The 54298-nt window shown below is 64.6% G+C and carries 57 protein-coding genes and 3 riboswitches (1 of these 60 cut by a window edge); of the genes, 25 read left to right on the top strand and 32 right to left on the bottom strand.

Translation table 11 applies throughout. The annotated features are described in order from the left end of the window. Together purF and purM are read left to right on the top strand one after the other, a co-directional pair. Positions 1 to 82, top strand: the final stretch of a protein-coding gene (gene purF, locus QRN52_RS11985) for an amidophosphoribosyltransferase (RefSeq protein WP_284752946.1). The gene continues 1538 nt to the left of window position 1, outside the view; the window shows 82 of its 1620 coding nt (coding positions 1539-1620); its start codon lies off the left edge, out of view; the stop codon is at positions 80 to 82. Next, positions 79 to 1236: a phosphoribosylformylglycinamidine cyclo-ligase gene (purM, locus tag QRN52_RS11980; protein ID WP_284752945.1), complete on the top strand. Its 1158-nt coding sequence runs from the start codon at positions 79 to 81 to the stop codon at positions 1234 to 1236. The genes purF and purM overlap by 4 nt, the downstream gene beginning before the upstream one ends. A gap of 68 nt (positions 1237 to 1304) precedes the next feature. Here the strand turns inward: purM and QRN52_RS11975 are convergent, their stop codons facing one another. The 7 genes from QRN52_RS11975 to QRN52_RS11945 all read right to left on the bottom strand — a co-directional run bounded on the left by QRN52_RS11975 (position 1305) and on the right by QRN52_RS11945 (position 7233). Continuing rightward, the gene (locus QRN52_RS11975) at positions 1305 to 2090 is read right to left on the bottom strand and encodes a VOC family protein (protein ID WP_284752944.1); all 786 of its coding nucleotides are present in this window, start codon (positions 2088 to 2090) and stop codon (positions 1305 to 1307) included. 29 nt (positions 2091 to 2119) lie between these two features. Next, a complete protein-coding gene (locus QRN52_RS11970; protein WP_284752943.1) occupies positions 2120 to 3100 on the bottom strand; it encodes a TIGR03086 family metal-binding protein in 981 nt (326 codons plus the stop codon). Continuing rightward, positions 3097 to 3426, bottom strand: a complete 330-nt coding sequence (locus QRN52_RS11965) for an ArsR/SmtB family transcription factor (protein WP_284752942.1) — start codon at positions 3424 to 3426, stop codon at positions 3097 to 3099. The genes QRN52_RS11970 and QRN52_RS11965 overlap by 4 nt, the downstream gene beginning before the upstream one ends. A 64-nt stretch (positions 3427 to 3490) precedes the next feature. Then, positions 3491 to 4291, bottom strand: a complete 801-nt coding sequence (locus QRN52_RS11960; protein ID WP_284752941.1) for an amino acid ABC transporter ATP-binding protein — start codon at positions 4289 to 4291, stop codon at positions 3491 to 3493. Continuing rightward, positions 4288 to 5229 carry an amino acid ABC transporter permease gene (locus QRN52_RS11955; protein WP_284752940.1) on the bottom strand — a complete coding sequence of 314 codons (942 nt, stop codon included), beginning with the start codon at positions 5227 to 5229 and terminating at the stop codon, positions 4288 to 4290. Before QRN52_RS11955 ends, QRN52_RS11960 begins: the two co-directional genes overlap by 4 nt. Next, positions 5226 to 6170, bottom strand: coding sequence for an ABC transporter substrate-binding protein (locus QRN52_RS11950; RefSeq protein WP_284752939.1), 945 nt, complete (start codon positions 6168 to 6170; stop codon positions 5226 to 5228). The genes QRN52_RS11955 and QRN52_RS11950 overlap by 4 nt, the downstream gene beginning before the upstream one ends. After that, positions 6157 to 7233 carry a succinylglutamate desuccinylase/aspartoacylase domain-containing protein gene (locus QRN52_RS11945; protein ID WP_284752938.1) on the bottom strand — a complete coding sequence of 359 codons (1077 nt, stop codon included), beginning with the start codon at positions 7231 to 7233 and terminating at the stop codon, positions 6157 to 6159. Before QRN52_RS11945 ends, QRN52_RS11950 begins: the two co-directional genes overlap by 14 nt. A 112-nt stretch (positions 7234 to 7345) precedes the next feature. On the opposite strand from QRN52_RS11945, the gene QRN52_RS11940 reads away from it, so the two are divergent. Beyond that, positions 7346 to 7972 (top strand): GntR family transcriptional regulator, encoded by a 627-nt coding sequence (locus QRN52_RS11940; RefSeq protein WP_284752937.1) that lies wholly within the window; start codon positions 7346 to 7348, stop codon positions 7970 to 7972. 156 nt (positions 7973 to 8128) lie between these two features. Here QRN52_RS11940 and QRN52_RS11935 read toward each other — a convergent pair whose 3' ends face one another. Next, a complete protein-coding gene (locus QRN52_RS11935; RefSeq protein ID WP_028265518.1) occupies positions 8129 to 8362 on the bottom strand; it encodes a DUF3073 domain-containing protein in 234 nt (77 codons plus the stop codon). A 243-nt stretch (positions 8363 to 8605) separates the two neighbouring features. On the opposite strand from QRN52_RS11935, the gene QRN52_RS11930 reads away from it, so the two are divergent. Continuing rightward, positions 8606 to 9208: a septum formation family protein gene (locus QRN52_RS11930; RefSeq protein WP_284752936.1), complete on the top strand. Its 603-nt coding sequence runs from the start codon at positions 8606 to 8608 to the stop codon at positions 9206 to 9208. A 16-nt stretch (positions 9209 to 9224) separates the two neighbouring features. On the opposite strand, the gene clpB is transcribed toward QRN52_RS11930, so the two are convergent. After that, complete coding sequence (gene clpB / locus QRN52_RS11925) at positions 9225 to 11894, bottom strand: ATP-dependent chaperone ClpB (RefSeq protein WP_284752935.1); 2670 nt, start codon at positions 11892 to 11894, stop codon at positions 9225 to 9227. Positions 11895 to 12119: 225 nt separating this feature from the next. On the opposite strand from clpB, the gene QRN52_RS11920 reads away from it, so the two are divergent. The 9 genes from QRN52_RS11920 (at position 12120) to QRN52_RS11880 (ending at position 18805) form a co-directional block, all read left to right on the top strand. Beyond that, positions 12120 to 12458, top strand: coding sequence for a YciI family protein (locus tag QRN52_RS11920; RefSeq protein ID WP_284752934.1), 339 nt, complete (start codon positions 12120 to 12122; stop codon positions 12456 to 12458). A gap of 104 nt (positions 12459 to 12562) precedes the next feature. Then, complete coding sequence (locus QRN52_RS11915) at positions 12563 to 13030, top strand: SRPBCC family protein (protein WP_284752933.1); 468 nt, start codon at positions 12563 to 12565, stop codon at positions 13028 to 13030. 17 nt (positions 13031 to 13047) lie between these two features. Beyond that, the gene (locus tag QRN52_RS11910; protein ID WP_284752932.1) at positions 13048 to 13917 is read left to right on the top strand and encodes a DUF4031 domain-containing protein; all 870 of its coding nucleotides are present in this window, start codon (positions 13048 to 13050) and stop codon (positions 13915 to 13917) included. Next, on the top strand, positions 13914 to 14693 hold the full coding sequence (locus tag QRN52_RS11905; protein ID WP_284752931.1) for a 2-phosphosulfolactate phosphatase: 780 nt from the start codon (positions 13914 to 13916) through the stop codon (positions 14691 to 14693). The genes QRN52_RS11910 and QRN52_RS11905 overlap by 4 nt, the downstream gene beginning before the upstream one ends. 100 nt (positions 14694 to 14793) lie before the next feature. Next, on the top strand, positions 14794 to 15123 hold the full coding sequence (locus QRN52_RS11900; protein WP_284752930.1) for a PadR family transcriptional regulator: 330 nt from the start codon (positions 14794 to 14796) through the stop codon (positions 15121 to 15123). A gap of 2 nt (positions 15124 to 15125) precedes the next feature. Beyond that, positions 15126 to 15506, top strand: a complete 381-nt coding sequence (locus tag QRN52_RS11895; protein ID WP_284753000.1) for a DUF1048 domain-containing protein — start codon at positions 15126 to 15128, stop codon at positions 15504 to 15506. Next, positions 15503 to 16303, top strand: coding sequence for an ABC transporter ATP-binding protein (locus tag QRN52_RS11890; protein WP_284752929.1), 801 nt, complete (start codon positions 15503 to 15505; stop codon positions 16301 to 16303). Before QRN52_RS11895 ends, QRN52_RS11890 begins: the two co-directional genes overlap by 4 nt. Then, the gene (locus tag QRN52_RS11885) at positions 16300 to 17061 is read left to right on the top strand and encodes an ABC transporter permease (RefSeq protein WP_284752928.1); all 762 of its coding nucleotides are present in this window, start codon (positions 16300 to 16302) and stop codon (positions 17059 to 17061) included. Before QRN52_RS11890 ends, QRN52_RS11885 begins: the two co-directional genes overlap by 4 nt. 40 nt (positions 17062 to 17101) lie before the next feature. Next, positions 17102 to 18805: a sialidase family protein gene (locus tag QRN52_RS11880; protein ID WP_284752927.1), complete on the top strand. Its 1704-nt coding sequence runs from the start codon at positions 17102 to 17104 to the stop codon at positions 18803 to 18805. A gap of 18 nt (positions 18806 to 18823) precedes the next feature. Here the strand turns inward: QRN52_RS11880 and poxB are convergent, their stop codons facing one another. The 7 genes from poxB to QRN52_RS11845 form a co-directional block, all read right to left on the bottom strand. Then, positions 18824 to 20560: a ubiquinone-dependent pyruvate dehydrogenase gene (gene poxB, locus QRN52_RS11875; RefSeq protein ID WP_284752926.1), complete on the bottom strand. Its 1737-nt coding sequence runs from the start codon at positions 20558 to 20560 to the stop codon at positions 18824 to 18826. A gap of 109 nt (positions 20561 to 20669) precedes the next feature. After that, the gene (locus QRN52_RS11870; protein ID WP_284752925.1) at positions 20670 to 21071 is read right to left on the bottom strand and encodes a YccF domain-containing protein; all 402 of its coding nucleotides are present in this window, start codon (positions 21069 to 21071) and stop codon (positions 20670 to 20672) included. 64 nt (positions 21072 to 21135) lie between these two features. Further along, entirely contained in the window at positions 21136 to 22212 is a 1077-nt protein-coding gene (locus QRN52_RS11865) for an ATP-dependent DNA ligase (RefSeq protein WP_284752924.1), read from the bottom strand. A 64-nt stretch (positions 22213 to 22276) separates the two neighbouring features. Further along, positions 22277 to 22492 (bottom strand): hypothetical protein, encoded by a 216-nt coding sequence (locus QRN52_RS11860; RefSeq protein ID WP_284752923.1) that lies wholly within the window; start codon positions 22490 to 22492, stop codon positions 22277 to 22279. A 400-nt stretch (positions 22493 to 22892) separates the two neighbouring features. Next, on the bottom strand, positions 22893 to 23354 hold the full coding sequence (locus QRN52_RS11855; RefSeq protein WP_284752922.1) for an SRPBCC family protein: 462 nt from the start codon (positions 23352 to 23354) through the stop codon (positions 22893 to 22895). Beyond that, positions 23351 to 23701 (bottom strand): ArsR/SmtB family transcription factor, encoded by a 351-nt coding sequence (locus tag QRN52_RS11850; protein WP_284752921.1) that lies wholly within the window; start codon positions 23699 to 23701, stop codon positions 23351 to 23353. The genes QRN52_RS11855 and QRN52_RS11850 overlap by 4 nt, the downstream gene beginning before the upstream one ends. A 163-nt stretch (positions 23702 to 23864) precedes the next feature. Continuing rightward, entirely contained in the window at positions 23865 to 24461 is a 597-nt protein-coding gene (locus tag QRN52_RS11845; protein WP_284752920.1) for a phosphoribosylanthranilate isomerase, read from the bottom strand. Between the two features lie 133 nt (positions 24462 to 24594). On the opposite strand from QRN52_RS11845, the gene QRN52_RS11840 reads away from it, so the two are divergent. From QRN52_RS11840 to QRN52_RS11820, 5 genes are all read left to right on the top strand, one after another. Next, complete coding sequence (locus tag QRN52_RS11840) at positions 24595 to 25251, top strand: HutD/Ves family protein (protein ID WP_284752919.1); 657 nt, start codon at positions 24595 to 24597, stop codon at positions 25249 to 25251. 78 nt (positions 25252 to 25329) lie between these two features. Then, positions 25330 to 25395, top strand: a riboswitch (guanidine-III (ykkC-III) riboswitch). Between the two features lie 9 nt (positions 25396 to 25404). After that, the gene (locus QRN52_RS11835) at positions 25405 to 25719 is read left to right on the top strand and encodes a DMT family transporter (RefSeq protein WP_284752918.1); all 315 of its coding nucleotides are present in this window, start codon (positions 25405 to 25407) and stop codon (positions 25717 to 25719) included. Positions 25720 to 25721: 2 nt separating this feature from the next. Then, complete coding sequence (locus QRN52_RS11830; protein ID WP_284752917.1) at positions 25722 to 26087, top strand: DMT family transporter; 366 nt, start codon at positions 25722 to 25724, stop codon at positions 26085 to 26087. Between the two features lie 69 nt (positions 26088 to 26156). After that, positions 26157 to 27176 (top strand): aldo/keto reductase, encoded by a 1020-nt coding sequence (locus QRN52_RS11825; protein WP_284752916.1) that lies wholly within the window; start codon positions 26157 to 26159, stop codon positions 27174 to 27176. A 36-nt stretch (positions 27177 to 27212) separates the two neighbouring features. Further along, positions 27213 to 27863, top strand: coding sequence for an MBL fold metallo-hydrolase (locus QRN52_RS11820; RefSeq protein WP_284752915.1), 651 nt, complete (start codon positions 27213 to 27215; stop codon positions 27861 to 27863). 2 nt (positions 27864 to 27865) lie between these two features. Here the strand turns inward: QRN52_RS11820 and QRN52_RS11815 are convergent, their stop codons facing one another. After that, positions 27866 to 29599, bottom strand: a complete 1734-nt coding sequence (locus QRN52_RS11815) for a DEAD/DEAH box helicase (protein ID WP_284752914.1) — start codon at positions 29597 to 29599, stop codon at positions 27866 to 27868. Between the two features lie 329 nt (positions 29600 to 29928). Here QRN52_RS11815 and QRN52_RS11810 point away from each other — a divergent pair, with 329 nt between their 5' ends. Continuing rightward, complete coding sequence (locus tag QRN52_RS11810) at positions 29929 to 30684, top strand: SAM-dependent methyltransferase (protein ID WP_284752913.1); 756 nt, start codon at positions 29929 to 29931, stop codon at positions 30682 to 30684. Here the strand turns inward: QRN52_RS11810 and QRN52_RS11805 are convergent. Next, positions 30681 to 32165 (bottom strand): MFS transporter, encoded by a 1485-nt coding sequence (locus QRN52_RS11805; RefSeq protein ID WP_284752912.1) that lies wholly within the window; start codon positions 32163 to 32165, stop codon positions 30681 to 30683. The genes QRN52_RS11810 and QRN52_RS11805 overlap by 4 nt on opposite strands. Before the next feature lie 507 nt (positions 32166 to 32672). Here QRN52_RS11805 and QRN52_RS11800 point away from each other — a divergent pair. Together QRN52_RS11800 and mgrA are read left to right on the top strand one after the other, a co-directional pair. Beyond that, on the top strand, positions 32673 to 33575 hold the full coding sequence (locus QRN52_RS11800) for a helix-turn-helix transcriptional regulator (RefSeq protein WP_284752911.1): 903 nt from the start codon (positions 32673 to 32675) through the stop codon (positions 33573 to 33575). A gap of 85 nt (positions 33576 to 33660) precedes the next feature. Beyond that, complete coding sequence (gene mgrA / locus QRN52_RS11795) at positions 33661 to 34707, top strand: L-glyceraldehyde 3-phosphate reductase (protein ID WP_284752910.1); 1047 nt, start codon at positions 33661 to 33663, stop codon at positions 34705 to 34707. Positions 34708 to 34729: 22 nt separating this feature from the next. Here the strand turns inward: mgrA and QRN52_RS11790 are convergent, their stop codons facing one another. After that, positions 34730 to 35785 (bottom strand): Lrp/AsnC family transcriptional regulator, encoded by a 1056-nt coding sequence (locus QRN52_RS11790; RefSeq protein ID WP_284752909.1) that lies wholly within the window; start codon positions 35783 to 35785, stop codon positions 34730 to 34732. A gap of 143 nt (positions 35786 to 35928) precedes the next feature. Between QRN52_RS11790 and QRN52_RS11785 the strand changes: the two genes are divergently transcribed. Together QRN52_RS11785 and QRN52_RS11780 are read left to right on the top strand one after the other, a co-directional pair. Then, positions 35929 to 37149 carry a M20 metallopeptidase family protein gene (locus QRN52_RS11785; RefSeq protein ID WP_284752908.1) on the top strand — a complete coding sequence of 407 codons (1221 nt, stop codon included), beginning with the start codon at positions 35929 to 35931 and terminating at the stop codon, positions 37147 to 37149. 27 nt (positions 37150 to 37176) lie between these two features. Further along, positions 37177 to 38469: an MFS transporter gene (locus tag QRN52_RS11780; protein WP_284752907.1), complete on the top strand. Its 1293-nt coding sequence runs from the start codon at positions 37177 to 37179 to the stop codon at positions 38467 to 38469. Positions 38470 to 38564: 95 nt separating this feature from the next. Here QRN52_RS11780 and QRN52_RS11775 read toward each other — a convergent pair whose 3' ends face one another. The 7 genes from QRN52_RS11775 to QRN52_RS11745 form a co-directional block, all read right to left on the bottom strand. Next, positions 38565 to 40052: a carboxyl transferase domain-containing protein gene (locus QRN52_RS11775; RefSeq protein WP_284752906.1), complete on the bottom strand. Its 1488-nt coding sequence runs from the start codon at positions 40050 to 40052 to the stop codon at positions 38565 to 38567. Further along, positions 40049 to 41308 carry a CaiB/BaiF CoA transferase family protein gene (locus tag QRN52_RS11770; RefSeq protein ID WP_284752905.1) on the bottom strand — a complete coding sequence of 420 codons (1260 nt, stop codon included), beginning with the start codon at positions 41306 to 41308 and terminating at the stop codon, positions 40049 to 40051. Before QRN52_RS11770 ends, QRN52_RS11775 begins: the two co-directional genes overlap by 4 nt. Next, on the bottom strand, positions 41305 to 42783 hold the full coding sequence (locus QRN52_RS11765; RefSeq protein ID WP_284752904.1) for a sodium:solute symporter family protein: 1479 nt from the start codon (positions 42781 to 42783) through the stop codon (positions 41305 to 41307). The genes QRN52_RS11770 and QRN52_RS11765 overlap by 4 nt, the downstream gene beginning before the upstream one ends. Further along, the gene (locus tag QRN52_RS11760) at positions 42783 to 43097 is read right to left on the bottom strand and encodes a hypothetical protein (protein ID WP_284752903.1); all 315 of its coding nucleotides are present in this window, start codon (positions 43095 to 43097) and stop codon (positions 42783 to 42785) included. Before QRN52_RS11760 ends, QRN52_RS11765 begins: the two co-directional genes overlap by 1 nt. Continuing rightward, positions 43094 to 44533 (bottom strand): amidase family protein, encoded by a 1440-nt coding sequence (locus QRN52_RS11755; RefSeq protein WP_284752902.1) that lies wholly within the window; start codon positions 44531 to 44533, stop codon positions 43094 to 43096. Before QRN52_RS11755 ends, QRN52_RS11760 begins: the two co-directional genes overlap by 4 nt. Positions 44534 to 44716: 183 nt before the next feature. Then, the gene (locus QRN52_RS11750; protein ID WP_284752901.1) at positions 44717 to 45688 is read right to left on the bottom strand and encodes an Lrp/AsnC family transcriptional regulator; all 972 of its coding nucleotides are present in this window, start codon (positions 45686 to 45688) and stop codon (positions 44717 to 44719) included. 99 nt (positions 45689 to 45787) lie between these two features. Further along, the gene (locus QRN52_RS11745; protein WP_284752900.1) at positions 45788 to 47074 is read right to left on the bottom strand and encodes an MFS transporter; all 1287 of its coding nucleotides are present in this window, start codon (positions 47072 to 47074) and stop codon (positions 45788 to 45790) included. Between the two features lie 102 nt (positions 47075 to 47176). On the opposite strand from QRN52_RS11745, the gene trmB reads away from it, so the two are divergent. Continuing rightward, positions 47177 to 48100 (top strand): tRNA (guanosine(46)-N7)-methyltransferase TrmB, encoded by a 924-nt coding sequence (trmB, locus tag QRN52_RS11740; protein WP_284752899.1) that lies wholly within the window; start codon positions 47177 to 47179, stop codon positions 48098 to 48100. On the opposite strand, the gene dhaL (QRN52_RS11735) is transcribed toward trmB, so the two are convergent. The 6 genes from dhaL (QRN52_RS11735) to QRN52_RS11710 all read right to left on the bottom strand — a co-directional run bounded on the left by dhaL (QRN52_RS11735) (position 48097) and on the right by QRN52_RS11710 (position 52979). Further along, positions 48097 to 48771 carry a dihydroxyacetone kinase subunit DhaL gene (gene dhaL / locus QRN52_RS11735; RefSeq protein ID WP_284752898.1) on the bottom strand — a complete coding sequence of 225 codons (675 nt, stop codon included), beginning with the start codon at positions 48769 to 48771 and terminating at the stop codon, positions 48097 to 48099. The two genes, trmB and dhaL (QRN52_RS11735), sit on opposite strands and share 4 nt — an antisense overlap. Positions 48772 to 48796: 25 nt before the next feature. Next, positions 48797 to 49804 carry a dihydroxyacetone kinase subunit DhaK gene (locus QRN52_RS11730; RefSeq protein ID WP_284752897.1) on the bottom strand — a complete coding sequence of 336 codons (1008 nt, stop codon included), beginning with the start codon at positions 49802 to 49804 and terminating at the stop codon, positions 48797 to 48799. 65 nt (positions 49805 to 49869) lie between these two features. Further along, entirely contained in the window at positions 49870 to 50589 is a 720-nt protein-coding gene (locus tag QRN52_RS11725; protein WP_284752896.1) for an HPr family phosphocarrier protein, read from the bottom strand. Beyond that, on the bottom strand, positions 50586 to 51233 hold the full coding sequence (gene dhaL / locus QRN52_RS11720) for a dihydroxyacetone kinase subunit DhaL (RefSeq protein WP_284752895.1): 648 nt from the start codon (positions 51231 to 51233) through the stop codon (positions 50586 to 50588). The genes QRN52_RS11725 and dhaL (QRN52_RS11720) overlap by 4 nt, the downstream gene beginning before the upstream one ends. 1 nt (position 51234) lies before the next feature. Then, positions 51235 to 52227, bottom strand: a complete 993-nt coding sequence (gene dhaK / locus QRN52_RS11715) for a dihydroxyacetone kinase subunit DhaK (protein WP_284752894.1) — start codon at positions 52225 to 52227, stop codon at positions 51235 to 51237. Next, positions 52224 to 52979: an MIP/aquaporin family protein gene (locus tag QRN52_RS11710; protein ID WP_284752893.1), complete on the bottom strand. Its 756-nt coding sequence runs from the start codon at positions 52977 to 52979 to the stop codon at positions 52224 to 52226. The genes dhaK and QRN52_RS11710 overlap by 4 nt, the downstream gene beginning before the upstream one ends. A 170-nt stretch (positions 52980 to 53149) precedes the next feature. Between QRN52_RS11710 and QRN52_RS11705 the strand changes: the two genes are divergently transcribed. After that, positions 53150 to 53908, top strand: a complete 759-nt coding sequence (locus QRN52_RS11705; protein WP_284752892.1) for an IclR family transcriptional regulator — start codon at positions 53150 to 53152, stop codon at positions 53906 to 53908. A gap of 82 nt (positions 53909 to 53990) precedes the next feature. Beyond that, positions 53991 to 54089: riboswitch (glycine riboswitch) on the top strand. Position 54090: 1 nt separating this feature from the next. Continuing rightward, positions 54091 to 54193: riboswitch (glycine riboswitch) on the top strand. The last annotated feature ends 105 nt before the right edge of the window (positions 54194 to 54298 follow it).

Genomic DNA, 54298 nt, shown 5'->3' with positions numbered 1-54298 from the left:
CGGTGCCACGGGCTGTGATCCCGGACCCGACGCCGAGTTTGAGAACCTGCTGACCGACGCCGATAAGAAAGAGTCTGTATGACCTCCGCATCCTCCGCCGCTGAGAACACAACCGGCATCACCTACGCGTCCGCCGGCGTCGACGTCGAAGCGGGCGACCGCGCCGTCGAACTCATGAAGGACGCCGTCAAGGCGACCCACAACAGCTCGGTGCTCGGCGGCGTCGGCGGCTTCGCCGGCCTGTACGACGTCTCGAAGCTGCTCACGTACAAGAGGCCGCTGCTGGCCACGTCCACGGACGGCGTCGGCACTAAGGTTGCCATCGCCCAGGCCATGGACATCCACGACACCATCGGCTTCGACCTGGTCGGCATGGTGGTGGACGACATCGTGGTGGTGGGTGCAGAGCCGCTCTTCATGACCGACTACATCGCGTGCGGCAAGGTTGTCCCCGAGCGCATCGCGGACATCGTCCGCGGCATCGCCGCCGCTTGCTCCGTGGCGGGCACTGCCCTCGTGGGTGGCGAAACCGCTGAACACCCGGGCCTGCTAGGTGAGCACGAGTACGACGTCGCCGGTGCGGCTACCGGTGTCGTCGAAGCCGACGCCCTGCTTGGCCCGGACCGCGTCCGCGCCGGCGACGTCGTGATCGGCATGGCTTCCTCGGGCCTGCACTCCAACGGCTACTCCCTGGTCCGCCGCGTGATCAACCACGCCGGCTGGGCCCTGGACCGCCAAGTCTCCGAACTCGGCCGCACCCTGGGCGAAGAACTGCTGGAGCCCACCCGCGTCTACGCCGCCGACTGCCTGGACCTCGCCCGCGCGTTCCCGGTCAGCGGCCTGGCTACTGCGCCGGCCGTCCACGGCTTCAGCCACGTCACCGGCGGTGGCCTCGCAGCCAACCTGGCCCGCGTCCTGCCGCAGGGCCTCGTGGCCACGGTTGACCGCGCCACGTGGGAACTGCCGGCCATCTTCAAGCTGGTCTCCGAGCTCGGCAATGTGCCGCTGGCCGACCTTGAGCGCACGCTCAACCTCGGTGTCGGAATGGTGGCCATCGTGTCCCCCGAAATCGCCGACGCCGCCGTGGCCCGCCTCAACGAGCGCGGTTTGCCGTCGTGGATCATTGGTACCGTAGCCGCGGACTCGGACTCGATCATCAAGAGCGGCCCGGACTACGTCCAGGGCGCCAAGGGCGTCGACGGCGGCGCGGTGCACCTCGTGAACGCCTACGCCTAAAGGGTCTTAAGCCAAAGAGTGCCCACCCAATTGCCGGATTCGGCAGTTGGGTGGGCACTCGCTTTTGCTTAGGAGCTTTCGCCGGCCATCACGCTGAAGGCCGCTCCGGCAGGATCGCCGAGAACTGCCATGCGGCCGATGCCGGGCACATCGAAGGCAGGCGCGAAGACCTGGGCTCCGAGTTCAACGGCCTTCGCCACGGACTCGTTGACGTCCGCAACATTGAAGTAGGTCATCCAGAACGGCGGCATTCCCTCCACGGGCTGCTTCATGGCGCCGGCCACGGACTTCCCGTCCACCACGAGCTGGGTGTATTCCTGCAGGTCGCCGGCCGCGGCCGTCTCGCTGGAGCACCCCGTCACGGATTCGTAGAAGGCCACAGCCTTGGGGACGTCGTTTGTCTGCAGCTCGCTCCAGACCACCGTTCCCGGTTCATTGACCAACCCGGCGCCGTGGTGGTTTCCGGCCTCCCAAAAACCAATCTGAGCGCCCGCCGGATCGGCGGCGAAGAACATCCGGCCGCTCCCGTTGGGGACGCTGTCCGGCGGGAAGAGGATGTTGCCGCCTGCCGCCGTCGCGCGCTCAGCGGCCTCATCCACCGAATCGACGGCGAGGTAGTTGGCCCAGAAGGACGGCGCCCCGGCCGCAGCCATGTCCGGCATCTGCTGCATCAGGCCCGCCACATAGCGGTCCTGCAGCTTGGCCATGTAGTAGGTCATGCCGTTGCCGGCATCCATCGCGTCCAGTTCCCAGCCGAACAGATCACGGTAGAAGGCCTTGGAAGCCTCGATGTCCGACGACGACAGGTCCACCCAACACGGAGTTCCCTGCTTGTAGCTATCAACCTGCGGCATTGCTATCCCTTCGTTGAGTAGCCTTGAGCTTAGGCGTGAACAGTCCGGCCCGTGAAAGCGACCAGGCGTTCCAGGCTGGATGACGTCTCGGCGACTTCCTGGGCCGGGGCGAAGCTGCCGCTTGCGCGGACCTGCTCGCTGATGGTGTTCTGCGCGAGGACCTCGACGTAGTCGGTGAGCTCATCCGCCACCGACACCTCGAGGCCCAGGGCCTTGGAGAAGTCCCAAGCGTGGACCAGGAACTCGAGGTTGAGGATGGAGGCGACCATCGCGGCCGGTAGCTCGGCGAAGCCCATGTCGATGGTGCCTTCGAGGCCGCGGCGGTAGAAAGCTTCCAGCGTGGGCTGGGCGAGGTCGGCGATGCGCACCTCAGGCGACTTTCCGGCGTCGTCGGCTACGTCGGCACCCAGGGCCTTGGCGATGTTGGCAATTGAGCCGGCAAGGTGGTCGAGCAACTGCGAGACGTTGAAATCGGCGCACGGAGTCTGGGTCTGCGCGTCGGCTTCGGTGACGTGCGCCAGAACGCGCTGCACGATGGCAAGCGTGGCGTCCGCAGAAGTGAGTTCGTTGAGATCGGCAGGGGATGCTGCCCATTCGTCGGCACCGGCGTCGCCCGTGGCCGCCTCGGCGAGGAGACGGTCGAGGTAGTGGTTCCAGCCCTCGGAGTGGGCGGCGACGGCTTCCGGCGTCGGAAGGCCTTCGTGCACCAGGCGCACGCTGGTCCCGCCGTCAGCAGGCTCAAGGGTGATGGCCACGGTGGAGACGTTGTCCGCCGGGGCTTCAGGCTGCTCCCAGCCCCAAGTGAAGACGACGCGCTTGCCCGGCTCGATTTCAGTGAACGTTCCGGCCGCGTGGTGACCGGGCGTGATTGTCCAGCGGTACTCGCCGCCCACCTTCAGGTCGACGCGTGCGGCAACGGTCTGCCAGCGGCGAAGGCGTGCAGGCTGCGTGATGAGTTCGAACGCCTGGTCGACGTTGAGGGGAAGAAGAATGGTCTTGTCGTAAATCATGGTGATTCCTCTGTTGTTTGAAGTCGGTCGGTGGTGAAGTTTTGTGCGTCAGCGAGGAGCATGTCCAGCTCAGCGGTCCAGAACTGCTCAAAAAGCATCCGCAGTTCCCTCATGCCGGCATTGTCCAAGCGGTAGAAGCGGTTGCGTCCTTCTTTGCGGGCAGCAACGAGGCCTACCTGCTCCAGCAACAACAAGTGCTGGGAGACGGCGGATCTGCTCACCGTGAATTCGCCGGCCAGCTCCGTCACGGTGCGCTCACCCGCCGCAAGCAGGTGCAACAGACGCCGCCTGTTCGGCTCCGCGGCAACTTCCAGTCGGTCGAGCATGCTTAATACGTTAGCCGTCACTAACGCATTCTGTCAACAACTTTCGAGAGCGCACTATCAACACCTACAGAACTGCCGACAAAAACGCCTTGGTCCGCTCATGCTGCGGGTTGCCAATGACCTCTGGGGCGGCACCTTCCTCAATGATCCGTCCGCCGTGCATGAACACCACGCGATCCGCCACGTCGCGGGCGAAGCCCATTTCGTGCGTCACAACAATCATGGTCATTCCCGTCCGGGCCAGGTCCTTCATCACCCTGAGGACTTCGCCCACGAGCTCCGGATCCAGCGCCGACGTCGGCTCGTCAAACAGCATCAACTTCGGCTGCATGCACAGGGCCCGGGCGATCGCCACCCGCTGCTGCTGCCCGCCCGAGAGGTGCCGCGGATAAGCATCCGCCTTCTCCGAGAGGCCCACCTTCTCCAACAAATCCAATGCCCGACGGCGGACATCCACCTTGCGTTGTTTGAGCACCCTGAGCGGGGCTTCCATCAGGTTCTCCAGCACGGTCATGTGCGGGAAGAGATTGAAATGCTGGAAGACCATCCCGATATCGGTGCGGTCGGCGCAGATTTCGTTGTGGGACTGTTCGTGCAGCTTGTCCCCCTTGATCCGGTAGCCCACGGCCCTGTCCCCCACCCACAGCAGACCGCCGTCGATCTTCTCCAGGTGGTTCACGCACCGCAAGAAGGTGCTTTTCCCCGAGCCGGAAGCCCCGATCAGGCAGACCACTTCACCGCTTTGGACGTGGAGGTCAATGCCTTTGAGGACCTCGTTGTCGCCGAAACTCTTGCGCACGCCTTCCGCGCGTACCAGCGTAAGCGCCTCCGGCGCGCTCCGGCTTTCCGTAAGTTCGATGGTCATGACTGCCCGCCCTTTCCTGAGCCGTGCGTGGAGTGAACCCTGAAGAATTTCCGCAGCCGCTCGGCAGCGGTCGGCGGGACGGAACGGGACGTTCCCCGCGCGAAGTGCCGTTCCAGGGAACCCTGACCCACCGTGAACACGGTGGTGACGATGATGTACCAGATGCTGGCCACCAGGAGCAGGGGAACAACCTGCAGGTTCTTCGAGTAGATGATCTGGGCGGAGTACAGGAGCTCGGGGACAGCCAGGACACTGACAAGCGACGTCATCTTGAGCATGCCGATGAACTCGTTGCCCGTGGGTGGAATGATGACGCGCATGGCCTGCGGCAGGATCACCCTGGTGAGGGTCTGGATACGGGACATGCCGAGGGCACCCGCAGCTTCGCCCTGGCCTTGATCGATGGACTGGATGCCTGCCCTGACAATCTCCGACATGTAGGCGGCCTCGTTAAGCCCCAGGCCAAGGATCGCCGCGGCGAGGGGTGTGATGGTCTGGTTGGCGTCCAGGCTGACGCCGGGGATACCGAAAGTGATCTCCGGGTACAGCGCCGACAAGTTGAACCAGAACAACAGCTGGACCAGGACCGGCGTGCCACGGAAGATCGTCACGTAGGCGCTTGCCGAGGCCTTGACGACGGGGTTTGCCGAAAGCTGCATGACGGCAAGCAGCACGCCGAGCCCCACCCCGAGGGCCATGCAAACAACCGTCAAGAACAGGGTGATGCCGATCCCGTTGACGATGGCGACATCGCGGAAATACAGGGCCACCTTGTCCCAGCCGAAACGGGGATTGCTCACCGCGGAAACAAGCAGCAAGATCACGACGGCGGCTACCGCAGTACCAGCCACCCACCGCCAGGGGTGCCTGGCTGGGACCACGGTGAACTGCCCGCGGTCCGTTGTTCCGATCTCAGGGACGGTGATCACGCCGCTCATTTCGCACCACTAGCGTCCACGGCATCGGCGCTGATGGTCACCGAGTCCGGGATTCCGTACTTCGCGTTGATCGCCTTGTACGTGTCGCCCGCGAGCAGCGCCCTGACCGCCGCGACGACCGGCTTGGTCAATGCCGAACCCTTGGGCATGGCGATACCGACCGGCGTCGGTTCGAAGTCCTGATTGCCCGCGAGCTCGAAAGCGCCCCCTGAAAGCTTGCTTGCGTAGCCCATGCCGACAAGACCTGAGAGGACGCTGTCGACACGGCCGGAGATGAGGGCGAGGTTGGCTTCGTTCTGCGAGGGAAACAGCTGAATGTCAATCGGCGCCTTGCCGGCGTCGACGCACTGCTTCGAAAACGCCGGAAGGGTCTCGATCCCCTGCGTGGTTCCTTTCTCGCCACCCACCTTGGTGCCGCACAGCGTCATCGCGTTGAGGGACAACTTCCGGGGGTTGCCCGCCTTGACGGCAAGGCCTGAGCCGCTGCTTTGGTAGGAGGCGAAATCGGCATTCATCTTGCGTTCGGCCGTGACATTGAAACCCGAGATGCCGACGTCGTACTTGTTCGAGCTCACCCCAGGCAGGATGGTGTCGAAGGTCGCGGGCACCATCTTGACTTCGAGCCCCAGCGTCTCGCCGACGGCTTTCGCAAAGTCTGCGTCCCAACCGACAACCGTCTTGCTGTCAGCGGCGTAGAACTCATAGGGCGCGAAGGTGGGGTCTGTTCCAACCACCAGCGTCCCTTTGGCCTTGACGTCCGGGGGTAAGAGATTCGCGGCGGACTGGTTGAAGGGTGCCGCCGGGATCGCGGCGTCGTTGCCGGGAATGGAACTGGCCGCGGCTTCCTTGCCGGCGTCGAGTGATGCCGTGGTGCAGCCGCTTAGCCCGACGGCGGCTGCCAGCAGCAGGACGCCTGTGGAGATGTAGCTAGGACGGTTCATGATTGCCTTTCTCATAGCTTGTTCCGTGGTCAACGGCGATGTTGACCACGGTGGTGCCGACATTGACGAGGGCGGGATGCCGAACGATTGCAACCACCCCGTCAATGGGTGCAAAAAAGTCTTTTGGAGGACGGTCAAGCTCTTCCACGGAGTGGACCCGGGCCACGAGGTCTCCGGCCCTGACCTTCTGGCCAAGTTCCACGAGCGGCTCAAGGATGCCGGCCATCGTGGAATGAACCGGGGATTGGGCCGTGAGTTCGATCCACTGGATCGGGGCTGTGGCGACCCGCCCGGCGTCGCGCGCACCGCCGTCGGAGGCCGTCTCGCCGCTGGCAGCGGCGTCCTTGAGCACACCCCAGTGGCCGAGCAGAGAACGAAGTCCGGTCCTGGCCCTGTTGAGGATCGGCAGGGATACGGTTCCCCTGCCACCAAGTTCGGTCGAGATCATCGGTACGCCGGCCCGATCCGCAGCGCCGCTGATGGAGCCCGACTTCAGCATGGGCTTCACCACGACGGAATATGGGGCATTGAACGCGGCTACCGCCGCCGCCTTCTCGGCCCATAGCTCCGGCGTCGGTCCTTGGTAGACGAACGCTGACGGAACATATTCGGACGCAATTCCCCCGGAGTGGATGTCCATGACAAAGTCAGCCATCGGGATGAGTTCTCCGGCCACAATCGAGGCGATCTGGAGGGCCGGCCCGCCATCGGCGCGGCCCGGGAGGGCCCGGTTCAGATTGACCCGGTCCACACTGGAAACGCGTCTTCCCTCGCGGACAGCGGCGATATTGAGGGCGGGGAGGATGATCAGCCTCCCTGTCACCTCATCCGGGTTCAAAGTGCGGATGAGTTCCTGGAGCAGGATCTGGCCTTCATATTCGTCACCATGCGTGCCGGCGGCCAGGAGGACGGTGGGGCCGTCTCCACCACTCAGCACGGCGATCGGAGACGGGATGACAGCGGCGTCATTCTCGTTGTCCGAATGTTCGATCTCCAGGTAACCCAACTGCTTGCCGACGGCGGCAAAATCGATCCCGGGTATGCGTGGAATGTGCAGGCTCATAGGGCAACTTTCATCGGGGTTGGTAGGATTGGATTCACTGTATACAGTGAATCCTGTGATGTAAAGCACGTAGGATTGAGCAAGTTTTGATACCGAAAAGGGGATGAGGCGAATGGCCGCGCAAGCTGCCAAGGGGATGCGGCCACTGAGCGAGCACGTCTACGACAGGATCAGCAATGAGATCGTCAACGGCGTGGTCGAGCCTGGCGCTCCCCTGGTCCAGGAACAACTGGCCGAAGAATACGGCGTTTCCCGGACGCCTGTCCGCGACGCCCTGAACCGCTTGGTCCACGAAGGACTCGCCACTTTGGTCCCGGGCGCAGGATATTTTGCGACGACACTGACCCGCTCAGCTGTCGAGGAAGTCTACGAGGTGCGCAAGGCCCTCGAGATCATGGCCATCAGGCAGTGCGGGGCCAAATACACAAACCTGCAGCTCGCCCGGCTCGAACTGCTTATCGCCGAGGGTGCGGCAAGCGCGGATCCGGAGGAACTCTTTACCGCGACGCGGGCGTTCCATTTGGGCCTGGCGGCGCCTGCCCCCAACGGATTCCTGCTGAAAACGCTCGAATCCGTCTGGGACAACCCCGTTCAACGGCTCATCAGCCGCTCGTATCCCTTGGACGACGCCAAGCTTGAGCGCGTCGCGGACGCCCACCGGAAGATCCTGGCTGCAGCCCGCGCCAACGACCTCGAAACACTGATCCCCTTGCTGGATCTGTGCCACGAGAAGGACTGACCGGCAGAAGGAGACGAAAAAGGCCCGTAGCGCACGCCGATTATGGCGCGCCCTACGGGCTAGATCGTTTTGGGTGGCATCCGGGGATGCCAAATGACTTCGTGTACGACGGCGGTACGCAACTCGATGCCGAAAGGCACCTGATTGTTGCTACAGCTATCCGATACGGCGGGTGTCTACCTCGTCGTCATCGTCTTCCAAGTCCTGTGCGTACTTGTCCTCGTAAGCCGAGTAGTCCGGCTCCGGTGGATCGTCCGCAAATCGGCTCGTCGCACGACTTGATGGCCCGGTCAGCTCCCGCTGAAGGGCCGAATAGTCAGTGTTCGGGGAGTAGTACTTGATGTCCCGAGCCTGCTTGGTAGCTTTTGCCTTTTGACGGCCGCGCCCCATGGCGTGACCCCCTTTTGTACTTGGACCGGAGGTGGTCACCTTGGCGATCGGTGAGGCCCCGGAATGTTTGGTCAATTTGTCGTATGTCTAGATTACATGCTTTCTGGAGCAACTGCGTGCCACGACCTTCGCGAAAGCGGCGTCACAGTTCCACCTGGCGGTATCTCCATTCGTTGGCATGAAAAACTTGGGTAGAGTCGCCCTAATATCGGGCCGCACGCACGAAAGGCAGCAAACTCAGACATGGGCCAGGACAACACGATCCCGGGCAACAACGGTACAGGCGACAACGAGCCGCCGGTAGACCCTCGTTCAGGGACCCTGCGGACAGCCCTGGACGCCATAACGCGGTATCGGCTCATCATCGGCGGCATTGTGCTGGCTGTATTGATCCTCATCGGGGTAGTGATCTGGGTGCTCGTTGGAGCCCTCGCCAACCACCCTGCGGCGGCGCCCACCCCCGCCCCGGCCACGTCCACCAGCCGCGGCCCGCTCCCGGCGGATGTCGAGGCAAAGGACTACCAGCTCGGTGATTGCTTCGCCGATTTCGACTCCAACGCCACCAAGTCCAAGGTGGTGGACTGCACTACCGACCACTCGGCCCAACTGGGCTCCATCTTCCGGTACAAGGCTGACGACACCTTCCCCGGTGCCACGGCCTTGCGTGACAAAGGCCGCGAAATCTGCCGTGACGTGATGCTCAACGAGGCCTCCACCAAGTACGCACTCCTGCAGCAGAACGTGTACCCGAGCGCCACCAGCTGGGACAACGGTGACCGCCGCGTGGACTGCTTCATCGTGGTGAACTCGGGAAACACGCTCAAGGAGTCCGTGCTGCAAAAGTAGTCCCGCGCGGCTTCGGTTAGTCCTTCCGCCTCACGGTCAGGCCGCTACCCGCCGGAGCTCCGCCGTCGGGACCCGTCAAAGCTTCGAGGCCCTCGATGGTGAGTTCGTCGACGTCGGCCGCGGTGTCCACCAGCACGGTGTCGCCGTCCACGATCTCTCCGGCGAGGATTTCCTTGGCCAGGCGGTCGCCGATCTCGCGTTGGACCAGCCGTCGCAACGGACGGGCGCCGTAGGCGGGATCGTAACCGGACATCGCGAGCCAGGCCCGGGCGCCGTCGCTGACCTCAAGGGTGAGCCGGCGGTCGTGCAGCCGCTTGGTCAGCTCGTCCACGTGCAGCTCGACGATCCTGGCGAGCTCGTCCACGCTGAGCGGATCGAAGAGCACAATCTCATCGAGGCGGTTGAGGAACTCCGGCTTGAAGGAGGCGTTGACCACGGCCATGACCGCATTTCGCTTCGCCGTGGCGTCCAGGGTCGGATCCACCAGGAACTGGCTGCCCGAGTTGGAGGTCAGCACCAGGATGGTGTTCCGGAAGTCCACGGTGCGGCCCTGCCCATCGGTGAGGCGACCGTCGTCGAGCACTTGCAGGAGGATGTCGAACACCTCCGGGTGGGCCTTCTCCACCTCGTCGAGCAGGATCACGGAGTACGGGCGCCGGCGGACCGCTTCGGTGAGCTGGCCGCCTTCCTCGTAGCCCACGTATCCCGGAGGGGCACCCACCAGCCGGGCCACGGAGTGCTTCTCCCCGTACTCGGACATGTCGATCCGCACCATGGCGCGTTCGTCGTCGAACAGGAAGTCAGCGAGTGCCTTCGCGAGCTCGGTTTTACCGACGCCGGTAGGACCGAGGAACAGAAACGAACCCGTGGGGCGGTTGGGATCGCTGATCCCCGCACGGGCGCGGCGGACGGCATCGGAAACGGCGGCCACAGCCTTGGACTGGCCGATCAGGCGCTTTCCGATCTCCTCTTCCATGTGCAGCAGCTTCTGGGATTCTCCCTGCAGCATGCGGCCGGCGGGGATCCCGGTCCAGGCCGAAATGACCTCGGCGATATCATCCGCCGTGACTTCATCCGCGACCATCAGTGCGGGCTTCGCTTCACCGCGCGCTTCCCGGGCCGACTCTTCCTCGGCTGCTGCGCTGAGCTCGCGCTCCAATGCGGGCAGTTCGCCGTAGAGAATGCGTGAGGCAGCTTCAAGGTCGCCTTCGCGCTGGTGTTTTTCGGCGGCCGAACGCAGTTCGTCGATTTTCGCCTTGAGGTCGCCGACACGGTTGAGCCCGGCCTTCTCGGCTTCCCAACGGGCGTTTAGCGCCGCCAGGGCTTCCTTTTTGTCCGCCTTGTCCGCGCGGAGTGCAGCGAGGCGTTCGATGGAGGCCGCATCGGTCTCCCGTTCGAGGGCCAGTTCCTCCATGGTGAGGCGGTCCACGGCACGGCGGAGCTGGTCGATTTCCTCGGGAGCGGAATCGATTTCCATGCGCAGACGGGAGGCGGCCTCGTCCACGAGGTCGATCGCCTTGTCCGGCAACTGACGGCCCGAGATGTAGCGGTTGGAGAGCGTGGCTGCGGCCACGAGGGCGGAGTCTGCGATCGCAACCTTGTGGTGGGCCTCGTAGCGTTCCTTGAGGCCGCGGAGGATCCCGATGGTGTCCTCCACGCTCGGCTCGCCCACGAAGACCTGCTGGAAGCGGCGTTCAAGGGCAGGGTCTTTCTCGACATTTTCGCGGTACTCGTCCAGGGTGGTGGCGCCGATGAGCCGCAGCTCGCCGCGCGCCAGCATTGGTTTGAGCATGTTGCCTGCGTCCATGGCGCTTTCGCCGGTGGCACCGGCGCCCACCACCGTATGGATTTCGTCGATGAATGTGACGATCTGCCCGTTGGAGTTCTTGATCTCCTCCAGCACGGCCTTGAGCCGTTCCTCGAATTCACCGCGGTACTTCGCGCCGGCCACCATGGACGCGAGGTCCAGCGCGATCAGGGTCTTGCCCCGCAGGCTTTCCGGGACGTCCCCGGCCACCATGCGCTGGGCAAGACCTTCGACGACGGCGGTCTTGCCGACACCGGGTTCGCCGATCAGCACCGGGTTGTTCTTGGTGCGACGGCTCAGGACCTGGACGACCCTCCGGATTTCGCTGTCCCGACCGATCACGGGATCCAGCTTGCCGGAGCGAGCGACGGCTGTGAGGTCCATGCCGTATTTCTCGAGCGCCTGGAAGGTGTTTTCCGGGTCTTGCGAGGTGACTTTCCGGTCGCCGCGGACACCCGGCAGGGCGGCGAGGAGCGCTTCATGGGAGGCACCGGCGTCGCGCAGTAGCTTCCCCACGGCATCGCTACCGGCAGAGAGCCCCAAGAGGAGGTGCTCTGTGGACACGAAGGAGTCTCCGAGTTTCTCGGACTCGTTCTGGGCGGCCTGGATGGCCTGCATGGAAGGACGCGAAAGCTGCGCTTGCTGCACGGAACTGCCCGACGACGACGGCAGGGCCTTGATGGCCGAACTCGCCTGCACGCTCACGGCATCCGGGTCCGCTCCAGTAGCGCGCAAAAGTGCTACCGCGACGCCCTCGCGCTGGTCCATGAGCGCTTTGAGCAAGTGGGCTGGCTCCAGCTGCGGATTTCCGGCGGTGGAGGCGTTCATGGCCGCCGCGGAAAGAGCCTCCTGGCTCTTGGTGGTGAATTTGACGTCCATGGAAGAGCTCCTCTCGGGAAAGACGACTATTTCTCAAAGTTGAGTCTACTATGCTCAACTTTGGCGAATCATCCCTCCTGCTCCATGTTTGCCGACGGCGAAACTGCTGTCCATAGCCTTCTCCGCTTACCTTGAAAAGCCCCTCGCTGTTTGCGATCCCTAACCCTAGGATCAGGTGTGACCGGGTGGAACACCGCCTGGCGAGCATGAGAAAAAGGACACGTAATGAAGAAGTTCGTAGTTCTCTACAATGCACCGCAATCGGCGGAATCGATGATGGCTGACAGCACCCCTGAGGCAGCAGCAGAAGGCATGAAGCTGTGGATGGACTGGGCCGCGAAGGCTGGCGATGGGCTTGCCGATCTTGGCACACCCCTCGGTGGCGGCAAGGTGGTCGGGAACTCTGGAGTGTCCGATGCAGAGACCGGCGTGGGCGGTTACAGCGTCCTGCAGGCAGAGGACATGGACGGAGCCCTGAAGCTCCTCGAAGGCCACCCGCATTTCCTCATGGCACCCGAAGCCTCGATCACCGTCTACGAAGCGCTCGACATCCCGGGCATGTAAAGCTGCACCCGCCATCGAAATCGTGGGTCCGGGCCGCGCGCTGCGTGCCGGAACACAGCACGCGGCCCGCACCCACTCTCGACAAAGCGCCGTACGATATGCACATGGCACCCTTCACAGTCACTCGCAACGCACTGATCCCTGCCGCACCCTCCGACATCTTCCCCTTCGTCAACAACTTCCACGAGTGGACCAAATGGTCTCCGTGGGAGGCCGTTGACCCCCAGCTGAGCCGCAGCTACTCGGGCAACGAGTCCGGCGTCGGAGCAAAGTATGCCTGGAGCGGCAACAACAAGGCCGGCACCGGAACCATGGAAATCGTCGGCTCGGAGGAGCCCGGCAAGATCGACATCCGCCTCGAATTCACCAAGCCCATGAAGGCAGTCAACCCCACAGGGTTCACGTTCGTGCCCGAAGGGGACGGCACCCGCGTCACCTGGACAATGTCCGGCGAGAACAAGGGCCTCGGCAAAATCTTCGCTTTGTTCATGAACATGGACAAGATGGTGGGCGGCGACTTCGAAAAGGGCCTGACCGCACTCTCAGCGGTTGCCACCCGGAAAAACTCCTAGTTTCCCGGGCGCAGGCCATGGCCGTCTACGTTGATCCGCCGCTGTGGCCCGCGCACGGGACCGTGTTTTCCCACCTCGTCTCGGACACATCGCTCGAGGAGCTGCATGCCTTCGCTGAGGCCGCGGGAATTCCCGAGCGCGCCTTCGATGGCGACCACTACGACGTCCCGGAACGCCGCTACCAGGATCTCCTCTCGGCAGGCGCCATCCCCGTGGAGGCCCGAATTTTGGTGCGGAAACTGATTGCGAGCGGCTTGCGGATCCCCGCCCGCCAACGCAGCAAGGCGCTCACCGTGCCCTTGCTGGAGCGCTGGAATTCGACACTTCCGGAACACGAGGAGCTGGGTTTTGAGCTCCTCGAACGCTGGGGCGAGGACCATCGGAAGTACCACAGCCGCACGCATTTGCTGGCGGTCCTGGAAGCCTTGGACCTCCTCAGCGAACCCGCTCTGCCTGCGCGCTCAGTGACGTTGGCCGCGTGGTTCCATGACGCCGTCTACGAGGGAATCGCCGGGCAGGACGAAGAGCAATCGGCCAGGCTGGCCGAAGACCGCCTGGCCGTTGCGGGGCTCCCCGGGCCCGTGATCGACGACGTTGCCCGGCTGGTCAGGCTGACCTCCACCCACAGCCCCGAACCGGGAGACCAGGCCGGCGCCCTCTTGTGCGACGCCGATCTCTCCATCCTCGGAGCGGAACCAGCGGCTTACGCCCGCTACCTGGCTGCTGTCCGCGAGGACTACGCCCACGTCAGCGATGCCGACTTCGCTGCCGGCCGGGCCGCCGTCGTCCGCCAACTGCTCGCCCTGGATCCGCTCTTCCACAGCGAACGCGCGAAAAGCCTGTGGCTGGATGCCGCCCGCCGCAACCTGGAGGCCGAACTGTCATGACCATGGCGGGGACGGTGCACCGGCAGCTTCCGTTCAGGGTGAGGTTTGAATGGGGGCTCGACGGCGCCCGTTCGGTTGCGTCCGGAGTGGACCTCGCCGTCGTGGTCGACGTCCTCACCTTCACTACCTGCGTCAGCGTCGCCGTCGATCGGGGGGCCATGGTGTTCCCGTACCCGTGGAAGGATGCCGGGGCCGAGGATTTCGCCGCCCACCATGATGCCCAACTGGCCGGTCCGAGAGGTGGAGGCGGACTGAGCCTCTCGCCGTCGAGCCTGCGGGAGGCGCGCCCGTTGGGCCGGGTCGTGCTGCCCTCACCCAACGGCTCTTCCATCGCGCATGAGCTTGCCCCGGAAGTCCCGCTCATCGCGGCCGTGTCACTTCGCAACGCAGCCGCCACCGCGGATTGGGTGGCGGCCGAACTCCCTCCGGACGCAGTGGTGGCGGTGATCGCGGCCGGGGAGCTATGGCCCGGCGGTTCGCTCCGGCCCGCAGTGGAGGATCAGATCGGAGCCGGCGCGTTCATCGCCGGGCTCGCTGCCGCAGGCTGGGGCGGCTTCACGCCGGAGGATGGCAGGGAAGGTTTCGCGCCGGAGGCAAATGCCGCGATGGCCGTGTTCAACGCCGCCGAACCCCGGCTCCATGACGCTCTGCGAGGCTGCTCAAGCGGCCGTGAGTTGATAGGCGCAGGGTACGCGGACGACGTCGAGATCGCCGCCGAACTTGACGCCGGGACTGCTGTGGCCCTCTTGAGGGACGGCGCGTTCCGACGTCCTTGAGTCCGCCTCGGCGCAGTTCCATTGAGGTCTTGCACTTCCACTACTTAGCGCTACTATGTACTAGTAGCTAGTAACACTGAGTAGTGAAAGGAGGTGTCCAATGGGCAAGCAGATGACGGAGATGCTCAAGGGGACCCTGGAGGGCATCGTTCTGGCTCTCCTGACCGGGAATCCCGCGTACGGGTACGAAATCACGACGCTTCTCCGGGGGCAGGGCTTCACCGAGATCGCCGAGGGCACCGTGTATGCGCTGCTCGTCAGGATCGAGCAGAAAGGCCTCGTCGACGTCGAGAAGCGGCCGTCCGAGAAGGGCCCGCCGCGCAAGGTCTATTCGCTCAACGAGCAAGGCAAGAAGGAACTGGACGAATTCTGGAACACGTGGAGTTTCCTGTCCGAACGACTGGAACACCTCCGAAAGGAAGGAAAGTGAACATGGCCGCAGGGTGGATCGAGCAGCTCACGGGATCGCTCGAACAGAAGAAGCAATACCGGCAAAATAAGACACGCGTGGAACAGCTTCCCGCGGACTATCGCGCGGCGGCGACCGCGCTGGAGCGCTACCTGATGTACTTCGGGGCCATCACCAAGGGCGATGTGCTGCTGCGGATGCTCGGGGACCTCACCGATCTCTTCGAACAGAGCGCCGCGGATGGAACGCCGATTCGCGCGATCGTCGGTGACGACCCGGTGGAGTTCGCTGAAACGTTCATGCGCAACTACACGGGCGGGCAGTGGATCAACAAGGAGCGTGAACGCCTCGTCAAGGCAATCGACGCCGCTGCCGGGGACGATGGGAGGGAGGGGGAATCATGAGCAATGGCTCCACCACCCGCGAACCCGCGATCCGCGTGCAGGGCATGGAAAAGTCCTACAAAGAGCTGCACGTGCTGCGCGGCGTGGACTTCGACGTGGAACCGGGCAGCATCTTCGCCCTTCTCGGCTCCAACGGAGCGGGAAAAACCACGATGGTGAAAATCCTGTCCACACTGCTGAGTCCGGACGCCGGCACGGCCACCGTCAACGGATTCGACGTCGTAACCCAAGCGCTGCGGGTCCGGGAATCCATCAGCCTCACCGGACAATTCGCAGCAGTCGATGAAATCCTCTCCGGCCGGGAAAACCTGGTGCTTGTTGCCAGGTTGCGGCACCTGAAGGACCCCGGCCAAGCGGCGGATGATCTTCTGGCGCGCTTCAACCTCTCCGAGGCAGCATCCCGAAAAGTGTCCGCGTATTCGGGGGGCATGCGCCGTCGCCTTGACATCGCCATGAGCCTGATCGGCCAGCCCGAGGTGATCTTCCTCGATGAGCCGACCACCGGGCTCGACCCCGAAGCACGCATCGAAGTGTGGCAGGTAATCCAGGAGCTCGCGAATCAGGGCACCACTGTTCTGCTCACCACACAGTATCTCGACGAGGCCGAACAACTCGCGGACCGGATCGCCATCCTTCATCAAGGGCGCATCATCGCGAACGGGACTCTCGCCGAGCTAAAGCAACTACTCCCACCGGCGAAGGTCGAGTACGTCGAAAAGCAGCCCACCCTGGAGGATATCTTCCTTGCACTTGTGGGGAACCAGGGCAAGGTCGCGTCAAGTAAGGACCAGTCATGAGCACACACTTCTTTGGAGACACGTCCGTCTTGCTGGGCCGCTCCATGCGCCACATTTTCCGTAGCGCGGACACCATTATCACCACCGCGATCACGCCGATCGCCCTCATGCTGCTGTTCGTCTACGTGTTCGGCGGAGCCATCAAGACCGGCACCGAGAACTACGTCAATTACCTGCTGCCGGGAATCATGCTGATCGCGATCGCATCAGGCATCGCTTACACCGCCGTTCGCTTGTTCACCGACATGAAGAGCGGTATTTTCGAGCGGTTCCACTCCATGCCGATCGCACGATCATCCGTGCTGTGGGCACATGTGCTGACCTCCATGGTGGCCAACGGTCTCTCCCTCGTGATCATCGTGCTGGTGGCCTTCCTGATGGGATTCCGCACATCGGCAAGCCTGCTGGAGTGGCTCGCCATCATCGGAATCCTGGCGCTGTTCACCCTCGCGCTCACATGGCTCGCTATCATCGCGGGCCTGACAGCGAAGTCTGTAGACGGCGCCGGCGGGTTCTCCTACCCGCTCATCTTCCTGCCGTTCATCAGTTCGGCCTTCGTCCCCACGGCCACCATGCCGGGTCCCGTGCGTGCCTTCGCCGAGAACCAGCCGGTCACGTCGATCGTCAACACGATCCAGGATCTGTTTGAACAACGGCCGATCGGTAGCGACATATGGGTCGCCCTGGCATGGTGCCTCGGCATCCTCGTTCTCGCGTACTTCTTCGCTACGGCCGCCTACCGGCGCAGGATCAGCTAAGCAGCTGCGGACCCAAGGCGCCATCTCGTATCATGGAGGTGTGACCTCCTACCTCCAGCGCAGCGGCGCCACACTCCCCCAAGCCCGTCCCGACGTCGAGCACGTCCTGGCGGTGCGCGGCACGGGCGGCTACCGCCAGTACCGCATCCCTGCGCTGGCCGTCTCGACGGCGGGCACCGTGCTCGCCGCCTATGACGGCCGACCGAACCTGGACGACCTGCCCAATCCGATCGATCTCCTGCTCCGGCGCAGCACAGACAATGGCCGCAGCTGGGAGGAACAGCGGGTGGTCCGCAGCGGATCGGGGCTCAATGGCTACGGCGATCCTAGCCTCTTGGTGGACGCCGTGACCGGGCGGATTTTCATGTTCCACGCCGCGGGGACGCATGCTGGTTTCTTCGAGGCAGTGGGCGGGCTGGAACCGGATGACGACGTTCAGCACTGCGACGTCAGCTTTTCCGACGACGACGGCGTCACGTGGCAGCATCGGCGGCTCACCGATCAGCTCAAGCCGGGCGCTCGTGCCGACGCTCGCGACCGCGGCATCACGGGGATTTTCGCCGCGGCCGGGCAGGGAATCCAGATGCACACCGGTCCGTTCGCCGGACGTCTGGTGCAACAATTCGTGGTGCTCGTGGACGGCGAAATCATGGCGGCTTCCGCGTACAGCGACGACCACGGCGAGACTTGGACGCTCGGATCGCTCATCGGAAAGGGTCCGGACGGGGTCGGTCCCAACGAGAACAAGGTCGCTTGCCTCGACGACGGCCGCCTCCTCCTGCACTCGCGCGCCACGCCACGGCGCCAGGCAGCGATCTCCCATGACGGCGGCGAGACGTGGAGCCGGCTGGAACCGGTCGAGGACCTCCCCGACCCGAGCGACAACGGCTCGCTTGTCCGCTTCGACGGCCTCCCGAATGTGGCGTCCCTGTCCACCCCGGCCACGAACAACTGGCTGCTCGCGAGCAACAACCAGGACACGTCCCTGCGGCGCAATACGGTCCTCAGCCTGTCCACGGACAACGGGGCCAGCTGGCCCGCCAAGCTGGTCCTGTGCGAGGGAAGCTCGGCCTACTCGACCGCGGCGCGGCTTCGGGATGGCAACATCGGCGTCCTGTACGAGCGGCAGGGATACCGCGAGATCGTCTTCGTTTCAGTCCCGGCGGATCAGCTGACGGGGCAGCTCGTGGGCCCGGCCGGTGCGGGTGCGGGTGCGCCTGAAACCCAGCCCGACCAGCTCGAGTTTCACATGGAACTGCGCTCCATCACTCCCGGCCGGCCCCCTGTGTGGCAGAACGCTGGCGAATTCCACGTCATCTCCCCGGACAACGACGGTGATTGGGACGTGCAGACATGGAAGGAAGTGGGCCAGGGCTACTCGGCGGAGCAGGCGCAAATCCTCGGAACCCGCGAAGCACAGGACCTCAACTACGGGCCCATCATTCCGGGCTACAAAGCCGGGGACATCCTCGCCTTCACCGGACGAACCCGCAACCTGGGCACCCAGGCGGCGTCCGGCGTCGTACTCCTGGGACCGCACGCGAACCCGGCCGACTTCCCGCCAGCCGATCTGGCACCGGGCGCGGAAGCACTGTATTTCACGCCGGTTTACACCGTCACCGAGGAGGATCTGGCACGGGACTCGCTTGAGCTGACTTTCGCGGTGGCGGACGACGGCGGCGCGCCGGTCGTGGAGCGCAGCTTCAGTTTCGATCCGCGAACCGGAGCCGTGACGGCTGGGTAGTCCCGTGCGGGGTTCGGTTCAGAATATCTGGCGGATGTTGGTCTTCGCCAGGTCGATGAGCTGGTCGCCGCGGCCGGAGAGGACCGTCCGGATTGCGTAGAGCGTGAAGCCCTTGACCTGTTCGGCGCTGATTGCCGGCGGAATGGACAGTTCCTGCCGGGCCGTGCGGACGTCGATGAGGGCCGGACCGTCGTGCGCGAACGCTTCAGCCAGCCCCGCCTTCAACCCGGAGGAGTTGTCCACCCGGATTCCCCGGATGCCCAGCGATTCTGCCAGTTTGGCGAAGTCCGGATTCTCGAGCTCGGTGCCGAAATTGACGAATCCGGCGGCCTTCATTTCGAGCTCGACGAAGTTCAGCGAGGAGTTGTTGAAGACCACCACTTTGACGGGGAGCTTGTTCTGCACCAAGGTGATCAGCTCGCCGAGAAGCATGGTCAGGCCGCCGTCGCCGGCCAGGGCCACCACCTGGCGCCCGGGGTACGAGGCGGCCGCACCGATTCCGTGGGACAGGGCGTTGGCCATGGTTCCGTGGTTGAACGAGCCGAGCAGCCGGCGTCGGCCGTTCATGCTCAGGTACCGGGCGGCCCACACGGTGGGGGACCCGACGTCGCACGTGAAAACCGCATCCGGGGCCGCCACCTCATCCACGAGCCTGCCCACGAACTGCGGATGGATGGGCTGGCCGTCTTTGGCCGGAGAGGCCAGGTCGTCGAGTTTTGCACGGGACTTGGCGTAGTGCTTGAGGGAGGCTTGGAGGTGCGTTCGTCTTTTTTTGGGCTCGATCAAGGGCAGGAGCGAGGCCGCAGTGTCCTTGACCGTGCCCACAAGGCCAAGATCGATCCGGGAACGCCTGCCGAGTTGCTCGCCCCTGATATCCACCTGGATGATCTTGGCATTCTCCGGGTAGAACTGCTGGTACGGAAAATCGGTGCCCAGCATAAGCAAGGCTTCGCAGCTCTCCATCGCGCGGTAGCCGGAACTGAACCCCAAAAGGCCGGTCATGCCGACGTCGAAGGGGTTGTCGTACTCGATGTGCTCCTTGCCGCGCATCGCGTGGACGATCGGCGCGCCCAGCGCGTCCGCCAGGGCCATGACCTCGGCGTGCGCACCCGCGGTGCCGGCGCCGGCCAGGATAGTGACTTTGCCTGCCGCGTTGAGAATGTCAGCTGCTTCGGCGAGCTCCCGCGGGTTGGGCCGGATCTCCGGCCGGGCGGCCCGGATCACCGCTGTCCGGTTGCTCTGCGCCTCCGCGAGGGCGACATCGCCGGGAATCACGACGACGGCGACGCCCCGCTTCTCGACGGCCGTCCGCATGGCGATTTCCAAGACCCTGGGCATCTGGGAAGGATGGGCGACGTGCTCGACATAAACGCTGCACTCCCGGAACAACTCCTGGGGATGTGTCTCCTGGAAGTACTGGCTGCCGATCTCTTCGCTGGGAATGTGGGCGGCGATGGCCAGCACGGGAACCCTGGACTTGTTGGCATCGTAGAGGCCGTTGATCAGGTGCAGGTTGCCCGGGCCGCAGGATCCGGCGCACACCGCGAGTTCATCCGTGAGGCCCGCCTCGGCTGCGGCCGCCAACGCCGCGGCTTCTTCGTGCCGGACATGCACCCAACGGATGCTCTCTTCCTCCCTCAGCGCGTCCGTAAATCCGTTCAGCGAATCCCCGGGGATCCCGTAGACGCGCTGGACGTTGTTGGCTTTGAGGGTGGCGACGATGTTCTTGGCAACGGTGTTCCTGGCGGCGGACATGGACTGTTCCTTTCGAGGGGAGGCAGTGCAGACACGGCCTACGCTACTCCGGAACAGTCCATGGCGTCTGATGCCCGACGCGGGGTTTCGGGTGGCCGGCGTTGCCGCGCTAGCGGTAGGTGCTGACGAAGAGGCGTTTGCTAGGCACGATCTGCTTGCCCAGCGGCATGAGCGATACCGGAATGAGCTTCAGGTTGGCGATGGCCAGCGGGATCCCGATGATCGTGATGGCCATGGCGAACGCAGTGACTACGTGCCCGATCGCGATCCAAATGCCCGCAACCAGCAACCAGATGACGTTGCCCAGGAGCGTAAAGACGCCCCCACTTCCGGGCTTGTCCACAACCATGCGGCCAAACGGCCACAGGGTGTACGAGGCAATCCGGAACGACGCGATGCCCCACGGGATGGTGACGATCAACAAGCAGCAGATAATTCCGGCCATGAAATAGCCCAAGGCAAGGACGAAGCCACCGAAGACGAGCCAGATGATGTTGAGCAGCGTTTTCATATTTCCCATTGTCCCTTGCGGGACGCGGGCGGGGCCTAGGGGTTCGCCCTGAAATCCCCCTGATTTATGGTTTCCCGGCGTCCAGGACCGCTGACAAATCGAACTTCACGGGTTCCTCAAGCTGCCCATAGGTGCACGACTCCGGATCCCTGTCCGGCCGCCACCGCACGAACTGCGTTGTGTGCCTGAACCGCTCCCCTTCCATGTGGTCGTAAGCCACTTCCACAACGAGTTCTGGCCGCAGGGGCGTGAACGACAGGTCCTTCCCTGCGCTCCAGCGGCTGCCTTCGGCGTTGCGGGGTGTCCGGCTGCCTTCCTCCTGCTCGGCCGATGCCCAGGGATGCCCATCGAACCCAGTCACGAGGGGTTGGAGTTCGCCGAACAGTTCCTTGCGCCGCTGCATCGAGAAGGAACCCACCACGCCCACGTTGGAAAGCCGGCCGCCGTCGTCATAAAGCCCCAACAAGAGCGAACCAATAAGGTCGTCGCCGGTCTTATGAACCCGGTAGCCGGCCACGACGCAGTCGGCGGTCCGCTGGTGTTTGACCTTGAACATCACGCGCTTGTCCGGTTGGTAGGTACCATCCAGCGGCTTGGCGAGCAGGCCGTCCAGGCCTGCGCCCTCGAACTGGCTGAACCACTGCTCCGCCGTTCCCTTGTCCCGGGTTGCCGCGGTGAGGTGGATGGGAGCAGCGGCGCCTGCGAGTGCTTTTTCAAGCGCTGCCCGCCGTTCGGCGAAGGGCCGTCCCGTGAAGTCCTCATCGCCAAGGGCGAGCAAGTCGAAGGCCACGAATTTCGCCGGCGTCTGCTCGGACAACAGCTTGACCCTGCTGGCTGCCGGATGGATTCGTTGCTGGAGGGCTTCAAAGTCCAAGCGGTCACCGGATCTGCCGACCAGGATAATCTCGCCGTCGAGGACGCAGCGTTCGGGCAGGTTTGCCTTCACCGCCTCGATGAGCTCCGGGAAGTACCGGTTCATGGGCTTCTCGTTGCGACTACCGATTTCGACGTCGTCACCGTCACGAAAAACGATGGAGCGGAACCCATCCCATTTAGGCTCGTAGCTCATGGCGCCGTCCGGGATGGCGCCAACCGCCTTGGCAAGCATGGGTGCGACAGGGGGCATGACTGGCAGCTGCATGAAGCCATTCTTGCCGCGGCACCGGGACCGCGCTACCTGTTCATTCGCTTAAGTGGACAAAGGATTACTTGCAGTTGGCGCTCAGCCAGGTCGTAACGGGAGCCATCGCTTTTTCGAACTTGCCGCTCGAGTAGACGGTTTGGTCCTTCAAGCCTGCAATCGCAGTGTCCTTGAGGTTGGTGAAATCAGCCTTGAGCGCTTCCGGGACCCGATCCGCCGTGGCGGTGAGCTCGGCCTTGTATTGCTCCAGCTCGGCGGTCTTCCCCTGCGCCGCCGACATTGGAAGCAACGAAGCGCCCGTAGCTTCTTTGGAGATGGTGGAGCACATTTCGGCCGCAGACGCGAAGCCCCCGAATGGCCCCGATGATGGAGTTGGGCTTGCACTTGCGGAGGCCGAGTCGCCCGCAGAAGGGGACGACGGCGTGCCCGCCGCGGCGGAGCCCCCTCCCTGTGTGGAGCAGCCGGACAGCGCCAGTGCGGCGAAGAGGGCGGCTGTCAGGTATCGGATAGGGCCGTTAAGAGGTTTGGAAAGGATTTTCAAAAGGTCGCATTCTGCTTGATCGTCTGTCTCCGGAACCGTTCGGTCTCCGGAGCAATGGCATTCTGTCCCCGTCGTGGAGTGTAGCCCGAATGGGCACCGACCTTCCAAGTTGACTTCGGGCCCCTTTTGGACCGCGTCCCTATTCCCGCACCAACACGGTGTCCAGTTTGGTGAACGAGGTGCCCCATCCCTCTCTGGTCATTTCCACCCATTGCTCGGAGTCGAAGGGGCCCTGGGTGAGATGAAGCCTCGTGCGGCCGCCATCCAGTACCTCGAACTCAAGGCGCATTTCCAGCAAAAGGGTAATCCCGGCGTCGGGCTCTGCTTTCTGGGTGGCGACCAGCAAGGCGGGCGGGTCGTATCCGGTGATGACCGCGTCGATGGGTGATTCCTTGGCGACGCCGTCCTCGTCCCAGGTCATGACGAGCTGCCAGGCTCCGCCCACCCGGGGGTCGACGGTTATCCGGTCGCGCGGCGAATCCACGCCGACCGGCCCGAACCATGCGGCTAGCTGATCGGGGTCCACGAAGACTTGGAAGACGAGCTCGCGTGGGGCATCGAAATCGCGGGTCATGGTGAGGATGTGCTGTTCCGTGTTCATTGCTTGGCTCCTGGATCCTTCGAATCGTGCTGAATCTTGCGCAGGTGGGCGTCGAGGCGGATAAAACTGGCATCCCAGAAGCGCCTGTATTTGTCCATCCATTCGGTGGCTTCGCGCAGTGGTTCCGCTTCTAATTTGGAAGACCGCCATTGCGCATTCCGGCTCCGGCTGATGAGCCCTGCGTTTTCCAGGACCTTGAGATGCCGGGAGACGGCGGGCAGGCTGATGTCGAACGGTTCGGCAAGCTCGTTCACCGTGGCCTCACCCTCCGAAAGCCGGGCCAGAATGGCCCTTCGGGTGGGGTCGGCCAGTGCCGAGAAGATGAGACTGAGCCGGTCTGTGGACATCGCTAGCGCCTTTATATTTAACACATCGGCTAATTAGCCGATGTGTTAAATATGCGACGGCGGCTGGCGGCTGTCAAGGGTTTCTTGCGACGCTCGCTCACCTTCGGGGGCAAAACCGCGGACCCTCGCTCACATCATCGGAGCGAGCGTTCGGGTGGGGGCGTCAGGCTTTTGCGGCGTGGACAAAGGCGCGAACGAGGTCGAGGTCCTTCACCCCGCGGGAGGACTCCACGCCGCTGGACACGTCGACGCCCCAGGCCTCGGCTTCGGACGCCGCGGCCCCGACGTTGGACGGGGTCAATCCTCCAGCCAACAACCAGTGGCGTGCACCCAGGCCCAGATTCCGGACCGAGGAATAGTCCCACGCCTCGCCTGAACCTGGTACTGCGGCGTCGATCAGGAGAAGTTCCTCGCCCCACTCCTCGAACTCGTCCGGAGCGGCACCCACGGTGACGGCCCGGATGAGCCGCATGCCGGCGTCGTGCACGGTCTTAACGTCTTCCGGGGAACGGCTTCCGTGCAGCTGAACCCATACGAGGCCGGCCTCGCGCGCGGTTGCGACGGCATCGGCCGCTGCCTCGTGACGGAAGACTCCGACGGCGGTCACACCGTCCGGTACATGGACCAGCAAGTCTCGGGCACGGTCAGGCGATACTTCGCGCGGACTCTTCGTCAGCACGAAACCCACGGCGTCCGCGCCGGACTCGACGGCGGCCTGCACGGATTCAGGCGTGCTCAAACCGCACACTTTGACGAACATTCCGCGCCTCCAACCGTTTACCTCCCTACGACGTTAGCAAGGGCCCGCGGGATTGGTGAACCGCGTCAAGATTGCACCGATGTTACGCAAGCGCTCAGCCTGCCGACGGCGGGCTCGGGCTAGGCTGGAGCGCATGGAGATCATCCGCTTTGCCGAGCTCAAACCCGAACCATGGCGCAACGGAGGCGGGGTGACCCGCGAACTCGCCAGCCATCCGAAAGCAGCGTCCGCGCAAGACGGAGCGTGGGACTGGCGGGTCAGCATCGCCGACGTCGGATCGGCCGGCGATTTCTCGACGTTCCCTGGCATGGAGCGAGTCCTCACAGTGATCGACGGCGAATTGCTGCTGCTCACGGTGGATGGCGAAGAACACCCGCTGGAAAAGTATCGGCCTTTCCGGTTTTCAGGCGAAGCGGCTTCGGCCAGCGCACTCCCCACCGGCGACATCCGGGACCTCAACGTGATCGCCAGGGCCGGCGAATTCAAGGGCTACACGTCCATCATCGAGCTCTCCAAGAAGCGCGCACACCCGGTATTCGAAGGCCAGTTGGCAGTCCTTTTGGAGGGTAGGGCTTCGGTGAGTCCCGGCGCGGAGCCTGCGGAATCGGCTGCGTCTGCGGAGGTCTTGGACGGCTCCGAGGGTGGAACCGCCGCCGTCGCGCCTGCGGAGTCCGTGGAACTCGCCCGCTACGACGCAGTAGTGGGTTCCGACACCAGCAGCCCGGAAATCCTGGGCCGTGGATTCCTCGCCGTCATCTCCATCGACCGCGTGGAGCATGCGCACTCCTAGATCCCAGCACCGGACATGTCCCTTGGTGAGGCTCGCCACCAAAGCTGGCCACCCGGCGTCGGGCTTTGCTAGCCTCGAAGGAAGGCCCGCACAGGGACCTCCGGACGACGGTTCAGTACCCGGCACGCGACAAGACTGGCCAAAGGACCTGTCATGTCGTGGTTAATCCTCATTCTGTCCGGAGCGCTCGAGGCCGTCTGGGCGGCCGCACTCCACCGCTCCAAAGGCTTCCGCAAACCGCTGCCCTCCGCCGTCTTCCTCGTCACCGTGGTCGCGAGCACCGCAGGCCTGGCCTTCGCCATGCAAACCATTCCCACCGGAACCGCGTATGCGGTGTGGGTAGGAGTCGGCGTCGTTCTCACAGCGGCTTACGCGATGATCACCAAGGTTGAGCGCCCGACGGCGGCTCGGCTGCTCTTGCTCGCCGGGATCGGCGTGTGCGTGGTCGGCTTGAAGGTGGTGGCGTAGCGATGAAAGCCAAGTTTGCATGGGCCGTTCTGCTGGCCTCCGCCGTGCTCGAAGCTGTGTGGGCGACGGCCCTCGGTCTGTCCGACGGATTCAGCCAAGCCGTCCCCACCGTGGTCTTCGCCGTCACCGCGACCCTCAGCATGATCGGCCTCGGCATCGCGGTGAAGTGGATTCCGCTGGGCACGGCCTACGCCGTCTGGGTCGGGATCGGCGCGGCGCTGACGGTCGGCTGGGCGATGGCCACCGGCGTCGAACCAGCCAGCCCGCTCAAGCTGCTATTCATCGCGGGAATCGTGGGTTGCGCAGCCGGGTTGAAGGCCCTTCCCACGGAGAAGCGTGAAGAAGTGGCCGAGCCCGCCCGGCGATGAGCGCGGAATACTCCCCCGCCCGACGGAGTTGCCAGCAGTGAGACGAACACTCGGCGAAGGAGAAGCACGATGAGCCCGGAAACCACGAATGTACAACTCGGCGACGGCCTGGCCGTGAGCCCCCTTGGTTTCGGCGGGATGGCATTGACCCCCGTGTATGGCGAAGTGGATCCCGCCGAATCCCTCAAGACGCTGCACCACGCCGTGGATGCCGGCATCAGCTTCATCGACACCGCGGATATTTACGGCGCGGGCGACAACGAGGAACTGATCGCAAAGCTGCTGAAGGACCGACGCGACGAGGTCCAGTTGGCCACCAAGTTCGGCATCGTGGGCAACCCGCGCGAGGGCTACACAGATGTCCGGGGAGACACCGCGTACGTGGCCCAGGCGGCGGAAGCAAGCCTCCGTCGCCTGGGCGCCGATGTCATCGACCTCTACTACATGCACCGCCGCGACCTCCGCGTTCCGATTGTGGAAACCGTGGAGGCCATGGCAGAGCTTGTCCGGGCAGGCAAAGTCCGGTACCTTGGCCTGTCTGAAGTGACAGCCGAGGAGCTGAGGGAAGCCAACGCCGTGCACCCGATAGCCGCCGTGCAGAGCGAGTGGTCAATCTGGAGCCGGGACGTTGAGCGCAACGTCGTCCCGACTGCGGCAGAGCTCGGTGTCGGCTTCGTGCCCTATTCGCCGCTTGGCCGGGGCTTCCTCACCGGAACCGTCAGCGCCGATCAACTCGGCGAGAACGATTTCCGGCACCGCATCCCCCGTTTTGCGGACGACGCACTCGACGCCAACCAGGCGGTTGTTGCCGCGGTGCGTGCCGTGGCCGCCGAGCTGTCCGAGAGCACCGGCCGGGATGCAACTCCCGCCCAGGTAGCTCTGGCTTGGCTTTTCGCCCAGGGCCGCCGCCTTGAGCTGAGCGTGGTCCCCATCCCCGGCACGCGCAAAGCGCACCGGATCGATGAGAACCTGGGTGCCTTGTCGCTCGAGTTGAGTGCCGCCCAACTGGACGTGCTCGACGGCGCCGCGGACGCCGTCGTCGGCTCACGGTCCGCGGATCCCACCTGGGTTTCGCAGGGCCGCGAGTAGTCGGTGAGCCGCAGGCGGCTTCCGTAGAGTGGACGAATGGACTCACTCATTCATTCACTGCGTGACATCACCATCCGGCGAATCTCGGTCAGCGAGATGAACAACAACGTGTACCTGCTCACCGCAAAGGCAAGCGGCGCGCAGCTCCTGATCGACGCCGCGGACGACCTTCCGGCGATCCAAGCAATGCTTGCGGAGTCGGTCGCCGACGCCGCATCGCCGCCGAAACTGGCCCTCATCGCCACCACCCACCAGCATTGGGACCACGTCCGTGCGCTTCCCGGGTTGGTGGAAGCTACGGGCGCGAAGACCTCGGCCGGAGTGGACGACGCCGACGCGCTGCCTGTGCCCGTGGATGTTCCGCTGCACCATGGCGATGTGGGGAACTTCGACGGTTTCGACATCTCCGCGGTGCACTTGCGCGGCCACACTCCGGGTTCGATCGCCTACGTGTACCTGGACCCGGAAGGGCCCGCGCACATTTTCAGCGGCGACTCGTTGTTCCCCGGAGGCGTTGGCAACACGCAGAACGACGCCGCCCGCTTCACTTCGCTGTTGAACGACGTGAGCGAACGGCTATTCGAGGTCTACCCGGACGACACCGTGGTGCATCCGGGCCATGGAGATCCGACCACACTCGGTGCGGAGAGGCCACACCTTGCGGAATGGCGCGAGCGCGGGTGGTAGCCTTAGCGGCCGCGGCGCTCGTTCGACGCGGGAGCCGAGGCACGGCGCGGGCCGCTGCGGGCCGGACGGCCGGAACCCGAGTTGCCTGAGCCGGAGCCGTACGAGCCGCCGGAGTTGCCGCCCGTGTTCGAGGACCACACAGCCTTGTTGCCACTGCTGCGCGTGGACGTTGCGGATTCCGTCCGCGGAGCCGACGCCGAGCGGTTGCCAGCGGCAGCACGCTGACCTGTCGCCGGACGGCCGCTGCGACCACCCTGCGCACCTTGGCCACGAGCACCAGGAACGTCGTTGCGGTGACCGGCTGCTGCGTTGCCGCGTCCACGTGAGCTGCGGGCGACGTCGTCGTTCGCGGCTGCGCGGCGCTCGGCGCGGTTGATGTCGGTGCGTACGGGCTCGGCCGAAACCTTGCCGCGGCCACCGCGACCACCACGGCCACCCGCAGTGGGTGCAGCCTGTGTGGAGCGACGAGCCCGTTTGCGCTGGGCATTGGCACCTGTGGAGGTACCGCCGCCCGGCTGCTGGGTCTTCGCTGCGAGCAATGCCGCACGGGTGCGCGGGTCAACCTTGTCGGCGACCTCGCCCACGAGCTCGGCAACCAGCGGGGAGTTGGCCGTGACGCGTTCGAACGAAACGTCGACGCCGGCAGCCTTCATGAGCTTCTTGACGTCGGACTGCTGCTCGGGGAGCGTCAGCGTGACCACAGTGCCGTCGGAACCTGCGCGGGCCGTACGGCCGGAGCGGTGCAGGTAAGCCTTGTGCTCTGTGGGCGGGTCAACGTGGATGACGAGTTCGACGTCGTCTACGTGCACGCCGCGGGCTGCGACGTCGGTGGCCACCAGGACCCGGACCTCTCCGCTGGAGAACTCGGCGAGGTTGCGGTCACGGGCATTCTGCGACAGGTTGCCGTGAAGGTCGACAGCGGGGATGCCGCAGTCGGTGAGGGTCTTGGCGAGCTTGCGTGCGTGGTGCTTGGTCCGCATGAAGAGGACGCGGCGGCCAGCGCCGGAGGCCAGCTCCACGATCAGCTGCTTCTTGACGGTCTGGTCGTTGACCACCAGGACGTGGTGCTCCATGGTGGTCACCGCGGCCTGCGGGTCGTCCACGGAGTGGGTCAGCGGGTTGGACAGGTAACGGTTGACCAGCTTGTCAACACCGTTGTCCAACGTCGCGGAGAAGAGCAGGCGCTGGCCCTGGGTGGGGGTCATGTCCATGAGCTTCTTGACCACCGGGAGGAAGCCGAGATCGGCCATGTGGTCGGCCTCGTCCAGCACGGTGATCTCGACGGCTTCGAGGGTCAGGATGCGCTGGCGGATGAGGTCCTCAAGGCGGCCCGGGCAGGCGATGACGATGTCGACGCCGGCGCGCAGCGCCTTTTCCTGGCGGGCCTGGGAGATGCCACCGTAGATGACCGTGGTGTTCAGGCCCATGGCCTTGGCCATCGGTTCGATGGTGGCGTTGATCTGTGTGGCCAGCTCGCGGGTCGGCGCGAGGACCAGTCCCATGGGGCGGCCGGGCTTGCGGAAGTGCTTGGCTTCGCGCTCGGCGAGACGCGCCACGAGCGGGATAGCGAAAGCGATGGTCTTGCCGGAGCCGGTGCGGCCACGGCCCAGGACGTCGCGGCCAGCGAGCGTATCCGGGAGGGTCTTGACCTGGATGGGGAAAGCCTCTTCGATGCCATCTGCAGCGAGGGACTCGGCGATGGCCTTGGGCGTGCCAAGGGCAGCAAAAGTAGTCATGTGTTTCGGGTCTTTCTGGCGGTGTCCAATGGACATCGTCCCCCGACGCCGGTTGGGCCAAGGGTTCGCCGAGGAAAAAGTCAGTGATCGACCGGTAGGCAATAAGCCGTGGCCGGGACCAGAGAAAACGCGTTCATCGACGCAGGATGTGCCTCTCACATGAAAAAAGCCCACTTCCCAAGTTTGGAACTACGCCAAATTCGGGGACTAAGCGGGCATCACTGCACATCAAGTAGATCCATTCTAGCATCCGCGAGCAGCCCGCCCTTCCACAGGGGTCTTCTGGCCTGGCCGTTGCCTCGCGGCGCACGTCAGGGCAGGCTTGAGCCATGACGCACCAGCACGACGGCGGAGCCCACCTTCACAGCGAAATCCACGACAGCGGAGCCCACCTTCACAGCGAAATCCACGACAGCGGAGCCCACCTTCACAGCAACCCTGACCAGGACGCCGACCCGGCGCAGTTTTGGGACGAGGTCTACCGGGAAAAGGCGAAGAGGTGGAGCGGTAATCCCAATCCGCAGCTGATCGCCGAAGCCAAGGGACTGGCTCCCGGCACCGCCCTGGACCTGGGCTGCGGAGAGGGCGCGGACGCCATCTGGCTCGCCGAGCATGGCTGGACGGTGACCGCGGTGGACGTCTCCGCCGTCGCGCTTGAACGGGCAGAAGCCCACGCCGCCGACGTCGGGCTACAGGGCCGGATCACGTGGCTACAGCGGAACTTCGGCTCGTGGCACCCTGAAGGGGGCTTCGACTTGGTGTCCTCCCAATTCCTACACTCTCCGCTTCTTCCGTGGCGCGATTCCCTTGCCTCTGCCGCGGCAGCGGTGGCTCCCGGCGGCGCTTTGCTGGTGGTCGGGCATCATCCGGATGGCCTGACTCCGTGGAGCGGGCACAAGGATATGAAGGACAAATTCTTCACTCCCGAGGACTTGGTGGGGGCGCTCACGCGCGGACCGGGCTCGTGGAGGATCAATGTTGCCGATTCCAGGGAGCGCGGGGTGACGGGCCCTGAGGGCCAGCACGCCACCACCATCGACAGCGTGCTCCGGGCCACCCGGACGTCCGAGGCCCGCACGCCCTAGGCCCGCACGTCGTCCGCCTCCGCGGCGGGGTGGGCCTCCGCGTCCCCCACACGTTCAGCGCCCGAAGAGCGCCGAACGGCAACCCGCGGCGAAATGATGAGTCCGACTGTGGCGATGCTCGACGTCAGTACGAACACCCCCGCGAACGAGCCCGCCGTCGTCGTGAGCGCACTGAAGACGAGACCCGTCACGGCGAGCGAGAGGGCGCCGCCGAGGGAATCGGCGATGGACATTGCAGAACTGTTGAAGCCTTGATCCACCGGCTTGGAGAGTGCCAGGGTCATGACGCTCAACCGCGGGTACATCAGGCCCATCCCGGCGCCCGCGAACAGCCAGCCCGCGATCGCCACTGCGGCGGGCCACGAAAACACCGTGGTCACGAGGACGATTGCCACCGAACCGAGCACCAGCGCAGACCCGATCTTGATTGCAAGGGCATTGCCAAGCCGGGAACCCATGCGGCCCTGGACGGCGGATGCCCCTGCCCAGGCGATCGCCGATCCCCTCAGCGCGAGTCCGGCAAATGCCGGAGAGAACGAGTATCGCTCCGTGAGAAGGTACGGCACGTAAACCTCGGTACCGAAGAAGGCTGCGGAAGCAACGCCTCGCATCAAAATGACGCTCGGCAATCCGCGGTGCGCGCCGAGCGTGCCGTGCGGAACCAGCGGCCGCACTGCCAGCATTGCGATGACGAGCGCGACGGCGGCAATCACCCAGCCGACGCCGGGCACCTGCCCGGAGAGGTTCAGGCCGAGAACCGCAAGGGCTGCGAGCGCGGCCCATCCCATGCGGCCGAATGCCCAGGGAACGTTGGCGCCCTCAGGCTTTGCCTCACCGGCGGCCTCCTTCGGGGAGTCCGCTTTCGGTGAGCCTGCCTCCCGTGGGTCCGGCGTGGAACGCATGCCCCGCATGGCGGGGAGGATCATTGCCAAGGCCGGAACAACGAGGCCCACGACGCCGAGGAACACCCAGTGCCAGCTGCTCAACTGGGCAACCACGCCGGCGGCGAAGGGACCAATCATCGAAGGAACGACCCAGGCCGCCGAGAACGCGGCAAAGACCTGGGCATGCAATCGGGCGGGGTACACCCGGGCGATCACCACATACAGCGCCACGGTCATCGCGCCTCCGCCGAGGCCTTGGACGAGCCTGCCGGCCACGAGCATCGGCATGGAAACCGCGGTACCGGCGATGAATAGCCCGGCCGCGAACAGCGCCACGGATGCGTACAGCGGGGCGGCCGGACCACGCCTGTCCGCCCAGTTTCCTGCGGCGACCATGCCGATCACACCCGTGGCGAGCGGCCCGGCGAACGCCAATGCATAGAGTCCGGCACCGTCCAGCTCGCGGCTCACTAGCGGCATGATGGTGGTGACGGCCATTGATTCGAAAGCTGCCAGGAAGACCAACGCGCAGGCACCTGCTGTCGCCAGGAGATAGGGGCGTTGCAGTATGCCGGCTGTCGCGTCGTGGCTTGTCATCATCCCAGCCTAGAACTACGGTCGCGTTTATACAGTCGTGTTTATTTTGTGTCCCGTCGGCGTCTTTGACAGCTCAATCGCCCATGCTGCTCGGTGTAGAACGCTGGCCAGCGTCGCCTGGAGACGGACCAGTCGCCTACGGGTGCGTCCGGGTGGTCGTGGAGCGATAACGGGGGCATTGGGCAATGCGCTGAGTGCTTCATGGTTGATGGAGTTGACGACTACGCAAGCCATCATGAGGGAAAAATCCATGGTTCTCTTCTGTCGTTTGTTGCACCGAAATGCCCGTTCTTGCCTGGCATCTTTCGGGTCGCGGTTTCTTTCGGGTGGCGGTTAGTGGGTTTCTGGAGCGATTCATCCGGAAACCGGTTTCGTCGAGTCCCTGCAGACGACGTTATGCGGCGCCGGGAACCATGTCAGCAGCTGTGCCGCTCCCTGGTTTTCCTAGGACTGAGCGACCTACCTTCCCTATGGAAAGCCCGAATCCGGCGGCGGAGAATTGAAGGCATGGGTCAGAGTGCAGAGTTTGGAAAATTCCTGAAGGCAATGCGGTCACGGCTGACGCCCGAGCAGGCCGGAATCAGCGCCAGTTCCGGTGCCCGCAGGGTCCCGGGTCTGCGCCGTGAAGAGATCGCCCGGCTTGCTGATGTGAGTACCGACTATTACACAAGGCTGGAGCAGGGCCGCAACATCCACCCCTCCCGATCGGTGCTTGACTCCGTGGCGCGGGCGCTGCACTTGGATCCGGGCGAGCATGCACACATGATGGACCTCTTGCAGAATTGCGCATTGTCCGAGCGTCCGCCCGTTTCCGGGCAGCGAGTACGGCCTGCCCTGCACCAGCTTCTCGACGCCGTGGGCAATGTGCCCGCCCTTATCCTCGGCCGACGCACTGATGTCCTGGCCGGAAACCGTCTCGCCATCCTCCTGCTTGCCGATTTCCCCGCGATGCCCCCAACGGAACGGAACCTGACCCGGTGGATCATGCTGGATCCGCTCGCACAATCGCTCTTCCGGGATTGGAAGAGTGTGGCATCTGATGCAGTGGGGTCCCTTCGCGTGGACATCGGGCGCCACCCCAACGACGCGCAGGCAAGTCAACTCGTTGGCGAACTCGCGGTGTCCAGCGAGCACTTCCGCAAGTGGTGGGCAGGGCACCGGGTGGCAAAAGCATCGGCGAGCATTGTTCGGCTCCACCACCCCGTCGTCGGGGACTTGGAATTGAACGTCGAAGACCTCACACTGCCCGACGATCCGGATCAGACGCTAAGGGTGTATTCCGCCCCGCCGGGTTCCTCGTCAGCGGATTCACTCGCGTTGCTCGGCAGCTTCGGCGCCGGAACGGGCACTCCTGAAGCTGCACAAGCAGCCGAAGAAAGACGCGGGTCCGACGCCAGCAAAACCCCCTGAACAAACGCCTGCACATAAGCCCCGGGTCCGATGTCCCGCGCCCGATGTCCCCTCTCCATCTCCGTATCCAAGGGAAATTAGATTGATGAATTACAACCCCACGCAGGACCGCTATGCTTCGATGCCGTACCGAAGGGTGGGGCGAAGCGGTCTGAAACTTCCGGCGGTCTCACTGGGCCTCTGGCATAACTTCGGCGACGACAAGCCCTTTGAGACACAGCGTGCCATCCTTCGCCGCGCTTTCGACCTCGGAGTCACACACTTCGATCTCGCCAATAACTACGGTCCGCCCGGTGGCAGTGCCGAAACGAATTTCGGCCGGCACCTCAGAGACGACTTCAAACCGTACCGCGACGAACTCGTCGTCTCGACCAAAGCTGGATACCACATGTGGCCCGGCCCGTACGGGGAATGGGGATCCAGGAAATACCTGCTCTCAAGCCTGGACCAGTCTCTCGAGCGCATGGGCCTGGACTACGTGGATATCTTCTACAGCCACCGCCCGGACCCCAACACTCCCCTTGAGGAGACCATGGGAGCGCTCGACACCGCGGTTCGATCTGGCAGGGCGCTGTACGCGGGCATTTCCTCATACTCCCCGGAGAAGACCCTCGAAGCAGCTGCCATCCTCCAGGACCTTGGAACACCATTGCTGATCCACCAGCCCTCGTACTCAATGCTCAACCGCTGGACCGAACACGGCTCCCCCAACTTGTTCGAAACCCTTGAGCAGGTGGGCGCAGGAGCCATCGCGTTCTCGCCCCTTGCGCAAGGATTGCTGACCTCCAGATACCTGCAGGGCGTCCCGGAGGACTCCCGCGCGGCCGCGGGCAAGTCGCTCGTGGACACCCAGCTCTCGGAGGAGAACCTGGCCCGGATACGGGGCCTCAATGAGATCGCGGCGCAGCGTGGGCAGACGCTCGCCCAGATGGCCATTGCCTGGGTGCTGCGCCCGCAGAACAAGGGAATCCCTGTCACATCGGCTCTGATCGGCGCCAGCAGCGTCCGGCAACTGGAGGACAATTTGGCGGCAACCTCAGGTCCCGACTTCACCAACGACGAGTTGGACAATATTGACCAATTCGCCGTCGAATCGGACATCAACCTTTGGGCCAAGGCCCTCCAGGCCTAGCTGTCCTACCCGGCACGGCGAGTCACGCCGTCGTCGTCCATTCGATCGCGGGGAGCAGTCCGCCGGCGGCGGTGGGTACGACGGCGCCCGTCGCCGTCGAGTCCGGGTTCAGCATCCACCCGACTCGCTTGGCCGTGCTCAGCATCACGACGCTTTCAACCAGTTCGATCCTCGGGATGCGCTGCTGGATGGCGAGTTCCATCTCCATGACCTCAGCCAGCGAGCGCAGCCACATGATGATCACAAAGTTGGTACTGCCAGTGGTGGAGGCCGTGAACCTGACGTTCCTGACGGCCCGTAGTTCGGCGGCCGCGGCCTCGTGCTGGCCTGCTGGAACGTTCGCGAACCACTGGCACGTCATGGGATAGCCCGAGAATTGCTGGGCGATTTCGCAGCGGAAGGACAGCATCCGGCTCGCGAGCACCCGGCCTAGCTGCCGCTGCACCGTGGCTGGGTGCCGTCCCAGGGCGCGAGCGATCTCCGCGGCGGAGGCCCTTCCGTCCCGGGCGAGGAACGGAAAGAGTGCCATATGGCTCTCCGGCAGCGGGGTGACCTGGGCGTAGGGGGCGGACGGATTGAGCGCTTCCGGCCCGGCGAGGGCGCGCAGCGCCTGCTGCTCCGCCCTGCTCAGGACGTTGAGCCGCCACGCATAGCCGCTCGTGTGGATCCGGGTGCAGAGCGACGTCCGGTACTTGGTGAGCCCCCGGATTTCCTTGAGCTGGGGCAATAGCCGGCTGCTGAACTCCCCCAGGTCCTGGGTGATCACGGTCAGCATGAGGTCCCGGTTGCTGGCGGCCTCCTCAACCGTGATGATCTCCGGGATGGCAGCGAGCGCGGCCGTAACCTCGGGCCGGAGGTGCATTTCGCAGTCCACGTCCAACAGGGCAAGGCAGGCATGCTTGGGGTCGCCCATAAGGTGCGCCGTGGTCCAAGCGGCTCCGGATTCGCGCAAGCGGTCCCATCGGGAGGCCAACGTGGTGGCATGGACGCCCAGGACCTCCGCGGCGTCGGACCAACTGATCCGCGGCGAGATCTGGAGGGCATTGATCAACCGGAGGTCCTCTTCACTGAGTTCCATCAGCGATCCCCTCCTAAACGATGCGTGATTCCTGTCAATTCTGGCACAATCGTGAATTTTTTCAGGGCTTTGGAAGATTGTGAGGCTAGTCACTCCACAATGGCTATGGATACCTACCAATCGTTCAGGAAACAGGAGAACAGATGTCGATCGCCTCAGACGCCAAAGAGATGCAGGGAGAAATCGCCCGGTTCCGCCACGAGCTCCACGAGGAACCGGAAATCGGCCTGGACCTCCCGCGCACCCAGGAAAAGGTGCTCAAGGCGCTCGACGGACTCCCGTACGAAATCACCCTTGGCGAGAGCACGACGTCGGTCACCGCGGTCTTGCGCGGCGGCGCGGCGCACGCTTCAGCGGACAAGCCAACTGTGTTGCTCCGCGCCGACATGGACGGCCTTCCCGTCCAGGAGCGCACCGGCGTCGAGTTCTCCTCGAAGATCGACGGCGCCATGCACGCGTGCGGCCACGACCTCCACACGTCCATGCTCGCCGGAGCCGCAACCCTCTTGGCCGAGCGACGCGACCAGCTGGCCGGCGACGTCGTCCTGATGTTCCAGCCGGGCGAAGAAGGCTTCGACGGCGCGGGCCACATGATCCGCGAAGGCGTCCTGGACGCTGCCGGCCGCCGTGTTGACGCCGCTTATGGCATGCATGTCTTCTCGTCCCTGGAGCCGTACGGCCAGTTCTGCACCAAACCGGGCGTCATGATGAGCGCCTCGGACGGACTCTTCGTCACGGTCCTCGGTGCCGGCGGCCATGGCTCGGCGCCGCATGCGGCCAAGGACCCCGTGACCGCGGCCGCGGAAATGGTGACGGCCCTGCAGGTCATGATCACGCGGCAGTTCAACATGTTCGATCCCGTAGTCCTGACCGTTGGCGTGCTGCAGGCAGGTACCAAGCGCAACGTCATCCCCGAATCCGCGCGTTTCGAAGCCACCATCCGTACGTTCTCGGAAGCTTCCCGCGACCGGATGATGACCGCGATTCCGCAGCTTCTCAAGGGCATTGCCTCAGCGCACGGCCTGGAGGTGGACGTCGACTACCGCAGCGAATACCCCATGACCGTCACTGACGAGGACGAGACCCACACGGCCGAGAACGTCATCTCGGACATGTTCGGCGATTCCCGGCTCTCCCGCTGGGCCACGCCGATGAGCGGCTCGGAGGATTTCTCCCGGGTCCTGGCCGAGGTTCCGGGAACCTTCGTGGGCCTCAGCGCCGTGCCGCGGGGCGTGGACCACACCACCTCACCGTTCAACCACTCCGCTTACGCCACGTTCGACGACGGCGTCCTGTCCGATGGTGCGGCGCTCTACGCAGAGCTCGCGGTCTCCCGCATCGCCACCCTCGCCGCCGCCAACTAACCACCACCCCAAACCTTGGAGCAAGACATGACCGCAACCGTAGGCGCTTCAGCCACAGCCCAGGTTCACAAGTCCCATCTGCGAACCCTCGTCGGTACCGGCATCGGCAACGCCGTCGAATGGTACGACTGGGCCATCTACGCCACGTTCTCGCCCTTCATCGCCAGCGCGCTCTTCAGCAGCGCCGACCCCACCTCCGCGGTCCTCTCCACTCTGGCGATCTTCGCCGTCGGATTCGTGGCCCGGCCGTTCGGCGGCTTCGTCTTCGGCTGGATCGGCGACCGGATCGGCCGCAAGACGTCCATGACCATCGCCGTCGGGCTCGCGGCTGTCGGCAGCCTGTTGATCGGTATCGCCCCGACATTCCAGGCCGTTGGGGCCCTGGCATCCGTCATGCTCTTGGTGGCCCGCCTCATCCAGGGCCTCGCCCACGGTGGCGAGCTGCCGTCGTCGCAAACGTATCTGTCCGAAATGGCACCCAAGGAAAAACGCGGCTTCTGGGCGACCCTCATCTACACCTCCGGCACCGCGGGCATCCTCGCCGGGACCCTGCTGGGCGCCATCCTGACCGGTGTGCTGAGCAAGGCCGACATGAACGCGTGGGGCTGGCGCGTCCCGTTCCTGGTTGGCGGCGCCCTAGGCATCTATGCCTTGGTCATGCGGGCCAAGATGAAGGAGACCGAGGCATTCGAAGCCGAAGCGCCGAAGGAAAAGCGCGAGCCCATGTGGCCGCAGATCGTCAAGTACCGCAAGCAGGCCCTGCAGGTTATTGGCCTGACCGTTGGCCTCACGGTTGTCTACTACATTTGGGGCGTCGTGGCACCGAGCTACGCGGCGAGCAGCCTCAAGATGGATCGTGGCGCAGCCTTGTGGGCCGGGGTCATCGGTAACGTCGCGTTCATCGCGTCGCTGCCGTTCTGGGGCAAGCTATCCGACCGCATCGGCCGCAAGCCCGTGCTGATCGTGAGCTCTGCCGGTGCCGCATTGCTGCACTTCCCCATGACGTGGCTCCTGAAGGATTCGCCCTGGCAGCTGGCCGTTTCGATGTCTGTGATGTTGTTTTTCATTGCCGGCAGCGCCTCGATTGTCCCGGCCGTGTACGCCGAACTGTTCCCGACCAAGATCCGCACCGTCGGTGTCGGTGTCCCGTACTCCATTTGCGTTGCGGTCTTCGGCGGGACGGCCCCGTACCTCCAGACGTGGCTCGGCAGCATCGGCCAGGCCAACATGTTCAACGTCTACGCCGTGATCCTGCTGGCCATCGGCATCGCGTTCGCCTTCATGATCCCGGAAACCAAGGGCAAGGACCTGACCCACTAACTCCCCGCGTTCTGACCCAACTGACTCGCAGTTAATGTCGTTTAGAGGCCTGATAACGACAACAACTGCGAGCTAGTTGGGCTTGTGGGGACGAGTTACGTGAGCTGCGCCGAGATCTGCCGGGAGGCGGCTTCGGCGAGGCGCTTCAGGAAGCCGTCGCCTTCGCCTACCACCTCGTCCACGGCAGCATCTTCGAGGAGTGCGCGCGCTCCGATCCGTTGCCGCTCGCTCAGCTCGGCCGCCAGGGACGTGTCCCCGTGCACGATGATGCTGGCACCTTCCGGCGGCAGCGGCGCGAGCCAGGCGTTCTCGGCCGCCACCGTGCGGCGGGCAGCCGCAAGAGCGAGCGCGCCGCCACCGGTCCCCTCGCCGAGGAGCACGGCAACGCTTGGCACGGTCAGTCCGAGCATTCCCGCAATGCAATCGGCGATCCCGCCCGCGATCGCGGACTCCTCGGCCCGGACCGAAAGCTCGGCCCCAGGAGTATCCACCACCGTCACGAGCGGCAGACCCAGTTCCTCCGCGAGGCGCATTCCCCGCCGCACCTGCGCCAAACCCGCCGCGTCGAGGACGCTCCCCGCCCGCTGGGCTACGCGGTCCTGGCCAACGACGACGACCGGCCGGCCCTCGAGTTCAGCCAGCACGACGGCGGTGCTCGCCGAAGCTGCCCCTCGGCCCGTGCCGTGCAAGCGGACGAGGCGGCCGAACCCGCCGTCGAGCAGTTCCACCAGCCCGGGACGCCCAGAGTCGCGCGTCCTCAGGACCGAATCCCAACTGGACATGTCCCCCGGGTTTGGGTCCCCAGTGGACATGTCCCCCGGGTTTGGCGCAAAACCGGCGCCTTCCCACGATCCCTGGCCAGCGAGAATGCCCAGCACCTCAACGGCAAGGTTCCTGAATCCCCGTGCGTCCAACACGGCGTCGACAGTTCCACGAGCGAGAAGATGCTCGCTCCTCTGGACGCCCTCCGGGAACTCCTGTCCGGTGAGCCCGGCGTAGACCTTGGGACCCAGGAAGCCAACGAGCGCACCCGGTTCGGCCACCGTGACGTGACCCAACGATCCCCATGAGGCGAAGACGCCGCCTGTGGTCGGGTGCCGGAGGTACGCCAGATAGGGCAGTCCAAGACGCTTGTATGCCGTGAGGGCCTCCGTGATCCGCACCATCTGCAGGAACGCAAGGGTGCCTTCCTGCATGCGGGTACCCCCTGACGCCGGAGCGGCCACGAGCGGCAGACTGCGTCGGCCTGCTTCTTCAATTGCCGCGACGATCCGCTCGGCGGCGGACCTCCCGATCGAGCCGCCAAGGAAGGCGAACTCACTGGCCAGGACGGCTACAGGAATTCCATCCAGTGTCCCCTCGCCCGTGAGCACGGACTCGTCCGCACCGCTACGGTCGCGGGCCCGGGCCAGATCCGCGAGGTAGGCGGAATCTGCACCGGGCGGTACAGGGACCGGCCGGTCCCAACGGCGGAAACTGCCGGCGTCGAGGAACTGTTCAACAAACTCCGTCCCGCCAAGGCGGCGTTGCCGGTGTCCCGCCGGGCTCGGTTCCGGGCGCGCGGCCTCCGCGAGCGCCGTCACGACGCCCTCGAAGCAAGCAACGCGCCGCCGGGCAATGCGTCGCCGGGCAATCCTGCTCCGTCAAGCCATGCCCGGACGGCGTCGTCGTGCTCTCCGAGCCTTGGGGGTGCGGAGTGCCGCAACCTCGTGGTCTCGGTGCCGTCCTGCTGGAAGAAGCGCAGCGGCGATCCCGGGACCTCGATACGTCCCAGCGTGGGGTGCTGGAGTTCAAGCGCCAAATGCTGGCTCCGCGTCTGTTCCCAAGCAAAGACTTCGTCCAGGGAGCGGACCCGGCCGCCCGGCACCCCGGCCGCTTCAAGCCGCGCGAGCAGCTCTTCGGCGTCGGACTCCGAGAATGCTGCTTCGATGGCATCGATCAGCTCGGCCTGGTGGGCTACGCGGGACTGATTGTCCCGCCAGCGTTCGTCGTCAACGGGAAGGCTGAACTCCCCCGCAAAGCGGCGCCACAAGCCTTCGGACCCCACGGCAATCTGCACAGCACCGCCTGCACAACGGAACAGCCCATACGGCGCGATCGAGGGATGGTGGTTGCCTTGGGCCTGCGGAACCTCGCCGCCCACCGTCCAACGCGTGCCTTGGAAAGCGAGCACGCTGACGATCGAAGACAGGAGCGAGGTGCGCACTATTTGGCCACGGCCCGTGCGCTCACGTTCCAGGAGGGCCGCCAACACACCGCAGGCGCCGTGGACTCCGGCCAGGACATCGCCGATAGGTACGCCAACGCGCTGCGGGTCCCGGGGCCCCGAACCCGTGAGGGACATCAGCCCCGCTTCGCCCTGGGCAATCTGGTCGTAACCGGCGCGGTGCCCCTCGGGACCGTCGTGGCCGAAGCCACTGATGGCGAGGACCACGAGCCTCGGATTCAACTTTTCGAGGCTCGCCGGGTCGAAGCCGAGGCGGTCCAGGGTTCCCGGGCGGAAGTTCTCCACGAGGACGTCTGCCTGCCGCAGCAGTTCGCGCAACGCGGCCTTGCCTTCTGCCGCCTTGAGGTCGAGCCGGATGGACTCCTTGTTCCGGTTACACGACAGGAAGTACGTGGACTCGCGGCCCTCCGGAATGTCCACGAACGGCGGCCCCCAACCGCGGGTGTCATCACCGCCGTCGGGATTTTCCACCTTGATGACGCGGGCGCCAAGGTCACCGAGCATCATGCCGGCGTGTGGACCGGCAAGGGCGCGGGAGAGGTCGACGACGAGCTTCCCGGCGAGCGGTCCTTTGTGGTCTTGCTTGTGGCCGGGGTATTCGGGCTGCGTCATGCTTCGACTCCCACCGTGCTGTGTCCCTCAACCGCGCTGTGTCCCGGAACCGGGCGCTCGACGTCGTCCGCTCGCTCAGCCGGGACCTGCGGAAGGCGACGACGGCGGATAAGCTCCGCGACCGCGAGCACCACAAGGTTCGGTGCGAGGGAAATGAGGCCCGAATCGACGCCGCCCGTGGGGATGTTGCCGAAGGTAATGACGGCTACCGTGAGCGTGCCCACGATGATGCCGAGGTTGACCGGAACGGCGCCGATGCGCACCTTGCGGCCGATCGCGATGGCGACGGCGGGAGCGAGCTGGGTGAGTCCACCGTACGTGAGCAGGAGGAGCGCGCCGATGTCCGACTTCGCGAGCCCGAACGCCAGGGCCAGTCCGACGGCGAGGGCGACCACCACGTGGTTGATCCGGAACCGCAGCTTGGGGTTCTTCACGGACAGCAGGTTGTTCGAGACAAGCGAGGAAATGCCCATTGCGATCGCGCCCGCCGGAACCATGGCGGCGGCTGCGCCGCCGATGGCGATGATCGCGATCAATGGCTCGGGCAAGGTGTGCTGGGCGATGCCCAGTAGGACAAAGTTGCTCTTGGTCTTCGGATCGAGGACCAGCGTGGCGGCGATTCCGGCTGTGATCGGGATGAGCAGCAGGAACTGGTAGACCGCAAGCCATTTGACGTTGTCCCGCAGCACGGCACCGCTTTTCGCGGCAAGGACCGGCGGCCACAAGTGCGGGAAGGTGTTGAGCCCGGCGCCGATGCTTGTCACGATAACGGAGGTTACCCAGAAGGTCGCGTCGAAGCCCGGGCGGCTGATGGTGAGGTAGCTCGGGGCGGTATCCATGACTTTGGCGAAGATATCCGGGATGCCGCCAATACCGGCCACCACACCGGCCAACACGATGACCAGGGCGGCGAGCATGGCGAAGTCCTTGAAGACAGCCACTTTGGCGAGTCCCCGGATACCCGCCCAGATCACGAAGACGACCACCAGCACGCTGGCCACGGCCATGCTGTAGCCACGCGCCGATTCGCTGCCCGTAGCGAGCTGGACGATCAAGCCGAGCCCGGTGATCTGCAGCTGCAGGTACGGGATGAGGAAGACGGCACCCACGAGGGCCACGGTCTTGCCCAGGGCCTTGCTATTGAACCGGTCCTGGAAGAAGTCCGCCATGGTCAGGTAGCCGCGGTTCGCGCCGAGCTCACGCTGGCGCGGAATCACGAAGTATTGGACGATGCAGTTGATGGTCAGATAGGCGACGGCAAAGAGCGCGGCAACGCCACCACCGAACGCGATTCCGGCGAGGCCGAGGAAGCTGAAGGTGGTCAGCGATTCGCCCGCTTGGAGGAACCAACTGGTCCAGCGGGGCAAATCCCGCTTGCCGACAGTCCAACTCGAGAGCTCTGTCTGGCGTCGGCGGCCCGCGATACCGAGGGCGCCGATGCCGACAATTCCGATGATGATGGCGACTGTAAGCATCAGTGGGCCCTTCTTTCGGTGATCGGGGCAGGGCTGTTGGTTGCGGCGCTTGTTGAAGCGGCGTTTGCCAAGGCGCTTTGCTCGGCTTCAAGACGATCGAGTTCGGCACCGCCTTCGCGGAGGTACGTGTGCTCCACAATCTGCAGGGCAACGATCGTGGCGACGATCATGAGGCCCATCCAGACGATCGCCGACGGGAGGCCAAGCCATAGCGTCGGCGTGGAGACGAAGGGCAGGAAGGGTGTGATGATCATGCCCACGATGGGGACTGAGGCAATGGTCAATCTCTTGGGGGATGCCAGGGTAGTGCTCATAGAACTGCAGCTCCTTGGGGGCGAACGGATGAGCAGGAAGAGATCTTCTCGAAGGCGGAAGCCAGGCGGAGGAGGCGGGCGTCGCTGCCGCGCGCTCCGACCATCTGGAGGCCGACGGGAAGTCCGGCGGGGGTGAACCCGGCCGGAACCGACAGGGCAGGGAGGCCCAGCGGGGTGAACAGGTACGGGGCACGCATCCAGTCGAGGTAGTTCTGGAGCTGTTGCCCGTCGATCTCGGTGGGGTATTCGAGATCGACGTCGAACGGGACAATCTGGGAGGCAGGCGCGATAACCAGGTCGTAACGCTCAAAGAATCCGGCCGCCTTGCGGATCAGGCGGGTCATTCCTTCCTCGGCGCGGACGACGTCGCGGCCACTGAGCCGGCCACCTTCACGGATGTTTCCGGCCAGGAAATGGTTGAAGGCATCGGGCTCCGCGGCAAGCTGCTCTCCCCACATCGAGTCGAAGGAGGCTGCGCGCAGTACGCGGAACACTTGCTCGGAACCGTCGAGGTCCGGGCAGTCCAGCTCCACGTGTGCGCCGAGGGCCGCGAGTGCCGCCGCCTGCGGTTCAATGACATCGAGTACCTCGCGGCTCACCGGGATCCGGCCGCCGAGCGTCGGGGCGAAGGCAATGCGCAGACCGGAAAAATCGGCCGGGGACGGTTCGGCGGCAAGGCTTGCTGGGCTTGCCAGGCTGGGCGGGAAAACGGAATGGGGATCGTCCGGGGAAGCGCCTGTCATGACGTCGAACAAGAGCGCGGCGTCAGCCGCCGTGCGGCCCATTGGTCCGGCCACGGCCAATGGGAAGAAGACGTTGTTGCCGTCGGTGTTGGGGACCATGCCTGGAGTGGGACGCAGGCCGACCACATTGCAGAACGACGCCGGGTTGCGGAGGGAGCCGCCCATGTCGCTTCCGTCGGCGATCGGCTGGAAGCCTGCTGCCAGGGCCGCCGCAGCACCGCCGCTGCTGCCCCCGGCGGACTTGCCGGGGTCGTACGGGTTGCGCGTTGCACCGAAGACTCGGTTGAAAGTGTGGGATCCAGCGGCGAACTCGGGGACATTGGTCTTGCCCACTCGAATGGCTCCGGCGTCGAGGATGCGTTGGACGTGCAGATCATTTTCCTCCGGAACGTGGTCCCGGAAATGCGGGTGCCCGAAAGTGGTGCGCATCCCCGCCGTATTCGCGGTGTCCTTGAAGCTGATGGGCAAGCCGTGGAGAGACCCCACAGGCTCCCCGGCCATGATCTTGCGATCGGCTTTCGCTGCGGCCGCCCTGGCGCCCTCTTCGTCGAGGGTCACCACCGCGTTGATCAAGGGGTTGACCTTGTCGATCTGTTCCAGGTGCGCGTCAAGAACCTCGGTGGCAGACACCTCCCGGGAACGCAGGAGCCCAGCGAGCTCCACTGCCCCACGGTAAATCAAGTCGTTTGTCATGATTCATCTTGCCTTCATGTAGTTTCCTTTTGAGTCACTTCTTTGTCTCAAGTGGAATTAATGAACCACGATAGTGGGACGAATCACATTTGGCTAGAGGTCTCCGTAAGGTTTTTTGATGCGCGGAGCATCCGGTTCAGGGCAGGAGTGAACCAAGGCGGGAGGATCGGGTTTCTAAATGATTCAGTCGAGGGCGGGCATGCGCACGCCACCGCGCTTGTACGCCCGCACCACGAGGGAACTGCGCACGGCCAGGGCACGTGCGGCCCATGGGGACGACGTGAGGAAATCGCGCAATTCGTCCAGGCTCGCGAGGGTGACGTCGGCCATGAGCTGGAATTCGCCCATTGCCATGACCGCGTAGCGGACCCCGGGAGCTTCAGCGAGCAGCCGGCCAACCTCGACGGCGTCGGCCGGGGCAGTGCGGACCCAGACTACGGCTTCGATCGGAAGGCCGATGTCCGCGGGCTCGACGATCGCCCGGACACTCAGCGTGCCCTCTTCAAGAAGGGTGTTGAGCCGTCGGCGCACGGCCGGCGCGGAGAGTCCCACGGCTTCCCCGAGCTCGGCGACCGGAACGCGGCCGTCAGCCACGAGGATCCGCACAAGGTGGGAGTCGACGTCGTCGAGCACTCCGCTCGCACTCGGTCGGGACGGGGGAGGAGGCACTTCCTGGAGCGCGGCAGTTTCCTCTGCGGTGACCGGACCCGGGTGCCATTCAGCCACCGTTCGGAAGTACTCCATGACGGGCGAAGCGCTCACCTGCACCACGCCGTCGAGGGCTGGAAGTTCCTCCAAGACAAGGCTCGAGAGGCGCCCCGGACGGGCCTGCACTTCGAACAGGAGACGAGTCGGACCGGTGAGCGCGTAGACGAATATGGCGTCCGGGTCGCCTGAAAGCTCCTCGGCGATGGCGAGCAACCGGGAGGGCTCGCAATGAACTTCCACAAGGTGGGTGGGGCCAAGGGTCACCAGGCCGGCCACGCGCACGATGCTCGAATCCAGCAGTGCGATGCCGCGGCGGGTCACCGTGCTGAACGGCTCGCCCAGGACCTCGGCGATCCGCCGCCAGGAGGCACGGCCATTGACCTGGAGAGCGCCGACAATCCGCCGATCGAGCCCGTCCAGCTCGCGCGAGGGTGCCAGCATGACCATGTACCCGATTATGCCGCCTCGCTGCGTTCCCTCCCCAACTGGCTCGCAGTTGTTGTCGTTTAGAGGCCTGATAACGACAACAAATGCGAGTCAGTTGGGCTAGCCGACGTAGCGGTTCCGGCCGGCGCGGAAGCCAAAGAAGGCCGCCAGGGATCCCACCACGAGGAACAGGATGCCGGCCGCCGCGAAGCCACCGGTCGCTTGATGCAACTGGCCGACCATCAGGGTTCCCGTGGAGCCTAAGCCATAGCCGACGCCCTGCATCATGCCGGAAAGGTGCGCCGCGGTGTGGGAATCGCGGGTACGCAGCATGATCATGGTCAACGCCACGGCGGTGAGGCTCCCTTGCCCCAGTCCCAACAGCCCGGTCCACACCCAAATCAGGTCCGTGGGGCCGAAAATACTCAAGGCGAAGCCGCCGCCGGTCATGAGCGCCACCACGGTGTTGACGGCGCGCTGGTCTTTGAAACGTGCCGCGAGCCCAGGAGCGATGAACGAACCAAGCATCTGCAGCACAATCGACACGGACACGATCAAACCGGCTGTCCCGCCGTCGATCCCGCGATCACGCAGGATCGGCGCCAACCAGGCGAACACGCTGAAGGACATCATCGCTTGCAACACCATGAAGATGGTGACTTGCCAGGCGACGGCGGAACGCCAGACGTTCGTACCGCCGTCGGCCGCGTTGTGCCGGACGGGATGCTGGCGGATCGCGAGCGGCAGGAAAAGCAAGAGTACGACGGCGGCGGGCAGCGCCCAGAACCACAGCGCCGAAGTCCAGTGCCCGGCCGCGGTAAAGACGGGATAGGTGAAACCGGCGCCAAGCGCGGCAGACGCGCAAATCGCCGTCGTATATAGCCCGCCCATGAGCCCAAGGCGATGCGGGAAGTCACGCTTGACCACGCCGGGCAGCAGCACGTTGCATAGCGCGATCGCGGCGCCGCACGCCGCGGTACCGGCAAGGAGGGCCGGTAAGTGCCCGGCGCCGGCGAGGTCCACGGGACGGATCAGCAGCCCGGCTGTCAGCACAGCCATCGCGCCGAGCAAGACCCTCTCGGCACCGAAACGGCGGGCCAGGATCGGCGCCAGCGGCGCGAAGACACCGAGCAAGGTCACCGGCACAGTGGTGAGGACAACCACCGCCCAGCCCGGCAGCCCGGCGTCGGCGGTGACTTCCGGAAGGACCGCCGAAAAGCTCGAGAACACCGTCCGCAGGTTCAGCCCGATGAGCACAAGGCAGATCCCCAGGAAGACGAGTCCGCCGCGCGTCCGGACCTGGGTGGGCTCGTCGGCGGGAAGCTCGTCGATTTCGGCGTCGACGAGGATCTCGGGAACGGCGAAGTGTGGCTTGGTGTTCTTGGGGGCGCTTGAAGCGGGGGTCACCAACCCATTCTGGCAGTCACCCCCGTGCGCCGGCGCCTCGTGACGGGAGCGTACGCAGGTTCCGCGGCGGGGCTTTGACCGTGCAACGGTATTCTGGAGGAGATGAGTGAAACCCCAGAATCCCCTGAATCACCGCAGTCTTCGCGCCCCGTGACCCCAGGCAGCCAGGCCTCCTTCGGCACCTATGGCGGCCGGCCGGTCAGTTTCGTGCGCCGCGGGACGCGGCTTCAGGGTCGGCGCCAAGCGGCGTGGGAAGAGCACTCGGACCGCTGGGCCATCCAGGTTCCGCGGCATGTCGCCAACACGTCCGTGCACCCGGACTACGTGTTCGACGCCGAAGCGGAGTTCGGCCGCAAGGCACCGCTGATTGTTGAAATCGGTTCGGGACTCGGCGACGCCGTATGCCACGCGGCCGAAGAGAACCCGGACAAGGACTTCCTCGCCGTGGAGGTCTACACCCCGGGCCTGGCCAACACGATGATCAAGATCAACAGTCGCGGCCTCAGCAACGTCCGCGTCGTGGAAGCCAACGCCCCGGAGGTCCTGGCCACCATGCTGCCTGCGGGGTCAGTGAGCGAGCTCTGGGTCTTCTTCCCCGACCCCTGGCACAAATCTCGGCACCACAAACGCCGCCTTATCCAGCCCGCGTTCGCCGAACTCGCCGCGAGGTCCCTCAAAAAGGGCAGCTTGTGGCGGATCGCGACCGACTGGTCCAACTATGCCGTCCACGTCCGTGAGGTCCTAGCCGGTTCAACCGAGTTTGAAAACCTGCACGACGGCGAGCGGGCCGGCGCGGACAGCCCCCTCACCCAAGTGTGGGAATCGGGAGTCGAAGCCATGGTGGGCGGGGCCCCCGTCAAGGAAGGCCGGGCACCGGTCAGCACCGAGCACACCGGCCCCAACGAGGGAGTGGACCACGTGGGCGGATGGGCTCCGCGCTTCGACGGCCGCATCCGCACCAGCTTCGAAAACAAGGCCCACGAGGCCGGACGCATGATCTTCGACCTCAGTTATCGCAGGATCTAGCTGCACGCCTCCACACCGCCCAACGGTTGCCAGGCCCGGCCGGCGCCGACGGTGTCCGCGCCGGCCTCAAAGAACAGTGCGATGGTGACCGCGCCGGGATCGAGCACCCCTCGCGCGAGTTCGCCCACGTAGGTGGCCCTGCCGCGCGCGGCGATGAGGTTGGCGGTGGACTCGGCACCGGCCCGGGCAGCCAGGGCTGCTTCAAGGAGCGCCTCGCCCAGCGTGCTGCCGCGCTCGGCCCCTTCGGTGAGGGCAATGGATGCTGGTTCCAGTGCGTCGATCATGGTGTTGTCACCGACCCGAGCGCCGCCGAGTTTCTGGATGGTCGACAGGCCCGCGGCGATGCTTTGGGCGATGTCAGTGACGGCTGCGGCGTCATTCTTGGTGCCTTTCGCAATGTCACGGAACCACATCCCGAACAGCGGTCCGCTGGTACCGCCGGTGGCCATAAAGCCACGGCTTGCGGCCTCGAACACGGTGGTGCAGGTCGATTCCGTGGCGGGCGGCAAACGCGCTTGTGTGCGTTCCAGTGCGGAGGCGATGTTCACGCCGAAGTCGCCATCACCGGCGAGGCGGTCCAGCTCTGTCAGATAGGCCTGAGTCGAGGAAAATCGCTGGCTGAACGCGGTGAACCACGCAAGTGCAGTGCTGCCGTCGATGAGGTTGGTCATTGTGTTTCCTTCGGTTGTTGTGTTGTTACCAAGAGAGGGCCGGTGTGCGGACTGGGGCGTCCCACAGGCTGATCAGCTCGTCATCGGCGACGGTCAGGGTGACGGACAGGCCGTGCATGTTCAGTGAAGACACGTAGGTGCCGACCAAGGAACGCGCGATGCTGATGCCACGACCGTTCAGAAGGTTGTGTACGTTGCGGGCCGCGATGGATAGCTCGAGCGGATACGCCCCGCCGAGGCCGTTCACGATTGCGATCACCGACTGGCCGCGCTTGACCTGCAGGCTGGAAACCAGCGGGGTCACGAGCTGTTCGACCAGGTCGTCGGCGGGTGCATAGGCGATGCGGCCGGTGCCGCGTTCGCCATGGATGCCCACCCCGTATTCCACCTCGTGTGGATCCAGCTCAAACGCTGCAACGGACTCTCCGGGGTGCGCACCCGCATCCAGGGCAATCGCCAGGCTGCGGGAACGCGCTACGACGTCGCGGCCGCGTGTGGCGATCGTGGAAACACCGGCGCCCCGCTCGGCAAGGGCGCCGCATACCTTCTCGACGGTGACCACTGCGGCGGTGCCGCGGCGTCCGGGGCCGTCGTTGCCGTTATCGGAGGCGAGGTCGTCGTCAACCAGGACCTGCTCTACAGGGACGCCGTCGTCATCGGCCAAGGATGCGGCGATCTGGAAATTGAGTACGTCACCGGTGTAGTTCTTGACGATCTGCACGACACCTGCGCCTGTGTTGGCGAGTTTGGTGCCCGCATGCACTTGGTCTGCGGTGGGGCTGGCAAACACTGCGCCGCAAACGGCGACGTCGAGCATGCCGCTCCCGACGAATCCGGCGTGCAGTGGCTCGTGGCCGGAGCCTCCGCCTGAGACAAGTCCGGTCTTGCCGGGTGTCAGGGTTTTGCGGGAGATCAAGTTGTGTTCGTTGTTGAACGTCACCAGCTCCGGATAGGTCAGGGCGAAACCGTCCAGGGCTTCGTCGATGACGCGGTGGGGTTTGTTGATGATGTGTCGACGCACGGATGTGGGCATGGAAGTACTCCGGTTCTGTAGTTAGGACGACGGAAAGAAAGGGATGAAAACGTTGGGGAAGGAAGCTAGGAAAGCTCGCCGAACCCTTGGAGGACGAGCTGCTTTACGGCGTTCACGGCCCGACTGGCGTCCGGGCCGTTGGCATCAATGCGGAGCTGATCGTTCTGGCTCGCTGCGAGGGACAGCAGACCGATCACGCTGGATGCGCTGACCGGTCCTCGTCCGGCGGTGGTGTTTGTCAGTTCGATGTCGGCACTGAACTCCCCGGCCGTCTGCACGAGTAGTGCTGCCGGGCGGGTGTGCAGGCCCATCGGATTGATCAGACGTTCCTCTGCGCTGGCGGCGGGGTTGTCCGGATTGGTGTCTTCCGCGACTGAAGCGCCCGCTCCGGTGACGGTCTGGGTCTTCTTTGCGCTGAGGGCGTTGCTCGCTTCAGCGGCAACGTCGGTCAGCGAACTACCTGCCGTTGCGCTGACCACTGCCGCCGTAGTTGCTTCGACGAACGGGCCGTCGCTGATCAAAGCCTGGTAGGTGCTGCTGCGGATCTCCAAGGCCAGGGATGAGCTAAGGATCGCTGATCCCAGGTCGGTGATCACGAGCACACCCTCAGTAGTGGCGAGGTCATCGATTGCGGACGCGATTGCTGTTGCGTCGGTGCCGAATCCTCCGGCCGCGCCCGCGGCGATCCGGATGGGAGGCCGCGCGCCGTGAACCATTTGCAAGGCGAGTTCCATCGCGGCGTTTGCGAGGGCTTCACTGTGTGAGACGAGCACGATGCCGATCATGCGGTTCCTTCCCCGATGCTGGCGGCCAGCGCCGCAAGCAGGATGGCCGCTGACGCGGCTCCCGGATCGATGTGTCCGGCGCTGCGCTCACCGAGGTAGGACGCCCGGCCTTTGCGTGCGACGAGCGGTTTGGTGGAGTCCCGGCCGGTCGTCGCCGCAGCGGCGGCGGCCGCAATTGAGCACTGCAGTTGCCGGCCATCAGCCAGGGACCGGGACAGTGCCGTGACGGCCGGTTCGAGGGCGTCAATCATGGTTTTGTCGCCAACTGTTGCGTGTCCTCGCGCAATGACGCCGTTGACGCCGGCATGCAGTGCGTTCTCCAATTCAGAACCGTTCAATCGCACGTCCGCGGGGCTGTTTCGGGCCATTTCAATGAAGAAGGTGCCGTACAGGGACCCGCTGGCTCCGCCTACCGTGGACACCATGGTCATGCCGACGGCCTTGAGCAGTTCCTGTACGGTGCCTGTCATCCGGCCATCGAGCTTGGTGACCACTGCGGCTGTGCCGCGGACCATGTTGGTCCCGTGGTCGGCATCTCCAATCGCCGAGTCCAGCTCGGTCAACCAGTCTGCTTGTCTCGTGATTTCGGACGCGAAGCGGTGCAGCCACTGCTGTAGCGCATTGATCGTGAGTGTTTCTGGCATGTCAATCGTTCCAGCGGAGGGCGGGAGTGTTCACCGGCGCGTCCCAGAGGTCGAGAATTTCATTGTCTGCAGCGACCAGAGTCAGGGAACAGCCCCGCATGTCGAGGCTGGTGACGTAATTGCCGACCAATGAACGGGCCATCGTGATGTTTAGCTCGTTAAGGCGGTCGGAAACCTCGGCGAACATTGCGTAGAGTTCGATCAGCGGGGTTCCTCCCAGGCCGGTCAGCAGAGCGATAACCGGTTTTCCGCTGAAGTCATAGTCGGTGGTGATCGACTCGACAAACGCGTGGGACAGTTCCGCGGCCGACATCATCGGTACACGCTTACGTCCTGGCTCGCCGTGGATACCGACGCCGAGTTCCATTTCGTCCTCGGGAAGATCGAAGCTGGGCTTACCTACGGCAGGAACAGTGCAGCTGGTAAGCGCCGCTCCCATGGAACGTCCCGCGTCGGCGATCCGTTTGGCGAGCGCATGTACCTTCTCAAGCGACCAGCCGCGGGCCGCAGCAGCGCCGGCAACCTTTTCCATTATCAGCGTGGTGCCGACACCGCGTCGGCCCGCTGTCCAGGTGGAGTCCTCAACTGCGACGTCGTCGGCGACGACAACCGAGGCGACGTCGATTCCCTGCTCCCGGGCGAGTTCGGCCGCCATTTCGAAGTTGAGCAGGTCGCCGGTGTAGTTTTTGACCACGAAGAGCACACCCGCCCCTGTGTTCACCCTGGTGGCGGCGGCCAGAATCTGGTCTGGAGTCGGTGACGTAAAGATCTCACCGGCACACGCGGCATCCAGCATTCCTGCGCCGACGAGCCCGCTGTGCAGCGGTTCATGGCCCGAGCCACCTCCGGAGACTAGCGCGACGCGTCCCTCCCGTGGTGCGGTGCTGAAAACGATGCGGTTCTCGAAGTCCACTGACAGCTGCCCGTGTGCGGCGGCGACACCGCGCAGTGCGTCCGCCAGCAGGGTCTGCGGGGAGTTGATCAGCTTCTTCATGCCCGGGTTTCCTGTTCGGTCAGAGCAGCGGTCAGCGAGGTGCGGTCAGCTTGAGTGCGCGAGATGAGCCCAAACAATGCTCCCGCGGCGATGCCCGCTGCAAGTTCTGCGGCAACGTAAACAGGCCATTGCTCCCAATGAACGGTTTCGCCCAGCAGGAACTGCACGATCATCGGCCCTGTGGTCCTGGCGGGGTTGATCGATGCCCCCGTGGCGGGCGCGACGGGGATGATTGCGGCGAACACGATGAATCCGATGACAATCCCGGCAAAGCCCGGTGCTGCCTTGCGGTGGATCACGCCGAACACCGTGAAGACGAGCAGGAAAGTACCGATGAACTCAGCAGTGAAGGCCTGCCAGACGGGGATCTCGCCATAAGCGGCCATTCCGAGGCCTAGTTCGCTGGCGCGCTGGCCGAGTACTCCAATGATGGCGAATGAGCCCGCAACGGCGCCCAGTACCTGAGCTGTGAGGTATCCCGGCACGTCGCGCCACGGGAACTTTCCTGTTGCGGCAAGCGCCACTGTCACAGCTGGATTGATGTGATTTCCGGATATGTAACCGAAGACGTAGACGGTGCCAATGACAACTGCGCCAAACGACAGCGAGATGACGCCCAGCTCGGAGCCGGTGAACGGCGCATTGCCGCGGGCCATGGCGAGGGCGGGCACGGATCCTACGCCTACGAAGACGAGGAACGCGGTCCCCAGGAACTCGGCAGCAAGCCGCTGCCACATGCGGTTTTCGTCCATAACGAAGTTCTCCTTTGAACGGCGGGTGATATTAGACGACGAGCAGATTCGACATTGTCGACTTCGATTCGTTAATATCGAATAATGCCGTTTAGGGTTCCCAACTGTCAAGGGGCTAAATTAACTTGTTGGCCTGACAAGGCAACCGATGATGCGAGAGTGGTGGAGCTGTGATCCAGTCGATTGACCGAGCGGCCAAAATCCTCGGGCTCCTTCAAGGCGCCAGGCGCCTTGGAATCTCCGAACTGGCCTCCGCATTGGAGCTTCCGCCTTCCACAGTCCACGGACTCGTGAAATCGCTGCAGGCACACGGGCTGGTCGCCCAGGAAAGCTCCGGAAACCGCTACATGCTCGGGCCCGCGCTGTTGAAACTTTCGAGCGTCTACCTCGACACCCTTGACGTCCGGGCTCGCGCGATGCGGTGGATGCACGAGTTGTCTCGACGGACCGGGTACGCGACGCGACTGGGTGTGAACCTTCTCGGCGAAGTTTTGATCATCCATCACGACCGCCGCCCCGACGGCACAGAGCAAATGCCGGAAACAGGACTCAACCTGCCCGCCCACGCCTCTGCGCTCGGAAAAGTACTACTCGCGTACAACCCCGAGTTCGAAAATGACGTGCTCAGCAAGCCGCTGGCCGAATTTACCGGCGAAACGATTACCAACCCCGCCGTCCTGCGATCCCAGCTTGAGGAAGTGCGCAAGAACGCGCTCGGGTTGGAATACGAGGAAGCGGTGATTGGCGAGGCTTCCATCGCAGCCCCCGTCTACGATGAAAGCGGGACCGTCATCGCCGTTTTGTCGGTAGTGCTCTCCGCGAGCGAGTGGCCGGCAAGCGAGGCCACCGTCCGCGAACTCCGCGACGCCGCGTGGACAATTTCACGCGAACTCGGCGCTTCGGTATGGTCCTCCCAGGGTGCCCGCTAGAAGTTGCGCTAAGCACTCTTTGCGTGCCGCACGGGCACCGGATACCATGTGAGACGTGTCACCGAAAGGCGGCACATGCTTATGATCTGCGGCGGGAGAGCCCTGCCGGTACGTTTCAGCAGGCGCCGTAGGAGCAAATCCTCCCCAGGAATCTCTCAGGCCCATGTACCGCCGCGGCAAGGCAACTCTGGAAAGCAGCCCGGGCAACCGGACTCACCGACGGTGCAAGCGTCCAGCCGCGAGGCAGGACGCGGAAACTCTCAGGTCCAATACAGAGCGGGGAGGAACCGAATCATCGTGGTGCGTCCGCGCCACCTGAATTATGGAGTTCCTCATGACCCTGGCACCTGAAGGCCGTAAGCTGCTGCGCGTTGAACAGCGCAACAAAGC

The sequence above is a fragment of the Arthrobacter sp. efr-133-R2A-120 genome (assembly GCF_030209835.1).
GTDB lineage: Bacteria > Actinomycetota > Actinomycetes > Actinomycetales > Micrococcaceae > Arthrobacter.
The sequence above is the reverse complement of the archived record's forward strand: the minus strand, read 5'-3'. Positions and strand labels throughout refer to the sequence as shown.

What these genes read in the sequence shown, in the direction of transcription:
- purM (WP_284752945.1), top strand. Translation starts at nt 79, where the DNA reads ATGACCTCCGCATCCTCCGCCGCTGAGAACACAACCGGCATCACCTAC.
- QRN52_RS11975 (WP_284752944.1), bottom strand. Translation starts at nt 2,090, where the DNA reads ATGCCGCAGGTTGATAGCTACAAGCAGGGAACTCCGTGTTGGGTGGAC.
- QRN52_RS11970 (WP_284752943.1), bottom strand. Translation starts at nt 3,100, where the DNA reads ATGATTTACGACAAGACCATTCTTCTTCCCCTCAACGTCGACCAGGCG.
- QRN52_RS11965 (WP_284752942.1), bottom strand. Translation starts at nt 3,426, where the DNA reads ATGCTCGACCGACTGGAAGTTGCCGCGGAGCCGAACAGGCGGCGTCTG.
- QRN52_RS11960 (WP_284752941.1), bottom strand. Translation starts at nt 4,291, where the DNA reads ATGACCATCGAACTTACGGAAAGCCGGAGCGCGCCGGAGGCGCTTACG.
- QRN52_RS11955 (WP_284752940.1), bottom strand. Translation starts at nt 5,229, where the DNA reads ATGAGCGGCGTGATCACCGTCCCTGAGATCGGAACAACGGACCGCGGG.
- QRN52_RS11950 (WP_284752939.1), bottom strand. Translation starts at nt 6,170, where the DNA reads ATGAACCGTCCTAGCTACATCTCCACAGGCGTCCTGCTGCTGGCAGCC.
- QRN52_RS11945 (WP_284752938.1), bottom strand. Translation starts at nt 7,233, where the DNA reads ATGAGCCTGCACATTCCACGCATACCCGGGATCGATTTTGCCGCCGTC.
- QRN52_RS11940 (WP_284752937.1), top strand. Translation starts at nt 7,346, where the DNA reads ATGGCCGCGCAAGCTGCCAAGGGGATGCGGCCACTGAGCGAGCACGTC.
- QRN52_RS11935 (WP_028265518.1), bottom strand. Translation starts at nt 8,362, where the DNA reads ATGGGGCGCGGCCGTCAAAAGGCAAAAGCTACCAAGCAGGCTCGGGAC.
- QRN52_RS11930 (WP_284752936.1), top strand. Translation starts at nt 8,606, where the DNA reads ATGGGCCAGGACAACACGATCCCGGGCAACAACGGTACAGGCGACAAC.
- clpB (WP_284752935.1), bottom strand. Translation starts at nt 11,894, where the DNA reads ATGGACGTCAAATTCACCACCAAGAGCCAGGAGGCTCTTTCCGCGGCG.
- QRN52_RS11920 (WP_284752934.1), top strand. Translation starts at nt 12,120, where the DNA reads ATGAAGAAGTTCGTAGTTCTCTACAATGCACCGCAATCGGCGGAATCG.
- QRN52_RS11915 (WP_284752933.1), top strand. Translation starts at nt 12,563, where the DNA reads ATGGCACCCTTCACAGTCACTCGCAACGCACTGATCCCTGCCGCACCC.
- QRN52_RS11910 (WP_284752932.1), top strand. Translation starts at nt 13,048, where the DNA reads ATGGCCGTCTACGTTGATCCGCCGCTGTGGCCCGCGCACGGGACCGTG.
- QRN52_RS11905 (WP_284752931.1), top strand. Translation starts at nt 13,914, where the DNA reads ATGACCATGGCGGGGACGGTGCACCGGCAGCTTCCGTTCAGGGTGAGG.
- QRN52_RS11900 (WP_284752930.1), top strand. Translation starts at nt 14,794, where the DNA reads ATGGGCAAGCAGATGACGGAGATGCTCAAGGGGACCCTGGAGGGCATC.
- QRN52_RS11895 (WP_284753000.1), top strand. Translation starts at nt 15,126, where the DNA reads ATGGCCGCAGGGTGGATCGAGCAGCTCACGGGATCGCTCGAACAGAAG.
- QRN52_RS11890 (WP_284752929.1), top strand. Translation starts at nt 15,503, where the DNA reads ATGAGCAATGGCTCCACCACCCGCGAACCCGCGATCCGCGTGCAGGGC.
- QRN52_RS11885 (WP_284752928.1), top strand. Translation starts at nt 16,300, where the DNA reads ATGAGCACACACTTCTTTGGAGACACGTCCGTCTTGCTGGGCCGCTCC.
- poxB (WP_284752926.1), bottom strand. Translation starts at nt 20,560, where the DNA reads ATGTCCGCCGCCAGGAACACCGTTGCCAAGAACATCGTCGCCACCCTC.
- QRN52_RS11870 (WP_284752925.1), bottom strand. Translation starts at nt 21,071, where the DNA reads ATGAAAACGCTGCTCAACATCATCTGGCTCGTCTTCGGTGGCTTCGTC.
- QRN52_RS11865 (WP_284752924.1), bottom strand. Translation starts at nt 22,212, where the DNA reads ATGCAGCTGCCAGTCATGCCCCCTGTCGCACCCATGCTTGCCAAGGCG.
- QRN52_RS11860 (WP_284752923.1), bottom strand. Translation starts at nt 22,492, where the DNA reads ATGTCGGCGGCGCAGGGGAAGACCGCCGAGCTGGAGCAATACAAGGCC.
- QRN52_RS11855 (WP_284752922.1), bottom strand. Translation starts at nt 23,354, where the DNA reads ATGAACACGGAACAGCACATCCTCACCATGACCCGCGATTTCGATGCC.
- QRN52_RS11850 (WP_284752921.1), bottom strand. Translation starts at nt 23,701, where the DNA reads ATGTCCACAGACCGGCTCAGTCTCATCTTCTCGGCACTGGCCGACCCC.
- QRN52_RS11845 (WP_284752920.1), bottom strand. Translation starts at nt 24,461, where the DNA reads ATGTTCGTCAAAGTGTGCGGTTTGAGCACGCCTGAATCCGTGCAGGCC.
- QRN52_RS11840 (WP_284752919.1), top strand. Translation starts at nt 24,595, where the DNA reads ATGGAGATCATCCGCTTTGCCGAGCTCAAACCCGAACCATGGCGCAAC.
- QRN52_RS11835 (WP_284752918.1), top strand. Translation starts at nt 25,405, where the DNA reads ATGTCGTGGTTAATCCTCATTCTGTCCGGAGCGCTCGAGGCCGTCTGG.
- QRN52_RS11830 (WP_284752917.1), top strand. Translation starts at nt 25,722, where the DNA reads ATGAAAGCCAAGTTTGCATGGGCCGTTCTGCTGGCCTCCGCCGTGCTC.
- QRN52_RS11825 (WP_284752916.1), top strand. Translation starts at nt 26,157, where the DNA reads ATGAGCCCGGAAACCACGAATGTACAACTCGGCGACGGCCTGGCCGTG.
- QRN52_RS11820 (WP_284752915.1), top strand. Translation starts at nt 27,213, where the DNA reads ATGGACTCACTCATTCATTCACTGCGTGACATCACCATCCGGCGAATC.
- QRN52_RS11815 (WP_284752914.1), bottom strand. Translation starts at nt 29,599, where the DNA reads ATGACTACTTTTGCTGCCCTTGGCACGCCCAAGGCCATCGCCGAGTCC.
- QRN52_RS11810 (WP_284752913.1), top strand. Translation starts at nt 29,929, where the DNA reads ATGACGCACCAGCACGACGGCGGAGCCCACCTTCACAGCGAAATCCAC.
- QRN52_RS11805 (WP_284752912.1), bottom strand. Translation starts at nt 32,165, where the DNA reads ATGACAAGCCACGACGCGACAGCCGGCATACTGCAACGCCCCTATCTC.
- QRN52_RS11800 (WP_284752911.1), top strand. Translation starts at nt 32,673, where the DNA reads ATGGGTCAGAGTGCAGAGTTTGGAAAATTCCTGAAGGCAATGCGGTCA.
- mgrA (WP_284752910.1), top strand. Translation starts at nt 33,661, where the DNA reads ATGAATTACAACCCCACGCAGGACCGCTATGCTTCGATGCCGTACCGA.
- QRN52_RS11790 (WP_284752909.1), bottom strand. Translation starts at nt 35,785, where the DNA reads ATGGAACTCAGTGAAGAGGACCTCCGGTTGATCAATGCCCTCCAGATC.
- QRN52_RS11785 (WP_284752908.1), top strand. Translation starts at nt 35,929, where the DNA reads ATGTCGATCGCCTCAGACGCCAAAGAGATGCAGGGAGAAATCGCCCGG.
- QRN52_RS11780 (WP_284752907.1), top strand. Translation starts at nt 37,177, where the DNA reads ATGACCGCAACCGTAGGCGCTTCAGCCACAGCCCAGGTTCACAAGTCC.
- QRN52_RS11770 (WP_284752905.1), bottom strand. Translation starts at nt 41,308, where the DNA reads ATGACGCAGCCCGAATACCCCGGCCACAAGCAAGACCACAAAGGACCG.
- QRN52_RS11765 (WP_284752904.1), bottom strand. Translation starts at nt 42,783, where the DNA reads ATGCTTACAGTCGCCATCATCATCGGAATTGTCGGCATCGGCGCCCTC.
- QRN52_RS11760 (WP_284752903.1), bottom strand. Translation starts at nt 43,097, where the DNA reads ATGAGCACTACCCTGGCATCCCCCAAGAGATTGACCATTGCCTCAGTC.
- QRN52_RS11755 (WP_284752902.1), bottom strand. Translation starts at nt 44,533, where the DNA reads ATGACAAACGACTTGATTTACCGTGGGGCAGTGGAGCTCGCTGGGCTC.
- QRN52_RS11750 (WP_284752901.1), bottom strand. Translation starts at nt 45,688, where the DNA reads ATGGTCATGCTGGCACCCTCGCGCGAGCTGGACGGGCTCGATCGGCGG.
- trmB (WP_284752899.1), top strand. Translation starts at nt 47,177, where the DNA reads ATGAGTGAAACCCCAGAATCCCCTGAATCACCGCAGTCTTCGCGCCCC.
- dhaL (WP_284752898.1), bottom strand. Translation starts at nt 48,771, where the DNA reads ATGACCAACCTCATCGACGGCAGCACTGCACTTGCGTGGTTCACCGCG.
- QRN52_RS11730 (WP_284752897.1), bottom strand. Translation starts at nt 49,804, where the DNA reads ATGCCCACATCCGTGCGTCGACACATCATCAACAAACCCCACCGCGTC.
- QRN52_RS11725 (WP_284752896.1), bottom strand. Translation starts at nt 50,589, where the DNA reads ATGATCGGCATCGTGCTCGTCTCACACAGTGAAGCCCTCGCAAACGCC.
- dhaL (WP_284752895.1), bottom strand. Translation starts at nt 51,233, where the DNA reads ATGCCAGAAACACTCACGATCAATGCGCTACAGCAGTGGCTGCACCGC.
- dhaK (WP_284752894.1), bottom strand. Translation starts at nt 52,227, where the DNA reads ATGAAGAAGCTGATCAACTCCCCGCAGACCCTGCTGGCGGACGCACTG.
- QRN52_RS11710 (WP_284752893.1), bottom strand. Translation starts at nt 52,979, where the DNA reads ATGGACGAAAACCGCATGTGGCAGCGGCTTGCTGCCGAGTTCCTGGGG.